44 protein-coding genes, 5 tRNA genes and 1 pseudogene are annotated in these 57,200 nt (G+C 60.7%); 9 read left to right on the top strand and 41 right to left on the bottom strand.

Annotated features, from left to right (window positions below):
* Positions 1–221 precede the first annotated feature (221 nt).
* The 16 genes from D8U82_RS09995 to leuC all read right to left on the bottom strand — a co-directional run bounded on the left by D8U82_RS09995 (position 222) and on the right by leuC (position 18,736).
* Positions 222–998 carry an SDR family oxidoreductase gene (locus D8U82_RS09995; protein ID WP_122706896.1) on the bottom strand — a complete coding sequence of 259 codons (777 nt, stop codon included), beginning with the start codon at positions 996–998 and terminating at the stop codon, positions 222–224.
* Positions 995–2,206 (bottom strand): O-succinylhomoserine sulfhydrylase, encoded by a 1,212-nt coding sequence (locus D8U82_RS09990; protein ID WP_130902136.1) that lies wholly within the window; start codon positions 2,204–2,206, stop codon positions 995–997. The genes D8U82_RS09995 and D8U82_RS09990 overlap by 4 nt, the downstream gene beginning before the upstream one ends.
* Before the next feature lie 69 nt (positions 2,207–2,275).
* Positions 2,276–3,781 carry an amidophosphoribosyltransferase gene (purF, locus tag D8U82_RS09985; RefSeq protein WP_016773943.1) on the bottom strand — a complete coding sequence of 502 codons (1,506 nt, stop codon included), beginning with the start codon at positions 3,779–3,781 and terminating at the stop codon, positions 2,276–2,278.
* 41 nt (positions 3,782–3,822) lie between these two features.
* Positions 3,823–4,383: a CvpA family protein gene (locus D8U82_RS09980; protein ID WP_016773942.1), complete on the bottom strand. Its 561-nt coding sequence runs from the start codon at positions 4,381–4,383 to the stop codon at positions 3,823–3,825.
* Positions 4,384–4,481: 98 nt separating this feature from the next.
* Complete coding sequence (locus D8U82_RS09975; protein WP_130902135.1) at positions 4,482–5,159, bottom strand: SPOR domain-containing protein; 678 nt, start codon at positions 5,157–5,159, stop codon at positions 4,482–4,484.
* Positions 5,143–6,450, bottom strand: a complete 1,308-nt coding sequence (folC, locus tag D8U82_RS09970) for a bifunctional tetrahydrofolate synthase/dihydrofolate synthase (RefSeq protein WP_130902134.1) — start codon at positions 6,448–6,450, stop codon at positions 5,143–5,145. Before folC ends, D8U82_RS09975 begins: the two co-directional genes overlap by 17 nt.
* Entirely contained in the window at positions 6,447–7,367 is a 921-nt protein-coding gene (gene accD / locus D8U82_RS09965; protein WP_016773939.1) for an acetyl-CoA carboxylase, carboxyltransferase subunit beta, read from the bottom strand. Before accD ends, folC begins: the two co-directional genes overlap by 4 nt.
* 199 nt (positions 7,368–7,566) lie before the next feature.
* The gene (locus tag D8U82_RS09960; RefSeq protein ID WP_095179496.1) at positions 7,567–8,199 is read right to left on the bottom strand and encodes a phosphoribosylanthranilate isomerase; all 633 of its coding nucleotides are present in this window, start codon (positions 8,197–8,199) and stop codon (positions 7,567–7,569) included.
* A 64-nt stretch (positions 8,200–8,263) separates the two neighbouring features.
* Complete coding sequence (gene truA / locus D8U82_RS09955; RefSeq protein ID WP_016773937.1) at positions 8,264–9,088, bottom strand: tRNA pseudouridine(38-40) synthase TruA; 825 nt, start codon at positions 9,086–9,088, stop codon at positions 8,264–8,266.
* Between the two features lie 267 nt (positions 9,089–9,355).
* The gene (locus D8U82_RS09950) at positions 9,356–12,013 is read right to left on the bottom strand and encodes a FimV/HubP family polar landmark protein (RefSeq protein WP_130902133.1); all 2,658 of its coding nucleotides are present in this window, start codon (positions 12,011–12,013) and stop codon (positions 9,356–9,358) included.
* A 209-nt stretch (positions 12,014–12,222) separates the two neighbouring features.
* Positions 12,223–13,233 (bottom strand): aspartate-semialdehyde dehydrogenase, encoded by a 1,011-nt coding sequence (locus D8U82_RS09945; protein ID WP_125927227.1) that lies wholly within the window; start codon positions 13,231–13,233, stop codon positions 12,223–12,225.
* Between the two features lie 245 nt (positions 13,234–13,478).
* Entirely contained in the window at positions 13,479–14,591 is a 1,113-nt protein-coding gene (gene asd / locus D8U82_RS09940) for an aspartate-semialdehyde dehydrogenase (protein WP_071171651.1), read from the bottom strand.
* A 66-nt stretch (positions 14,592–14,657) separates the two neighbouring features.
* Positions 14,658–15,740 carry a 3-isopropylmalate dehydrogenase gene (leuB, locus tag D8U82_RS09935; protein WP_016773933.1) on the bottom strand — a complete coding sequence of 361 codons (1,083 nt, stop codon included), beginning with the start codon at positions 15,738–15,740 and terminating at the stop codon, positions 14,658–14,660.
* A gap of 55 nt (positions 15,741–15,795) precedes the next feature.
* Complete coding sequence (locus D8U82_RS09930) at positions 15,796–16,563, bottom strand: class I SAM-dependent methyltransferase (protein WP_130902132.1); 768 nt, start codon at positions 16,561–16,563, stop codon at positions 15,796–15,798.
* A 95-nt stretch (positions 16,564–16,658) separates the two neighbouring features.
* Positions 16,659–17,303, bottom strand: coding sequence for a 3-isopropylmalate dehydratase small subunit (gene leuD, locus D8U82_RS09925; RefSeq protein ID WP_024012386.1), 645 nt, complete (start codon positions 17,301–17,303; stop codon positions 16,659–16,661).
* Between the two features lie 2 nt (positions 17,304–17,305).
* The gene (gene leuC, locus D8U82_RS09920; RefSeq protein ID WP_064363917.1) at positions 17,306–18,736 is read right to left on the bottom strand and encodes a 3-isopropylmalate dehydratase large subunit; all 1,431 of its coding nucleotides are present in this window, start codon (positions 18,734–18,736) and stop codon (positions 17,306–17,308) included.
* A gap of 139 nt (positions 18,737–18,875) precedes the next feature.
* On the opposite strand from leuC, the gene D8U82_RS09915 reads away from it, so the two are divergent.
* From D8U82_RS09915 to D8U82_RS09905, 3 genes are all read left to right on the top strand, one after another.
* Positions 18,876–19,766: a LysR family transcriptional regulator gene (locus D8U82_RS09915; protein ID WP_024012384.1), complete on the top strand. Its 891-nt coding sequence runs from the start codon at positions 18,876–18,878 to the stop codon at positions 19,764–19,766.
* A 63-nt stretch (positions 19,767–19,829) separates the two neighbouring features.
* Positions 19,830–23,108, top strand: a complete 3,279-nt coding sequence (locus D8U82_RS09910) for a PAS domain S-box protein (RefSeq protein WP_024012383.1) — start codon at positions 19,830–19,832, stop codon at positions 23,106–23,108.
* Positions 23,109–23,202: 94 nt separating this feature from the next.
* Positions 23,203–24,894, top strand: coding sequence for a molecular chaperone HscC (locus D8U82_RS09905; protein WP_130902131.1), 1,692 nt, complete (start codon positions 23,203–23,205; stop codon positions 24,892–24,894).
* On the opposite strand, the pseudogene D8U82_RS09900 reads toward D8U82_RS09905, so the two are convergent.
* From D8U82_RS09900 to uvrB, 13 genes and pseudogenes are all read right to left on the bottom strand, one after another.
* Positions 24,891–27,574, bottom strand: a pseudogene (locus D8U82_RS09900) (DUF805 domain-containing protein). The gene D8U82_RS09905 and the pseudogene D8U82_RS09900 sit on opposite strands and share 4 nt — an antisense overlap.
* Complete coding sequence (locus D8U82_RS09895; protein ID WP_130902130.1) at positions 27,571–28,266, bottom strand: DUF1266 domain-containing protein; 696 nt, start codon at positions 28,264–28,266, stop codon at positions 27,571–27,573. The pseudogene D8U82_RS09900 and the gene D8U82_RS09895 overlap by 4 nt, the downstream one beginning before the upstream one ends.
* 188 nt (positions 28,267–28,454) lie before the next feature.
* Positions 28,455–28,901 carry an Hsp20 family protein gene (locus D8U82_RS09890; RefSeq protein ID WP_016773925.1) on the bottom strand — a complete coding sequence of 149 codons (447 nt, stop codon included), beginning with the start codon at positions 28,899–28,901 and terminating at the stop codon, positions 28,455–28,457.
* Positions 28,902–29,020: 119 nt separating this feature from the next.
* Positions 29,021–29,980: a tRNA-dihydrouridine synthase gene (locus D8U82_RS09885; protein ID WP_130902129.1), complete on the bottom strand. Its 960-nt coding sequence runs from the start codon at positions 29,978–29,980 to the stop codon at positions 29,021–29,023.
* 174 nt (positions 29,981–30,154) lie between these two features.
* Positions 30,155–30,598 carry a thioesterase family protein gene (locus tag D8U82_RS09880; protein ID WP_016773923.1) on the bottom strand — a complete coding sequence of 148 codons (444 nt, stop codon included), beginning with the start codon at positions 30,596–30,598 and terminating at the stop codon, positions 30,155–30,157.
* Between the two features lie 46 nt (positions 30,599–30,644).
* Positions 30,645–31,478 carry an alpha/beta fold hydrolase gene (locus D8U82_RS09875; protein ID WP_125927218.1) on the bottom strand — a complete coding sequence of 278 codons (834 nt, stop codon included), beginning with the start codon at positions 31,476–31,478 and terminating at the stop codon, positions 30,645–30,647.
* 30 nt (positions 31,479–31,508) lie between these two features.
* Positions 31,509–32,048: a TetR/AcrR family transcriptional regulator gene (locus tag D8U82_RS09870; protein WP_016773921.1), complete on the bottom strand. Its 540-nt coding sequence runs from the start codon at positions 32,046–32,048 to the stop codon at positions 31,509–31,511.
* A gap of 181 nt (positions 32,049–32,229) precedes the next feature.
* Positions 32,230–32,305: transfer RNA gene (locus D8U82_RS09865), tRNA-Glu, on the bottom strand.
* 80 nt (positions 32,306–32,385) lie between these two features.
* Positions 32,386–32,461 (bottom strand) — tRNA-Ala (locus D8U82_RS09860).
* 53 nt (positions 32,462–32,514) lie between these two features.
* A tRNA-Glu gene (locus tag D8U82_RS09855) sits at positions 32,515–32,590 on the bottom strand.
* Between the two features lie 79 nt (positions 32,591–32,669).
* Positions 32,670–32,745, bottom strand: a tRNA-Ala gene (locus D8U82_RS09850).
* Positions 32,746–32,933: 188 nt separating this feature from the next.
* Complete coding sequence (gene gltX, locus D8U82_RS09845; RefSeq protein WP_071171803.1) at positions 32,934–34,415, bottom strand: glutamate--tRNA ligase; 1,482 nt, start codon at positions 34,413–34,415, stop codon at positions 32,934–32,936.
* Positions 34,416–34,692: 277 nt separating this feature from the next.
* Positions 34,693–36,708, bottom strand: coding sequence for an excinuclease ABC subunit UvrB (gene uvrB, locus D8U82_RS09840; protein ID WP_024012378.1), 2,016 nt, complete (start codon positions 36,706–36,708; stop codon positions 34,693–34,695).
* Positions 36,709–37,045: 337 nt separating this feature from the next.
* Between uvrB and D8U82_RS09835 the strand changes: the two genes are divergently transcribed.
* Together D8U82_RS09835 and D8U82_RS09830 are read left to right on the top strand one after the other, a co-directional pair.
* Positions 37,046–38,242 (top strand): amino acid aminotransferase, encoded by a 1,197-nt coding sequence (locus D8U82_RS09835; RefSeq protein WP_125927217.1) that lies wholly within the window; start codon positions 37,046–37,048, stop codon positions 38,240–38,242.
* Between the two features lie 229 nt (positions 38,243–38,471).
* Positions 38,472–38,672: a hypothetical protein gene (locus D8U82_RS09830; RefSeq protein ID WP_041478524.1), complete on the top strand. Its 201-nt coding sequence runs from the start codon at positions 38,472–38,474 to the stop codon at positions 38,670–38,672.
* On the opposite strand, the gene D8U82_RS09825 is transcribed toward D8U82_RS09830, so the two are convergent.
* Positions 38,669–38,899, bottom strand: coding sequence for a hypothetical protein (locus D8U82_RS09825; RefSeq protein ID WP_024012377.1), 231 nt, complete (start codon positions 38,897–38,899; stop codon positions 38,669–38,671). The genes D8U82_RS09830 and D8U82_RS09825 overlap by 4 nt on opposite strands.
* Before the next feature lie 219 nt (positions 38,900–39,118).
* Between D8U82_RS09825 and D8U82_RS09820 the strand changes: the two genes are divergently transcribed.
* A tRNA-Asn gene (locus D8U82_RS09820) sits at positions 39,119–39,194 on the top strand.
* 113 nt (positions 39,195–39,307) lie between these two features.
* On the opposite strand, the gene D8U82_RS09815 is transcribed toward D8U82_RS09820, so the two are convergent.
* On the bottom strand, positions 39,308–40,831 hold the full coding sequence (locus D8U82_RS09815; RefSeq protein WP_122692920.1) for a nucleobase:cation symporter-2 family protein: 1,524 nt from the start codon (positions 40,829–40,831) through the stop codon (positions 39,308–39,310).
* A gap of 252 nt (positions 40,832–41,083) precedes the next feature.
* Between D8U82_RS09815 and D8U82_RS09810 the strand changes: the two genes are divergently transcribed.
* Together D8U82_RS09810 and D8U82_RS09805 are read left to right on the top strand one after the other, a co-directional pair.
* Positions 41,084–41,368, top strand: a complete 285-nt coding sequence (locus tag D8U82_RS09810; protein WP_041478522.1) for a BrnT family toxin — start codon at positions 41,084–41,086, stop codon at positions 41,366–41,368.
* 3 nt (positions 41,369–41,371) lie between these two features.
* Complete coding sequence (locus D8U82_RS09805) at positions 41,372–41,707, top strand: BrnA antitoxin family protein (RefSeq protein WP_122506464.1); 336 nt, start codon at positions 41,372–41,374, stop codon at positions 41,705–41,707.
* On the opposite strand, the gene D8U82_RS09800 is transcribed toward D8U82_RS09805, so the two are convergent.
* The 10 genes from D8U82_RS09800 to D8U82_RS09755 form a co-directional block, all read right to left on the bottom strand.
* The gene (locus D8U82_RS09800; RefSeq protein WP_130902128.1) at positions 41,704–42,537 is read right to left on the bottom strand and encodes an arylamine N-acetyltransferase; all 834 of its coding nucleotides are present in this window, start codon (positions 42,535–42,537) and stop codon (positions 41,704–41,706) included. The two genes, D8U82_RS09805 and D8U82_RS09800, sit on opposite strands and share 4 nt — an antisense overlap.
* A 100-nt stretch (positions 42,538–42,637) precedes the next feature.
* On the bottom strand, positions 42,638–43,432 hold the full coding sequence (gene xth / locus D8U82_RS09795) for an exodeoxyribonuclease III (protein WP_122700508.1): 795 nt from the start codon (positions 43,430–43,432) through the stop codon (positions 42,638–42,640).
* A gap of 83 nt (positions 43,433–43,515) precedes the next feature.
* Positions 43,516–44,958, bottom strand: coding sequence for a mechanosensitive ion channel family protein (locus D8U82_RS09790; protein ID WP_024012372.1), 1,443 nt, complete (start codon positions 44,956–44,958; stop codon positions 43,516–43,518).
* 326 nt (positions 44,959–45,284) lie between these two features.
* Positions 45,285–46,151 carry a pirin family protein gene (locus D8U82_RS09785; protein ID WP_130902127.1) on the bottom strand — a complete coding sequence of 289 codons (867 nt, stop codon included), beginning with the start codon at positions 46,149–46,151 and terminating at the stop codon, positions 45,285–45,287.
* A gap of 158 nt (positions 46,152–46,309) precedes the next feature.
* Positions 46,310–49,516 carry a transporter substrate-binding domain-containing protein gene (locus tag D8U82_RS09780; protein ID WP_130902126.1) on the bottom strand — a complete coding sequence of 1,069 codons (3,207 nt, stop codon included), beginning with the start codon at positions 49,514–49,516 and terminating at the stop codon, positions 46,310–46,312.
* Positions 49,517–49,526: 10 nt separating this feature from the next.
* On the bottom strand, positions 49,527–50,159 hold the full coding sequence (locus D8U82_RS09775; protein ID WP_024012369.1) for a response regulator transcription factor: 633 nt from the start codon (positions 50,157–50,159) through the stop codon (positions 49,527–49,529).
* Positions 50,160–50,284: 125 nt separating this feature from the next.
* On the bottom strand, positions 50,285–50,719 hold the full coding sequence (locus tag D8U82_RS09770) for a hypothetical protein (RefSeq protein WP_016773907.1): 435 nt from the start codon (positions 50,717–50,719) through the stop codon (positions 50,285–50,287).
* A gap of 216 nt (positions 50,720–50,935) precedes the next feature.
* Positions 50,936–53,635 (bottom strand): magnesium-translocating P-type ATPase, encoded by a 2,700-nt coding sequence (gene mgtA, locus D8U82_RS09765; protein WP_130887381.1) that lies wholly within the window; start codon positions 53,633–53,635, stop codon positions 50,936–50,938.
* A 676-nt stretch (positions 53,636–54,311) separates the two neighbouring features.
* Positions 54,312–55,649: a SidA/IucD/PvdA family monooxygenase gene (locus D8U82_RS09760; protein WP_016773905.1), complete on the bottom strand. Its 1,338-nt coding sequence runs from the start codon at positions 55,647–55,649 to the stop codon at positions 54,312–54,314.
* A 133-nt stretch (positions 55,650–55,782) separates the two neighbouring features.
* Positions 55,783–56,265: a sigma-70 family RNA polymerase sigma factor gene (locus D8U82_RS09755; protein ID WP_016773904.1), complete on the bottom strand. Its 483-nt coding sequence runs from the start codon at positions 56,263–56,265 to the stop codon at positions 55,783–55,785.
* A gap of 279 nt (positions 56,266–56,544) precedes the next feature.
* Here D8U82_RS09755 and D8U82_RS09750 point away from each other — a divergent pair.
* Positions 56,545–57,200: efflux RND transporter periplasmic adaptor subunit (locus tag D8U82_RS09750; RefSeq protein ID WP_130902125.1), on the top strand; the 656-nt coding region annotated here is incomplete at its 3' end.

The following is a 57,200-nucleotide window of genomic DNA, read 5'->3' as shown; positions in this document are numbered from 1 at the left end:
AACCGCCGACATTCTGCTTGTAAGGCAGACGCTCTCCCAGCTGAGCTAATCACCCGTTTGCATCTCCGAGGCCGCGAAATTTACGCAGGTGGCGAAGCTAAGTCAATAGCAGGATTGGAGTTTTTCTGAAAAAGACGAAATTGCTTCATTCCTGAAGAAGCCATCGACCGATGGACCGCATTCGCGAGCAGGCTCGCTCCCACAGGACGCGGCTTCGCTTGTTATTCCGTGTAGATCATCTTCTTGGTCATGCCGCCATCGACGACAAATTCCTGGCCGGTGACAAATCCGGCATTCCTCGACAGCAACCACGCCACCATCGCCGCCACGTCCTCGACAGTCCCTACCCTGCCCGCCGGATGCTGAGCATGATCGGCATCGGCCAAAGGTTCGGCGCGACGCACCGAGGGATCACGGGCATCAATCCAGCCCGGACTGACTGCGTTCACGCGGATTTCCGGTCCAAGGCTGATTGCCAGCGCATGGGTCAGCGCCAACAGCCCGCCCTTGCTCGCAGCGTAGGCCTCGGAGTCCGCCTCCGACTGTCGCGCGCGGGTCGAGGCCAGATTGACGATCGAACCGTTGTGCGCACGCAGATACGGCGCACAGTGCTTGGCCAGCAACATCGGCCCGCTCAAATTCACCGCCAGCACCCGATTCCAATACGCCAGATCGAGGCTCTCCAGGGTGATGTTGTGCGGATCGGCGACCGCCGCGTTGCAGACCAATGCATCAAGGCGACCAAACTGCCCCAATACCTCGGCCACGCCCAGCGCGACCTGATTTTCGTCGGCGACGTCCATGGCGATGAACCAGGCGTTCTCGCCCAGCACCTTCGCCACTTTCGAACCACGCACCCGATCAAGATCGGTCAGCACCACCTGCCAGCCTTCGCTGATCAGCCAAGCGGCGATTCCGAGGCCAATACCGCGCGCAGCCCCGGTGACCAGCGCCACGCGGCCATGGGTGTTGGCCGCGGGTGTGGACAACTCGATCACAATGCCGCCAGACCGCGCGCCAGATCAGCTTGCAGGTCAGCCACGTCTTCCAGACCGACCGCAACGCGGATCAGACTGTCACGAATGCCTGCCGCTTCACGCTCCTGTGGCGCCAGACGGCCGTGGGAGGTGGTGCTTGGATGGGTGATCGTGGTTTTGCTGTCGCCGAGGTTGGCGGTGATCGAAATCAACCGCGTGGCATCGATAAAGCGCCAGGCGCCTTCTTTGCCGCCCTTGACCTCAAAGCTGACAACCGCACCGAAGCCCTTCTGCTGGCGCTGGGCCAGCTCGTGCTGCGGATGGCTCTTCAGACCGGCGTAATGGACCTTCTCGATGCCGTCCTGCTGCTCCAGCCATTCGGCCAGCGCCTGAGCGTTGGCGCAATGCGCTTTCATGCGCAGGTTGAGGGTCTCGAGGCCTTTGAGGAAGATCCACGCGTTGAACGGGCTGAGGGTCGGCCCGGCGGTCCGCAGGAAACCCACCACTTCTTTCATCTGCTCACCGCGACCGGCGACAACGCCGCCCATGCAGCGGCCCTGACCGTCGATGAACTTGGTCGCCGAGTGCACGACAATATCCGCGCCGAGCTTCAGCGGCTGCTGCAACGCCGGGGTGCAGAAGCAGTTGTCGACCACCAGCTGCGCGCCCTTGGCATGCGCGATTTCTGCCAGGGCGGCGATATCCACCAGCTCGGCCAACGGGTTGGACGGCGACTCGACAAAGAGCAGTTTGGTGTTGGACTTGATCGCCGCATCCCAGGCCGACAGATCGGCCAGCGGTACGTAATCGACTTCGACACCGAAGCGCTTGAAATACTTCTCGAAGAGGCTGATGGTCGAGCCGAACACGCTACGCGACACCAGCACGTGATCGCCAGCACTGCACAGGCTCATTACAACCGCCATGATCGCGGCCATGCCGGTGGCCGTGGCGACGGCCTGCTCGGCGCCTTCCAGCGCGGCGATGCGCTCTTCGAATGCGCGCACGGTCGGGTTGGTGTAACGCGAATAGACGTTGCCCGGCAATTCGCCGGCAAAGCGCGCCGCTGCATCGGCAGCGGTGCGGAACACGTAACTGGAGGTGAAGAACATCGGGTCACCGTGTTCGCCTTCCGGCGTGCGGTGCTGACCGGCACGGACGGCCAGGGTATCGAACGCTACGCCTTCGAGGTCGCTGTCCAGCCGACCGGCATCCCATTCCTGACTCATGCTGTCTCTCCTTTGTTCACGAACAATAAATATCAGATACAAAACCGGCCCCTCAGGGCCGGTGGAAACTCAGTTGTTGTACAGATCGATAATCGCACTGACTGCCTGGGTCTTGACCTTCGAGGCATCGTTGCGCGCCTGTTCGATCTTGTTCAGGTAAGCCTCGTCGACGTCACCGGTCACGTACTTGCCGTCGAACACTGCGCAATCGAAGTGCTCGATCTTGATCTTGCCGCCACCGACCGCTTCGATCAAGTCAGGCAAGTCCTGATAGATCAGCCAGTCAGCGCCGATCAGATCGGCCACGTCCTGAGTCGAACGGTTGTGCGCGATCAGTTCGTGAGCGCTCGGCATGTCGATACCGTAGACGTTCGGGAAGCGCACCGCAGGCGCCGCCGAGCAGAAGTAGACGTTTTTCGCGCCGGCTTCGCGGGCCATCTGGATGATCTGCTTGCAAGTGGTGCCGCGCACGATCGAGTCATCGACCAGCATGACGTTCTTGCCGCGGAATTCCAGCTCGATGGCGTTGAGCTTCTGGCGTACCGACTTCTTGCGCGCAGCCTGGCCCGGCATGATGAAGGTGCGACCGATGTAACGGTTCTTGACGAAGCCTTCGCGGAATTTCACGCCCAGGTGATTGGCCAGTTCCAGCGCAGCGGTACGGCTGGTGTCCGGAATCGGGATGACCACGTCGATGTCGTGCTCAGGACGCTCACGCAGGATTTTCTCGGCGAGTTTCTCGCCCATGCGCAGACGTGCTTTGTACACCGACACGCCGTCGATGATCGAATCCGGACGCGCCAGGTAGACGTGTTCGAAGATGCACGGGGTCAGGGACGGGTTGGTTGCGCACTGACGGGTGTGCAGCTTGCCATCTTCGGTGATGTATACCGCTTCGCCCGGCGCGAGGTCGCGAATCAGGGTGAAACCGAGCACGTCCAGGGAAACGCTTTCCGAGGCGATCATGTACTCGACGCCTTCGTCAGTGTGACGCTGGCCGAACACGATCGGGCGAATGCCGTGCGGGTCGCGGAAACCAACGATGCCGTAACCGGTGACCATCGCCACCACGGCGTAACCACCCACGCAGCGGTTGTGCACATCGGTCACAGCGGCGAACACGTCTTCTTCGGTCGGCTGCAGCTTGCCGCGCTGGGCCAGCTCGTGGGCGAACACGTTGAGCAGCACTTCCGAGTCGGAACTGGTGTTGACGTGACGCAGATCGGATTCGTAGATCTCTTTGGCCAACTGTTCAACGTTGGTCAGGTTACCGTTGTGCGCCAGGGTGATGCCATACGGCGAGTTGACGTAGAACGGCTGGGCTTCGGCCGACGTCGAGCTGCCGGCAGTCGGGTAACGGACGTGGCCGATACCCATGTGGCCGACCAGACGCTGCATGTGACGCTGCTGGAACACGTCACGCACCAGGCCATTATCCTTGCGCAGGAACAACCGGCCATCATGGCTGGTCACGATACCGGCAGCGTCCTGGCCGCGGTGCTGGAGCACGGTTAGCGCGTCATACAGCGCCTGATTGACGTTCGACTTACCGACGATACCGACGATGCCACACATGCGACGCAACCCCTACTTAATGGATCTGAACTGAACAGCACTCACTGAGGCGTTTTCGCCGTCGGCAAGAGCTGCTCCTTGAACGGAATCTCAGCGGGTACGCTGATTCCGCTGGCAAGCCACTGACTGCTCCACCCGAGTATCAGGTTTTTGGACCAGTCGGCGACCAATAGAAACTTGGGCACGAGCTGTGATTCTTTCCACCACCCGTCCTGCTGTACCGGCCCCAGGCTCAACAGCCCGACCGCCACGACCACCAGCAACACGCCACGCGCTGCGCCGAAGGCCATGCCGAGGAATCGATCGGTCCCGGACAACCCGGTGACGCGAACCAACTCGCCGATAAGATAATTGATCATTGCGCCCACGATCAGTGTGGCGACAAACATGATGGCACAGCCCGCAATCACGCGAGCCGATGGGGTTTCGATGTATCCGGCGAGGTACTCGGACAGTGAGCCACCAAACATCCAGGCAACCGCTCCTGCGATGATCCAGGTCAGCAGCGATAACGCTTCCTTTACGAAGCCGCGGCTCAGACTGATCAATGCGGAGATGGCGATGATTGCAACGATCGCCCAGTCAACCCAGGTAAATGGCACAGTGCAGCCTACAGACGGATAAGGCGGCGCATTTTAGCAGAGCGCATGGCTGTCGGTAAGCTGCGATTGTCAGTGCTTTTCAATCGAGGTGATAGATTTCAGCCACGTTCAGGCTGAAAACGGACAACGAAGCCCTTGAGGTTCTGTTGACGGCTCAGCAGATCACGCAGACGGTCGGCTTCGGCACGCTCGATCAGCGGACCGACGAACACCCGATTCTTGCCATCGGCCGAACGAATGTAGGCGTTATAACCCTGGCTGCGCAGGTTCTTCTGCAGACTCTCGGCGCTGGCGCGGCTCGACAGGCTGGCAAGTTGCACCGACCAACTCACCGACAGACCGTTGGCATCGACGCGGCTCTGCGTGGTGTCAGGCTTGCTGGTTGCCGAGGTGATTGGCTGAGCCGGCGCCGGAATCGGCTTGGCCACCGGTGGCGGCGTTGCCGGGCGGGCTATCTGCGCAGGGATGGTCGGTGCTGGCGCAGCCGGAGCAGCCGAAGCAGCCGAAGCAGCCGGGGCCGCAGGCACCGCTTCTTCAGCGACCTCTTCGTCCGTTGGCACCGGCTCTTGTGGCAAAGCCTGGGGCTCAGGCACGGCGACCGGTTCCATTTGCACCTGCGGCATTGCCGAAGGCTGAGGCGCAGCCGGGGCCTCGACGGTCACCTGACGCTGCTCGTCCTGACGGGAAAACAGCATCGGCAGGAAGATCACCGCCAGCGCCACCAGCACCAGCGCGCCAACCATGCGCTGCTTGTACGCTTTATCCAGCAAAGCCATTTGCCGCTTCCTCCGTGGAGCGCCGGGCCAGCCATTCAAGGGCCTCGGCGACACAATAAAATGATCCGAACAACAGAATCTCGTCGTCGCTGGTTGCCTCAGCGCACTGCCCTTCCAGAGCGGCCGCAACGCTGGCATAGGACGTAACCGAAGCACCAAGGTTCTGCAGCGCTGCCTCAAGCTCAGCTACGGGACGCGCACGCGGCGAATCCAGCGGCGCGACAGCCCAATGCGCGACACTAGCATTCAATTCGCCAACAACACCATCGAGATCCTTGTCCGCCAGCAACCCGAACACCGCCAGACGCTTGCCAACCGGCGGCCGCGCAGCCAGACGTCGCGCGAGATATTCAGCGGCATGCGGATTGTGACCGACATCCAGCAACAGGTTCAGGCGCTTGCCGTTCCATTCGAACGAACGACGATCGAGGCGCCCGACCACGCGCGTCGCCTGCAAGGCCGCGACAATCTGTTCGGCATTCCACGGCAAACCTGTCAGCAGATAGGCTTGCAGCGCCAGCGCGGCGTTTTCCATCGGCAGATCAAGCAGTGGCAAATCACGCAATTCGACCGCTTGGCCCTGCGCGTCGGTACCGCGCCACTGCCAGTGCTGCTCAGTGATGCCGAGATCGAAATCGCGACCACGCAGAAAAAACGGGCAAGCCAGTTCGCGTGCCTTGTCGAGCAGCGGTTGCGGAGGATTCAGGTCGCCACACAGAGCAGGCTTGCCCTGGCGGAAGATTCCGGCCTTCTCGAAGGCTACGGATTCGCGGGTATTGCCCAGATAATCGGCGTGATCGACGCCGATGCTGGTGACCAGCGCGATGTCGGCATCCACCACATTGACGGTATCCAGACGCCCGCCCAACCCCACTTCTAGCACCACAGCATCAAGCGCGGACTGTTGGAACAGCCAGAACGCCGCCAGGGTGCCCATTTCGAAGTAAGTCAGGGAAGTGTCGCCGCGGCCCGCCTCGACCGCAGCAAAGGCTTCGCACAGCTGGACGTCAGTGGCTTCGACGCCATTGAGCTGCACCCGCTCGTTGTAACGCAACAGGTGCGGAGAATTGTAGACGCCAACGCTCAGGCCCTGCGCACGCAGCAACGAAGCCACGAACGCGCAGGTCGAACCCTTGCCGTTGGTGCCGGTGACCGTGATCACACGAGGCGCCGGCTGGCCCAGCCCCATGCGGGACGCTACCTGTTGCGAACGCTCCAGGCCCATGTCGATGGCCGACGGATGCAACTGCTCGAGGTAGGCGAGCCATTCACCAAGGGTGCGCTGGGTCATACGTTGGCAGGCACCGGCGGAACCACGATCGGCTCGATCGGCGCGGCGACGAACTTCGGCGTCGGCTTGCCAGTCATCTGTGCCAGCAGGTTACCCAGACGTGGGCGCAGTTCCTGACGGTGGATGATCATGTCGATGGCGCCGTGTTCCAGCAGAAACTCGCTGCGCTGGAAGCCTTCCGGCAGTTTTTCGCGCACGGTCTGCTCGATTACCCGCGGACCGGCGAAGCCGATCAGGGCTTTCGGTTCGCCAACGATGACGTCACCGAGCATCGCCAGACTGGCGGAAACGCCGCCGTAGACCGGGTCGGTCAGTACGGAGATGAACGGAATGCCTTCTTCACGCAGGCGCGCCAGCACGGCCGAGGTCTTGGCCATCTGCATCAGCGAGATCAGCGCTTCCTGCATGCGCGCGCCACCGGAAGCGGCGAAGCAGATCATCGGGCAGCGGTTTTCCAGTGCGTAGTTGGCAGCGCGAACGAAGCGCTCACCGACGATGGCGCCCATGGAACCGCCCATGAAGTTGAATTCGAATGCCGAAACCACTACCGGCATGCCCAGCAGGGTACCGCTGACCGAGATCAGCGCATCTTTCTCGCCGGTCTGCTTCTGCGCAGCGACCAGGCGGTCCTTGTACTTCTTGCCGTCGCGGAATTTCAGACGGTCAACCGGCTCCAGGTCAGCACCCAGTTCGTTGCGGCCTTCCGGATCGAGGAAGATGTCGATACGCGCACGTGCGCCGATGCGCATGTGGTGGTTGCACTTGGGGCAAACGTCCAGGGTCTTTTCCAGCTCCGGACGGTACAACACCGCCTCACAGGACGGGCATTTGTGCCACAGACCTTCAGGCACCGAGCTCTTCTTGACCTCCGAGCGCATGATCGAAGGGATCAGTTTGTCTACTAACCAGTTGCTCATGCTTTCTTTCTCCAGTACCGGCGGCCCGAACGCTCTGGTTCGCAGCCCCGCGTATGCCCTTGAGCTAAATTCATGTGTGTGGCGATGGTTGATGAACAGTCGCGGTCAGCGCGAAACATGACCTGCGTACGATTCAGGAACCCTCAGCCGCGCCTGCTTTGTGCAAGTGCATTGATGGACGGCGGCAGACTGCCAGCCGTCACATCGACGATGTATTGCCGCGCACCGCGTTGATGAATGCGCGAATCCTGTGGTGATCCTTGATGCCTTTGCTCGCTTCTACCCCGCCGCTGACATCCACCGCGTAGGGCTTGACCCGCGCTACCGCATCAGCAACGTTCTCCGGCGTCAGGCCACCGGCCAGAATCAGCGGCTTGCTCAGGTGTTGCGGAATCAGTGACCAGTCAAACGCCTCGCCGGTTCCGCCAGGCACCCCTTCGACATAGGTGTCGAGCAGTACGCCACTGGCGCCGGGGAAGGCATCGCAGGCAGCGGCAATGTCATCGCCAGCCTTGACCCGCAGCGCCTTGATGTACGGACGATGCCAGCCTTCGCACTCCTCCGCGCTTTCGTCGCCATGGAATTGCAGCAGATCAAGCGGCACCGCATCGAGGATTTCTCCCAGCTCGCAACGACTGGCGTTGACGAACAGCCCCACGGTGGTGACGAACGGCGGCAACGCCTTGATGATCGCCCTTGCCTGCTGCACATTCACTGCACGCGGGCTCTTGGCGTAAAACACCAGACCAATCGCATCGGCGCCGGCTTCGACGGCGGCCAGCGCATCTTCGATGCGGGTAATGCCGCAGATCTTGCTGCGAACAGCTGACATGTCAGGAAAACCTCAAGGCAAAATCCGAAAACGTCCCGGATGGTAACAAAAGCGTCCGAGGGCGTCAGCCGTCAAGTTCGGAGAAACCCGTAAGGAAATGTGGCCCGATAAAGCGCTCGGGTAACGGGAATTCGTCGTGGTACTCGACCTGCACCAGATACAGCCCGTACGGATGCGCCGTCACCCCGCCGGAGCGACGCTCGCGACTCTCCAGCACTTCTTTCATCCACTCCACCGGGCGCTCACCGGCACCGATGGTCATCAGCACACCGGCAATATTGCGCACCATGTGATGCAGGAAGGCATTGGCACGAATGTCGAGCACGATCATCTTGCCGTGTCGGGTCACGCGCAGGTGATGCATCTTCTTGATCGGCGACTTTGCCTGGCACTGACCGGCCCGGAACGCGCTGAAGTCGTGGGTACCGATCAGGTACTGCGCGGCCTCGGCCATGCGCTCGGCGTCGAGCGGGCGGTGATTCCAGGTGATTTCTTCGTTGAGGTGCGCCGGGCGAATCTGATCGTTGTAGATCACATAGCGATAACGCCGGGCAATGGCCTTGAAGCGCGCATGAAAATGCGCCGGCATGACCCTGGCCCAACTGACGCTGATGTCGTGAGGCAGATTGATGTTGGCGCCCATGACCCAGGCTTTCAGCGAGCGATCAACCTGGGTGTCAAAGTGCACGACTTGGCCGCAGGCATGCACGCCGGCATCGGTACGCCCGGCGCATTGCAGGGAGACCGGCGAATTGGCGACTTTCGACAGAGCTTTTTCAAGCTCTTCCTGCACAGTCGCCACTCCGGTCAGCTGCCGTTGCCAGCCGCTGTAGCGCGAGCCTTTGTACTCAACGCCCAGTGCGACGCGGTAAAAGCCGTCGGGCGCCATTTCGGCGACCGGGTTATCTATATTTGCCAAGGTGGGACAGCCTGCTGATTTTGCAAAGGCGGGCATTATAAGGCGGTGGGCCGGGGATGCCAGAGTTCTCTATCGGCAGTACCGCCGCCTTCGCGAGCAGGCTCGCTCCCACATTTGCAATGCATCCCCCTGTGGGAGCGAGCCTGCTCGCGAAAGCAATCGTTCAGACACCGCCGAATCCGGCACCAACAAAAACGGCAGCCCCACCGGGCTGCCGCTTGTTGTTTACCGCTGAACTTACACCAGGTTGGAAAGCATTTCCTTGGCCTCGCCACGCTGCTTCTCGTCACCCTCGGTCAACACTTCGTTGAGGATGTCGCGCGCACCATCGGCGTCGCCCATGTCGATGTAGGCCTGGGCCAGATCGAGTTTGGTCGCCGCTTCGTCGGTGCCGGCGAGGAAGTCGAAATCGTCTTCGCCCAGATCGTCACCCATCGCCGCGTCCGCTTCGGTGAAGCTCGGCTCGGCCATGCTTTGCGACAGGCGATCCAGCTCGGCATTGACGTCGTCCAGCTCGGCCGAGAAGGCATCCGGCTCAGCAGCCGGGTTGCTGTCCATTTCGTCCGCCAGCGACAGGTCGAAATCAGCTGGCAGCTCCAGATCGTCCTGCGGCACGTCAGCGACAACCGGCGTCTCGACCGGGGGCAAGTCCTTCACGCCGTCGTCCAGATCCAGCAGGAAGTCATCTTCAGCCAACGTGGCCGGCGATGGTTCGGCGCCCAGATCCATATCCAGATCGAAGTCCGACAGATCGTCGAGATTGTCTTTCATCTCGGTCTGCTCTTGCAGCACCGAAGCGAAGCTCAGGTCGTCTTCGGCCGGAAACGCGTCGAGCTCGACCGGCGCTTCTGGCTCGGCTACTGGTGGAGGATTGACCGGGGTGATGTTGTCGAGGTCGTCCAGGCTCAAATCGAACGCGGTGTCGAGGTCGTCAGCGGCGGTCTCGGGCGCTTGCGGCTCGTCTTGCAGCAGTTCCTTGACGTACTGCGCGTCCAGCTCGGCAGCGACGGCGGCAGCCGCCAGTCCACCGGCAGCAACCACGGCCATGGCCGGGAAGCGGCTTTTCAGTGCTTCGACCTTGGCGAAGTTATCGCCATTAGCCACCAGTTGACGCTCTTGCGCAACGAACGCATCGCGATCGCCCTGCTGGCCGTAGACTTCCATCAGCTTCAGGCGCAGATCGCTGCGTTCCGGCTCAAGGCTGACGCCCTCTTCCAGCAGCGCGGCGGCTTGATTGAGGCGACCGGCATTGATGTGCGATTGCGCTTTGTCGAGCACGTCATCCGATCGCTCGCCGGCCGGGGCCACCAGAGGTGCGGCAATCGGCGCAGCCATCACCACCGGAGTGACGACCGGTGCAGGGGCTGGCGCAGGTGCCGGAGCTGGCGTATTGAGCTTGACGCTGGCTGCCGGGGTTTCCAGACCAGAGAAGCTGCTTTCCGGCAGATCCTGCTCAGCGGAGAACTCTTGCTCTTCAGCCAGAGCGCGGGCCATGCGCAGGTGCTTTTCGGCTTCCTGCTGGGCTTTGCGACGGCGCGCCAGCAGCAACAGCAGAAGCAGCAGAACCACCGCACCGCCGCCGATCAGGCCGAGCAGGATCGGATTGGTCAGCAGTTCATTGAAGGCTTTGTCGTCATCGGCGGCAGCAGGCGTGGTTTCGACCACCGGCTCGACGACTGGCTCAACCGGGGTTTCCGCCGGCGGCGCGATGGCCGACTCTGGAGTCGGTGAAGCCGCTGCGGCGTCGGCCGGAGTGGCTGGCGGTGTTGCGGCCAGTTCGGCAGTGATCGCCGGCACCGGCGGCACAGCAGCAGTGGCGCCAGGCGCAGCGCCGGCGCCGTCGGCCTGCATCTTCGCCAGTTGATTGTTCTTCAGCTCGATCAGCTTTTGCAGCTTGTCCAGTTGGCTCTGCAGATCAGCCATGCGGCTTTTCAGTTCCTCGTTGTCACGACGGGTCGTGTCGAGGTTTTCCTGGGTGATCGCCAGTTTGTTGCTCAGCGCCTTGGCGTCGCCCGCCGGGCCTTTCGCACCGGGCTTGGCGCTTTCCGCCGAGACCAGGCTCAGATTGTCCTGTGTGTTGGCCGCTGCACCAGCATTGCCACGACCACGATTGGTCGCATCCAGCTGCTGCTGACCGGTGCCAGGCTTGGCCGTGTAACGACGGCCCTGACGCCAGGCTTCGTTCTGCGCCGCCACTTCAGCGATGGCCGCCGATTGCGGCAGCGCCGTGCTTTGTACCGGATCGGGCAGACGCAGCACCTGGCCGGTTTTCAGACGGTTGATGTTGCCGTCGATAAAGGCATTCGGATTGAGCGCCTGAATCGCCAGCATGGTCTGCTGCACCGAGCCACCGTTGCGCGCCTTCGCGGCGATTTCCCACAGGGTGTCGCGCGGCGTGGTGGTGTATTGATTGCGATGGGTGGCGCCAGTGGTTGGCGCAGTGATGGTCTGCGACGGCGCCGGTTGCGCGGCGGCGTCTGCGGTCTGCGGCGAGAATTTCGACGGATCGAGCAGCACGCTGTAATCACGCAGCAGGCGGCCATTGGGCCACATCACCTGCACGAGGAACTTCACCATCGGTTCCGACAGCGGTTGGCTCGAGGTTACGCGCAACACGCTTTTGCCGCTGGCGTTGAGTACCGGGGTGAACGTCAGATCATTGAGAAAGGCCTGCCGATCGACGCCAGCCTTGGCGAAGTCTTCAGGGGAAGCCAGGCTCGGCACCACCTCGGCGGCGGTGAGATCCTTGACGTCGAGCAGCTCGATTTCAGCCACCAACGGTTGGTTCAGGGTCGACTTCAGGGTCAGCTCCCCGAGCCCGAGGGCATGCGCCATACCGGAGGACAGCGCCGAGGCGGCCGCTATTGCTAACACCAGTTTGCGAACTTGAACCATAGCCTCATCCTTTGTTTGAACGTTCCTCGGCCAGCGAGAAGCTTTTGAATACCGCTGCCGTAAGGCATTGCGCGCGACGACGGGGGTCGCCGCGCGCGATCATTTCGGTGCTGCCCCGGAAAGTCCCGGAGGGTGACTCGTCATCGACGCGCTTCGGGCAAGCATAGCGCTCACCTAGAATCAGTCGACAAATTGTTGCCAAGTATCTTTTACAGCAGGTCTTTTATCAACAACTCAGCCAGTTGCACGGCATTGAGCGCCGCGCCTTTGCGTACGTTATCTGACGTCAGCCAAAGATTTAGTTCCGCCGGGTCGTCGACGCCACTGCGCACGCGGCCTACGTAGACCACGTCCTGCCCCACCGCATCGCCGACCGCGGTCGGATAATCGCCAGCCTCGACCAGCTCGATGCCCGGTGCAGCCTCGAGCGCGGCGTTGACCTTTTCCAGGTCAACAGCGCTGCCTGACTGCAAGGTCACGCTAAAGCTATCGCCAAAAAACACCGGGGCTTGAACGCAAGTGGCAGAAATCTTCAATAAAGGTTTTGCCAGGACCTGACGCAACTCGCGTACCAGACGCTTTTCCAGCAGCGTATGGCCTTGCGCATCAGGCGCACCGACTTGCGCCAGCAGGTTGAACGCCATCTGCCGGTCGAAGAACGTCGGTTCCAGCGGACGCATGTTGAGCAGCTCGGCGGTCTGCCGCGCGAGCTCGGTGACCGCCTCGCGGCCTTGCGCCGAAACGGCCAGGTTGGCGGTGACGTTGACGTATTGCAGATCGAGCAGATCGAGCAACGGCGCCAGCACCACGGCAAGCGTAGTGGCCGACGGGCTTGGGCTGCTGACCTGGAACGGGCTTTTCAGACTGGCGAGAATATCGGCATTGGCCTCGGGCACCACTTGTGGCGCCTGATCGGCAGGCAGCGCGCCGGACAGGTCGATCAACGAGCAACCGGCAGCATGGGCGCGAGCGGCGTAGCTCAGCGACACCGCAGCGCCAGCGGCGAAGAACACCAGTCTGACCTTGCTGAAATCGAACTCGTCGACCTCGCGCACGCGGACGTTTTTGTTGCGGAACAGCACCGAGCTGCCGGCCGATTCACTGCTGGCCAGCAGGTGCAGGTTGCCGACCGGAAAGTCGCGCTCTTCGAGAATCTGTACGAGGGTTTCGCCGACAGTACCGGTGGCGCCGATAACGGCGATATCGAAAGTCTGGGTCATGGAGCTACCTCTGGCAAAACGGGGGGAGCGGCACTTTACCGGGTGGGTGGCGCACAGGCAATTTCTGCAGGATTTGCGGCGGCTGGACCGGCCCTTTCGCGAGCAGGCTCGCTCCCACAGGGACCGCATTTCAATGTGGGAGCGAGCCTGCTCGCGAAAAAGGCAGTACAGACACCGGAGAAATCCTTGGCATAAAAAAACCCGCACCTCTCACAAGGCACGGGCTCTTTCATTGCTTCAAGCGATCAACGCTCCAGCAGGATCCGCAGCATGCGGCGCAGCGGTTCGGCCGCGCCCCACAGCAGCTGGTCGCCGACGGTGAAGGCACCGACGAATTGCGAACCCATGTTCAGCTTGCGCAGACGACCGACCGGAACATTCAGGGTGCCGGTGACCTTGGTCGGACTCAGCTCCTGCATGCTGATCTCGCGGTTGTTCGGTACCAGCTTGACCCACGGGTTGTGCTGGCTGATCAGCCCTTCGATATCGGCGATCGGTACGTCTTTGTTCAGCTTGATGGTCAGCGCCTGGCTGTGGCAGCGCATGGCGCCGATGCGCACGCAGATGCCGTCGACCGGGATCGGGCTCTTGAAGCGACCGAGGATCTTGTTGGTCTCGGCCTGGGCCTTCCACTCCTCGCGGCTCTGACCGTTTGGCAGTTCCTTGTCGATCCACGGGATCAGGCTGCCGGCCAGCGGTACGCCGAAGTTTTCGGTCGGGTAGGCTTCGCTGCGCATGGCCTCGGCCACGCGACGGTCGATGTCGAGGATCGCGCTGGCCGGGTCGGCCAGTTGATCGGCGACAGCGGCGTGGGTCGCGCCCATCTGCTTGATCAGTTCACGCATGTTCTGCGCGCCGGCACCGGAAGCCGCCTGATAGGTCATGGCGCTCATCCACTCGACCAGACCGGCCTCGAACAGACCGCCCAGACCCATCAGCATCAGGCTGACGGTGCAGTTGCCGCCGATGTAATTCTTGGTGCCCGCGTCCAGTTGCTGGTCAATGACCTTGCGATTGACCGGGTCAAGAATGATCACCGCGTCATCGTTCATGCGCAGGCTCGACGCCGCGTCGATCCAGTAGCCCTGCCAGCCGGCTTCGCGCAGCTTGGGGAATACTTCGCTGGTGTAGTCGCCGCCTTGGCAGGTCAGGATCACGTCGAGGGTCTTCAGCTCGTCAATGCTGTAAGCGTCCTTGAGCGGAGCAATGTCCTTGCCCACGGACGGGCCTTGGCCACCGACATTGGACGTGGTGAAAAACACCGGCTCGATAAGATCGAAATCCTGCTCTTCCAGCATCCGCTGCATGAGCACGGAACCGACCATCCCGCGCCAACCGATCAGACCTACACGTTTCATCGCAACTACACCTTCTTGAAAAGTGGGCCGCTGCTTTGTATTGAATTTCGCAGCGGGCCCGAGAGATTACAGATTCCGCAGCGCGGCGACTACTGCGTCGCCCATTTCCTGCGTACCGACTTTGGTACAACCGGCCGAGTGGATGTCGCCGGTGCGCAAGCCCTGATCGAGCACGACGCTGACGGCTTTTTCGATGGCATCGGCAGCGTCGTGCAGATTGAAGCTGTAACGCAGCATCATCGACACCGACAGGATCGTCGCCAGCGGGTTGGCAATGCCTTTACCGGCAATGTCCGGCGCCGAACCGTGGCACGGCTCGTACATGCCCTTGTTGTTGGAATCCAGCGAGGCCGACGGCAGCATGCCGATCGAACCGGTGAGCATCGACGCTTCGTCGGAGAGGATGTCGCCGAACATGTTGTCGGTGACGATCACGTCGAACTGCTTGGGTGCGCGCACCAACTGCATGGCGGCGTTGTCGACGTACATGTGGCTCAGTTCGACTTCCGGGTAATCCTTGGCCACCTGCTCGACCACTTCACGCCACAACTGGCTGGATGCCAGCACGTTGGCCTTGTCCACCGAGCAGAGCTTCTTGCCACGAACCATGGCCATGTCGAAACCGACACGGGCGATGCGGCGAATTTCGCTTTCGCTGTACGGCAGGGTGTCGTAGGACTGACGCTCGCCATTGTCCAGCGTACGGGTACCACGCGGCGCGCCGAAGTAAATGCCGCCGGTCAGCTCACGGACGATGAGGATGTCCAGACCGGCAACGATTTCCGGCTTCAGGCTCGACGCGTCGGCCAGTTGCGGATAGAGGATCGCCGGGCGCAGGTTGCCGAACAGGCCCAGTTGCGCACGGATTTTCAGCAGACCGCGTTCAGGGCGGATATCACGCTCGATGGTGTCCCATTTCGGGCCACCGACAGCGCCCAGCAGCACGGCGTCGGCAGCGCGGGCGCGATCAAGGGTTTCGTCGGCCAGCGGCACGCCATGCTTGTCGATGGCCGCGCCACCGATCACGTCGTGGCTCAGCTCGAAGCCCAGGCTGTACTTGTCATTGGCCAATTCCAGCACCTTGACCGCTTCGGCCATGATTTCCGGACCAATACCGTCACCCGGGAGAATCAGAATCTGCTTGCTCATGCTTTCCTCGTGTCTTCAAGCGGTGCGCCAGTGAACGGCGCGCCGGGAAAAATTCTTATCGCTCAGCCATCAGTACGATTACATCGGTACTGAACGAGCCGTCGGCATCTATCTCAAAATACTCACGCACTTCGTTGCCCATCGACTGCTGCAACTGGCGGATCGCCGCGCGCATCACGTCAGGTGTGCGCATGCGCTCGACCCAACTGCTGTACTCCAGAAGCAGGCGCTGACGGGTGGTGCTGCGCACATGCAGACCGGCCTCGCTGACCTGGCGCAGCCACTCGGCGGCGGAGTAGTCGCGGACATGGCTAGTGTCGCGCAGCACTTCAACGCTTTGCAGGTAAGTGTCGAACAACGCACTGCCCGGTGACAACACATCAACGAACGCCGCCACCCCGCCCGGCTTCAGCACCCGACGCACTTCGCGCAAGGCCAGACCGAGGTCGCTCCAGTGATGCGCCGAATAGCGGCTGAACACAAAATCGAATTCGCCATCGGCGAACGGCAAGCGCTCGGCAGCACCGTTGACGGTAATGATGTTGCTCAAGCAGCGATCGACGGCAGCGCCGGCAACCACATCAAGCATTTGCTGCGACAGGTCGTAAGCCACCACTTCCCTGACCAGCGGCGCCACATGAAAGCTGACATGACCGGCGCCACAACCCAAGTCCAGCACCCGCGCCTCGCCCTGCCCGGCCAGCTCAGCTTGTAGCAGTGCGAATTCGGTGCCTTGAGCGTGAACGGCGCTGCTGAGGTAAGCGGCGGCCTGTTCGCCGAATTGCTTCTGGACGACCTGGGTATGCTGGGCGGTGCTGGTCATGGGTCACATCCTGTAAGCAGTGTTGTTTGAAACACATTCCCTGTGGGAGCGAGCCTGCTCGCGAAGAGGCCCGCCCTGACTACATCAATCCCGAATCAAGCGTCGCGAAACAACCACGGCTGGCTGACTCGATGCTTGGCCTCGAACGTCGCAATCGCATCGCCGTCCTGCAAGGTCAGGCCGATATCGTCAAGGCCATTGAGCAGGCAGTGCTTGCGAAACGCATCGATCTCGAAGCTGTAGACCTTGCCATCCGGGCGGGTCACGGTCTGCGCTTGCAGGTCGATCTGCAATTGATAACCCGGCTCGGCTTCAACTTGCTTAAACAGTTCATCAACTTCTGCATCGCTGAGGATGATCGGCAGCAGGCCGTTCTTGAAACTGTTGTTGAAGAAGATGTCGGCGTAACTCGGCGCGATGATGCTGCGGAAACCGTACTCTTCCAGCGCCCACGGCGCGTGTTCACGGCTCGAGCCGCAGCCGAAGTTCTCGCGGGCGAGCAATACGCTGGCACCCTGATAACGCTCGGCGTTGAGGACGAAATCCTTGTTCAACGGGCGCTTGGAGTTGTCCTGATAAGGCTGGCCGACATCCAGATAACGCCACTCGTCGAACAGGTTCGGACCGAAACCGGTGCGCTTGATCGACTTCAAGAACTGCTTGGGAATGATCTGATCAGTGTCGACGTTGGCACGATCCAGAGGCGCGACAAGACCAGTGTGCTGAGTAAATGCCTTCATCTTTACTGTGCTCCTTGGATCAATTCACGAACGTCGATGAAACGGCCGTTCACTGCTGCCGCCGCCGCCATCGCCGGGCTGACCAGGTGGGTACGGCCACCGGCGCCCTGACGGCCTTCGAAATTACGGTTGGACGTCGAGGCGCAATGCTCGCCGGACTCCAAACGGTCCGGGTTCATCGCCAGGCACATCGAGCAACCCGGCTCACGCCATTCGAAACCGGCCTCGAGGAAAATCTTGTCGAGTCCTTCGGCTTCCGCCTGCGCCTTGACCAGACCCGAGCCCGGCACTACGATCGCCTGCTTGATGGTCGAGGCCACCTTGCGGCCCTTGGCGATCACCGCAGCGGCGCGCAAGTCTTCGATGCGCGAGTTGGTGCAGGAACCGATGAATACGCGATCGAGCTGAATGTCGGTGATCGCCTGATTGGCGGTCAAACCCATGTATTTCAAGGCGCGGACGATCGAGTCGCGCTTGACCAGATCCATTTCCTTGGCCGGGTCCGGCACGTTCTGATCAACAGCCAAAACCATCTCAGGCGATGTGCCCCAGCTGACTTGCGGCTTGATTTGCGCGGCGTCGAGCTCGACCACGGTGTCGAATTTGGCATCGGCATCGGAAACCAGGTCTTTCCAGGCTTCGACGGCCATGCCCCACTGCTCGCCTTTCGGCGCGAATGGACGACCTTTGACGTAGTCGATGGTCTTCTGATCCGCCGCCACCAGGCCGACGCGGGCGCCGGCTTCGATAGACATGTTGCAGATGGTCATGCGGCCTTCAACGGACAGATCGCGGATCGCGCTGCCGGCAAATTCGATGGCGTGGCCGTTACCGCCGGCGGTGCCGATCTTGCCGATCACCGCAAGGACGATGTCCTTGGCGGTCACGCCGAACGGCAATTGGCCTTCGACGCGCACCAGCATGTTCTTCATTTTTTTGGCGACCAGGCACTGTGTGGCGAGGACGTGCTCGACCTCGGAGGTGCCGATGCCGTGGGCCAACGCACCGAATGCGCCGTGGGTCGAGGTGTGCGAATCGCCGCAAACCACGGTCATGCCCGGCAAGGTCGCGCCCTGCTCCGGACTGATCACGTGAACGATGCCCTGACGCACGTCGTTCATCTTGAATTCGACGATGCCGTATTCATCGCAGTTGTCGTCGAGGGTCTGCACCTGCAAACGCGAAACCTGATCGGCAATGGCTTCGATGCCGCCCTTGCGCTCAGGGGTGGTCGGTACGTTGTGGTCCGGGGTCGCAATGTTGGCATCGATGCGCCAAGGCTTGCGCCCGGCCAGACGCAAGCCTTCGAAAGCTTGCGGCGAAGTCACTTCGTGGATGATGTGACGATCGATGTAGATCAGCGCCGAGCCATCGTCGCGCTGCTTGACCAAATGCGAATCCCAGAGCTTGTCGTAGAGCGTTTTGCCGGCCATCAGACGGTTCCTCATCAGCTTGTTTCTATGCCCTGGGCTTATCAACAACCCTTTGGCTTGTGAGGCCGATCCTATGGGGTTAGATTAAATAACTCAAATTCATATTTTTTATGCTTTGGATAACCAACTGGAATGCGACATGGACTTGGCTAACCTCAACGCTTTTATTGCCATCGCCGAGACCGGCAGCTTCTCCGGCGCCGGCGAACGCCTTCATCTGACCCAACCGGCGATCAGCAAGCGCATCGCCGGTCTTGAGCAGCAATTGAAGGTGCGCCTGTTCGACCGCTTGGGCCGTGAAGTCGGCCTGACCGAGGCCGGTCGCGCCCTGCTGCCACGGGCTTATCAGATTCTCAACGTGCTCGACGACACCCGCCGCGCCCTGACCAACCTGACCGGCGAGGTCAGCGGTCGCCTGACGCTGGCCACCAGTCACCACATCGGCCTGCATCGCTTGCCGCCTCTATTAAGGGAGTTCACCCGCCGCTACCCACAGGTCGCGCTGGATATTCAGTTTCTTGATTCGGAAGTGGCCTACGAGGAAATTCTCCACGGCCGCGCAGAATTGGCGGTCATCACCCTCGCGCCAGAGCCGCATACCTTGGTCAAAGCCACGCCGGTGTGGGACGACCCGCTGGATTTCGTCGTCGCCCCGGAGCATTCGCTGATCAACAACGGTGCCGTCAGTCTGGCGGACATCGCCGGCCACCCCGCGGTTTTCCCCGGCGGCAACACCTTTACCCACCACATCGTCCAGCGTTTGTTCGAAGCCCAGGGCCTGACGCCGAACATCGCCATGAGCACCAACTACCTGGAAACCATCAAGATGATGGTCTCCATTGGCCTGGCCTGGAGCGTGCTGCCGCGCACCATGCTCGACGAACAAGTGGCAAGCATCGCATTGCCGGGCATACAGCTCACTCGCCAGCTAGGCTATATCTTGCACACCGAACGGACGCTATCGAATGCAGCACGCGCCTTCATGGCCCTGCTGGATGCACAAATCGATCGGCCAGGGATCCCGGCCTGACTTGTGCTACTCCTATAGCGCCGCTCCTGTGCCTAACGCCACTCAGCTCAAGGCCCGCTGACAATGCCGAAATCTGTTGACCGAACTCCGCCGATGCCGCGAATCCAGGCCGTCGATCCGCGCCATTCCGAGCAGAGCTGGGAAAGCGCGCCGCAATTGCTCGCCGCGCTCAACGGCGCGCGGCTCGGTGCCTGGTATTGGGACATCGAGCGCGGGCAGATCAGTTGGTCGCGGGGCACCCAGGCGTTGTTCGGTTTCGATCCACGGCAGCCGTTGCCCGCCGATTTGGAATACCTCGACCTGTTGCCGCCGGAGGACCGCGCGAAAACCGTGCGCGCCTTCCACGCGGTGATCGCCGGCGCGCCGCTGGAGCAGGCGATGCATCACCGCATCCGCTGGCCCGATGGCAGCCTGCACTGGCTGGAGATCAGCGGCAGCCTGCTGCCAGACAAGAACGGCCGGCCCCGAATGATCGGGGTGATTCGCGAAATCACCCACCAACGCCAGCGCGAGCAGGCCTTGAGCAGCTCGGAGAAACGTTTCGCTACACTTTTCCACCTATGCCCGAACATGGTTCTGCTGACCCGTCAGGATGACGGTCTGATCAGCGAGGCCAACCAGTATTTCGAAAGCCTGTTCGGCTGGCCGGTGCAAAGCGCGATCGGCCGCACCACCCTGGAACTGGGCTTGTGGGTGCATCCCGAGCAACGCGCCGAACTGGTGAAGAAAACCAAAGCCAAGGGCGAGCTGATCAGCATGGAAGTGCAGTTCCGCGCCAGCAATGGCCAGGTGCACGACGGCATCCTCAGCGCGCAGAAGGTCGAGCTCGAAGGCCAGCCCTATCTGCTCAGCACCTTCCTCGACACCACCGAACGCAAAGCCGCCGAACTGGCCTTGAAGGACAGCCAGGAACGCCTCGACCTGGCGCTGGATTCAGCGCAACTCGGCACTTGGGACTGGCACATCCCCAGCGGCATGCTTTACGGCTCGGCGCGCGCTGCGCAATTGCACGGGCTGGAGCCGATTCCATTCCATGAATCATTCGAGGAGTTTTTCGAAGGCGTGCCGGGCGAGGAACGCGACAGCATGCGCGACGCGTACCGCAGCCTGCGCGAAGGCCCCGCCGGCAATTATCAACTGACCTATCGCGTGCAATTGCCCGACGGCAGCTCGCGCTATCTGGAAAGCCGCGCGCGTCTCTATCGCGACGACAACGGCGCGCCGCTGCGCATGGCCGGCACGCTGCTGGACATTACCGATCAGGTCGAGCGCGAGCAGCGGCTGGTCGCCTCGGAAGAGAAATTCGCCACGCTGTTTCAGGTCAGCCCCGATCCGATCTGCGTGACGCGCCAGGAAACCGGGGAATTCATCGAGATCAATTCCAGCTTCAGCCAGACCTTTGGCTGGAGCGCCGCCGATGTGATTGGCCACACCGCCGAAGAAATCGGCCTGTGGGACGCCTCGGCAAAGAGCCTGCAACGCATCGAACGGGTGATTCGCGAACAAGGCCTGAGCAACGTGGCCATTCTCGTCCAGCACAAGGACGGCCAGTCGCTGACCTGCGTGATTTCCAGCCGGCAGATCAGCGTCGGCGACCAGCCGTGCATCGTCACCACCCTGCGCGACATCACCCAGCAACAGCGCTCGGAAGCGGCGCTGAAGGCCAGCGAAGAAAAATTCGCCAAGGCGTTTCACTCCAGTCCCGACGCCATCACCATCACCGAGCGCGACACCGGGCGATATCTGGAGGTCAACGATGGCTTCTGTCGCCTCACCGGCTACCGCGCCGACGAAGTGGTGGGCAAAACCGTTTATCAGGTGGGGATCTGGGCCGAAGAGAAACAGCGCTCGACCTTACTCGCCGAATTGCAGATCAAGGGCCGCGTGCATCATCAGGAAATGCTCGGGCGCAACAAGCGCGGCGAATTGCTCACGGTGGAAGTCTCGGTCGAGCCGATCACGCTCAATGAAACCGCGTGCCTGCTGCTGACCGCGCGCGACGTCAGCCTGTTGAAGAACGCCGAAGCGCAGATTCGTCACCTGGCCTATCACGACCCGCTGACCAACCTGCCCAACCGCGCCCTGCTGATGGATCGCCTGAGTCAGCAGATCGCCCTGCTCAAGCGCCACAATCTGCGCGGCGCCTTGCTGTTTCTCGACCTCGATCACTTCAAGCACATCAACGATTCCCTCGGCCACCCGGTCGGCGACACCGTGCTGAAAATCATCACCGCGCGGCTCGAAGCCAGCGTGCGCATGGAAGACACGGTGGCGCGCCTCGGTGGCGATGAGTTTGTGGTGTTGCTCAGCGGCCTCGAAGGTTCGCGCAGTGAAGTCAGCGAGCAAGTGCGCGCGCTGGCCGACACCATTCGCGAATTGCTTTCGGAGCCGATGTTCCTTGATGGCCAGCGCCTGCAAGTGACGCCGAGCATTGGCGTCGCGCTGATCCCCGATCACGGCTCGACCCCGACCGACCTGCTCAAACGCGCCGACATCGCCCTGTACCGGGCCAAGGATTCCGGGCGCAACACCACGCAGATGTATCACAACACCATGCAGAAAGCGGCGAGCGAACGCCTGCGCATGGAGACCGACCTGCGTCTTGCGCTGTCGCGCGGCGAGTTCAACGTGCACTTTCAGCCACAGGTCGATGCCCGCGACAACCGCATCATTGGCGCCGAAGCCCTGGTGCGCTGGAACCATCCCGAACTCGGCGCGCAATCGCCCACCGAGTTCATCAAGGTACTGGAAGATAGTGGCCTGATTCTCGAAGTCGGCACGTGGATCCTCGATGAAGCCTGCAACGCCTTCAAACAACTGATCGCGTTGAAACTGGTCGACCCGCTCAACTTCAGCCTGTGCGTGAACATCAGCCCCCGGCAGTTCCGCCAGAACGATTTCGTCGAACGCATCGAACACAGCATGACCAGCCACGGCCTGCCCTGCTCGCTGCTGAAACTGGAAATCACCGAAGGCATCGTCATCCAGAATCTGGAAGACACCATCAGCAAAATGCGCCGCCTGAAAAAGCTCGGCGTGAGCTTCGCCATGGACGACTTCGGCACCGGTTATTCGTCGCTGACTTATTTGAAGCGCCTTCCGGTAGACACCCTTAAGATCGACCAGTCGTTCATCCGCGATGCGACCACTGACTCCAATGTTGCCGAGATCATTCGCGCAATTGTCGCGATGGCGCGCAGCCTTGAGCTGGAGGTCATTGCCGAGGGCGTGGAGACGCCAGCGCAACTGGCGTTTTTGCAGGGCCTGGAATGCCATTTGTATCAGGGTTATCTGCACAGCCGGCCGGTGGGGTTGGAGGATCTGAAAAAACTGCTGCCCTGAATCGGCGGTCGCACAGACTGGCAACAGAGCAACGATTGCCACGGTTTGCGTCAGCCTGTAGGGTCGCGTTTTTTGCGCCGCTTCGAGATCAACCATGCAGGATGCATCCCTTCCCCGCCCGGCCCTGCTGGGCATCGACCTTGGCACCACCAACAGCCTGATCGCCGTCTGGCGTGAAGGCCGCGCCGAACTGATCCGCAACGCCCTCGGCGATGTGCTGACACCGTTGGTGGTCAGCCTTGATGAAGACGACACGATTCTGGTCGGCAAAGCCGCCCGCGCCCGCCTGACCACGCACCCGGAACGCACTGCCGCCGCGTTCAAGCGCTTCATGGGCAGCGACAGGCAAATCCAGCTCGGCTCTCGCCAGTTCAGCCCGGAAGAGTTGTCGGCGCTGGTACTTGGCTCACTCAAGCAGGACGCGGAAGCCTTTCTCGGCCAGGCGGTCACAGAAGCGGTCATTTCCGTACCGGCATATTTCAGTGACGAGCAGCGCAAGCGCACCTTGTTCGCCGCCGAACTGGCCGGGCTGTCCGTGACGCGCCTGATCAATGAACCGACCGCTGCCGCCATGGCGTACGGCCTGCACGAACAGAAGTTCGAACGCACGCTGATATTCGATCTCGGCGGCGGCACGTTCGACGTCACCGTGCTCGAATACGCATTGCCGCTGATCGAAGTGCACGCCTCCACCGGTGACAACTTTCTTGGCGGCGAAGACTTCACCGCCGCCCTGTTGCAGGCCTGCCTGAAACACTGGCAACTCACCCCCTCAACGATCGATGCACAAGCCATGGCCAGCCTCGGTGATGCGCTCGAACAGCTGAAATGCAAACTCGGCGAAGGCGCGCAGCACTTGAGCTGGCGGTATGCCGAGCAGACATTCGAATGGGAACTGGATGAAGCCGCTGCAGTGAAAATATGGGAGCTGTTGCTGGCCCGCTTGCGCGCGCCAATCGAACAGGCTCTGCGCGATGCCCGACTGAAACCGCGCGACCTCGACAGCCTGGTGCTGGTCGGTGGCGCCACGCGCATGCCGGCGGTGCAGCAAATGGTCGCCACATTGTTTGGACGCCTGCCTTATCGGCATCTTGATCCGGATACTATCGTGGCGCTGGGGGCGGCGACGCAGGCAGCATGCAAGGCGCGGGACGGTGCGGTTGAGGAATTGATTCTGACGGATGTCTGTCCGTATACGCTGGGGATTTCGACCAATCGTGGCGAAGGCGTCAGTGGCGCGTTCTCGCCGATCATCGAACGTAACACGGTGATTCCAACGTCACGGGTGCAGCGTTACTCGACGACGTTTGCGCAACAGACTGAAATCCGGATCGCGGTGTATCAAGGGGAACGCCCGTGGGTACGCGACAATATTTTCATCGATTCTTTCGACATCCAGTTCACCCCTAGTGAGCAGCTGCAGAGCCTCGATGTGCGTTTCAGTTATGACATCAACGGCCTGCTGGAAGTCGACGTCACGCTTCTGGAAACCGGCGAACGTTACGGCCACAGCATCGACCGCAGCCCGACCGGACTGGATGAACAGGCGCGCAGAGACAGCCATGCCCGGCTCGCGACGCTCAAAGTCCACCCTCGCGACGCCCTGCCCAACCGCACCCTGCTCGCACGCCTGGAGCGAGCATGGATGCAAACTCTGGGCGACGAGCGTGCGCGCATTGCCGAGTGGATGGACACCTTCAACACCGTGCTTGCCGGCCAGCAAGCCAGCGAAATCGCCAGCCACCGCTCAGCGCTGAATGATGCGCTGGACCAGATGCGTCTTTAACCGTTCAGTTGCCGTAAAGCAGCCTGCAACCCGCCGGACAACATATCTGCCCCACTGTCCGGCGGCACGCCATAGCGGTTAGGCAGTTTGTCTCCCGAAAAGCCGAACAACACCAGCGGCAGGAATGGCAGAAACGGCGACAATCCAAGAAATATCAGCAGTGTCGGTATGCCCCGGCCCATATCGTGCAACCGCCGTACAACTGCCGCGAACAACAGCAGCACGCCAAGCAAAAAGATGAGCATCCCGCCAATCGTCGTGCCAGTTATCAGCCCGGCTATTGGGGTTATCACTACGCATCCCAGGACCTGAGCGATAAAAGCCTTGCGCCCCAGCCGTGATCCGAGGCGCCAGAACGCTTTCGCTGGTACTGGCTGGACATCACTGTTGGCTAACAGCAACCGCTCCGACCACGACAGCAACGCGCACAGTGCCAAGCGCAAACCGACGCTGTTCTGCACGTCATCCTTACCCTGCTGCAGTTGCCGCAATACTCGCGTTTTCGGCACACCGGCAGCGCCGTAGCGAATCAAGCTTTTGAGCGCATCCAGCGCCTCATAGGCCAATAGTTTGTCGACACCGAAATCCGTCAACACCTTGCGCGGTGGCCACACCGGTTCGCCCTTGATCAGACCGTCGCGAAAGCCTTCGAACCAGTCATCCTCGCAACTGACCGCTTCAATCGACTGCAACAACGCCCGGTGCTGCTCGGCGCTCAGGCCTGGATCGTGGTAGAGCACGCCCCAGAACATCAACAAGCCCAGCAGATCATCGCCGCACGGTCACTTTCGACGCAGGTGTAAAGCAGGATGTTGGCGGGCAGCCTGGCGCTGTCGAGAGCCTGCTCGACACTGAACAACTGTTGCACCAGCAAACCGTGCACAGGATCGTCACCCTGCAGCCAGCCGAGCAAACCGGCGCAATTGCCCTGCTCACGCAGCAAGCGCCGCAATAGCGGCTGCAGTCGGCTCAAAGGATGCGCAGGATTGAACGGCAAACGCTCCAGACACTGCGCATCAATCAATTGCAACCAGCGCTCGGGTTGTTCCAGCAATGCCAGAAAAAACACGGTTTGAGCGTGCCAATCCCAGATGGCCGCTCCCAACCCGATCGGCGGCAAACCTGTCGCGCGCCGACTCAACTGGAGCATGAGATCAAGCTCCGTGAGGTCATTGCCGTCTTTGACCGCACTCAGCTCGAACGCGTCGGCGATGCGTGCAAGCGCCGTGTCGCTATAGGGCCGCAAGCGCTGCAACCACAGACGACAAACCTTGTGCAGCGCACCTTCGGACAACGCGAGCGGCAATTGCGGTGAAAGTGTTTGCGAGTCAGTGAAAGCGCTCATGGCCTGCGCAACAGGCGCCTTGGCCAGCCAATGCAGATGTTGCCTGGCCTGATACTTCAGGCCGCTCAAAACCAGGCATTCCAGCGCGTCCACCGGCAGCGGTTCGTCGACAATCTGCTGCAACAAGGCCGAATCACCACGATGCAGCGCCCACGCGTGCCGGTACAGACGCAGCAAACGGCTGTCGTGGTTTTCGCCGATCAACTGCGCGAGCAATGGCAACTCGTCGCCCGCCATGCGCCAATCAACAAAGCTTTGCGCCAGTGCATCAAGCTTGAGCCGTCCGACACCCAACCAACGGGTCAAGGTCTCGGGCCGTTGTGACGGACTGCCATACACCTGGCACTCAGCACCCAGTTCGTCCGGCCAAACGGCGCAGTCCTCCAGACGATCGAACGCCTGAATCAGCAACGGCAGAAAGGTCGGCTGACGCTTGGCACACAGCTCCAGCAAGCGACTCTCTGCCGCGGGATGGAGATGTTCGCTCCAGAGCCGAATCCAGCATGGAAACGCTTGATCGTCGTGCCCCAACAGACTGTACTGACACGCCAGCAGGTACAGCCAGTCGACGTTATCCGGCGCGGCATCGTGCTGTTCGGCACAGCACTGCAGGAACGTCGGCGCGCCCATCCCCGCTTGGGTGAACTGCACCAGCAACCGCTTGAGGTACGCGGCATCGTTGGGCAACGGCAAGCACGTGTGCCGACTGGCGAACTCGGCGAACTCGTGAAGCGGACGCTGAGTAAAGATGTAATCGAGGCTACGGGCATACCACAGCGACTCGGTCTGTGCCGGCTCTGACCAGGCGCTCATCAGATCCGTGTCGAACGGGTCGGGCGTCTTGATGCGCTGCAAAAAGCCTTCTACCGCTTGCGCATCGTCGAATGCCAGATCGAGCAATTGCTGGTCCCAGGCCATGCGCTGCGCCAACAGATTCGCACAACGGTAGGACAACGGACCGGCGCCGGACAGTCGGTGGTACAAGCCCCAGTTGAGGTCATCTAAAACCTCCAGTGACAATTCATCCAGCGTCCGGACGAATGCCTGCCACGCCGTGTGATTGAATCGTCGCGCGGGATCATCCAGCAGCGCACAGAAATCCAGGAAAGCTTGAGGCGCCCGAACGACATTGGCTTGTGCAGCGTCGATCTCGTCTCCAGCCTCTTCCTCCTCTTCACGGGCCAGACGCAGGGCACTCTCGTAGGCCATGCGTAGCGCTTGAAAACCTTCCGGATCGGTTTCCGGATGGTGCGCCGGCAAGCGGGCGCGATAGGCGCTGCGAATCAGGGTTTCGTCAGTAGTCGGTTCAATGCCCAGTCGAATCCAGCAACTCATGACCAGTCGAACTCCCCAAGCGATGCCGGACGAGACGGCGGATCAATATCCATGTGCCAAGGCAGATCAGCGAGAAAGTGTGGAATGTTTTGCGCAAGACCTCGGGCAATCCTGGTGTTGAAAGCGCTGGTGCCCTCACGACTCATCTCGACCGCCAGTTCATCATCGCTTTTACTCATGCAGCACCAAAAGGTTCGTCCCACCAGAAAGCCGTTGAAGTAAGCCATCCAGCTGCCGTAATGAAACTGCGCCCTCAACGCCAGACGACTGTGCAACCAGTTGCTCTCGGCCAGATCGATCCATTGATTACGTACGGCGCAGCGCAACAGAAAGCCCATCCGGCCGTAATCCCAGGACAAGATGCCGCCGGGACCACAGCTGCCGAAGGTACGGCTGGCAAATTCATGCAGGACGCGCTCGCGCGGGCTCAGCTCATTGAGCAACGACTGCCATTCACTCGGCAGGGATCGCTGCCACGCCAGATAGGCCGCACTGAGGTGTTTGGCATGGCCGTCGTCGGTCATCCATCCGAGCATGTCGAACAACTGTTGCCGATCATCGATACCCCAACTTTCCTTGAGGTTGATGTAACGATCGTTGCAGAACGCCGGGTCGTCATACCCGGCGCCGGTGTTGAGCGCGGCCATTGGTGCGGACAACGCGCACAGCCAGCGCTGTTGAATCTCGTCCATGAAAAAAGGCTCCAGGCCGACCGCTGGGAAATGGGGGCCGGCAAAACTGCGCCGATTGTAAAGAGCCCCGCCAACAGCGGCAAACCCTGCATCGCTTTGACTGCGCGCACAAAAAAGGCCCCGACGTATCGGGGCCTTTCGTTCAGCGGCTTATCGCCGGTTCGGGCGATTGTGTGTCAGCACATGAATCAATGCTGCAACGCCGGCTGCTGCGCTCCATTGATCGGGATGCGCTTGGCTTTCGCTTCTTCCGGGATCACACGGAGCAGGTCGATGCTCAGCAGGCCGTTGCGCAGGGCAGCGTCCTTGATCTCGATGTGATCGGCCAGACGGAACGACAGCTTGAAGGCTCGCTGAGCGATGCCTTGATGCAAGAACGTGACGCTCTCGTCAGTGTCACGCTTGCCGCCACTGATGGTCAGCACACCCTTCTCGACTTGCAGGTCCAGGTCTTCTTCCTGGAAACCGGCGGCCGCAACGACGATACGGTATTGGTCATCACCGTGTTTTTCGACGTTGTAAGGTGGATAGCTGCTGCCTGGCTCGTTGCGCAGGGCGGTTTCGAACAGGTCGTTGAAACGGTCGAAACCTACCGAGGAACGGAACAGTGGCGCGAGAGAAAATGCAGTACTCATGATTCAAATCTCCTGAAAACAATCAGCAAGGTTTTGTGTCTCCGCGACCCGAATTCGGCATCGCGTAACCCTTAGATAGGGACCGCTGTTTTGATTTCAAGAGATTATTTTGAGATTTTTTATGCGGCCTCGACGAACGGCAATCCGAGCAGACGCGAGACTTGATCCGGCTCGGTTTCACGGCGCAGAACGGTGAAAAGCTCGGCGGCTTCCGGGTAGTTGCGCGTCAGCATGGCCAGCCATTGCTTGAGGCGACCGGGCGATTGGCGCGCGGTCATTTGCGCCTTGGCCTGCAGCCAGAAGTCCTGAATCAGCGGCATCAGCTCGGCCCAGGTCATCTCGACGACCTCTTCTCCAGCGCGCGCCGCAGCGATCTGCCGGGCAAGATCGGGGCGGGAGACCAGACCCCGACCGAGCATGATGTCTTCCACGCCACTGATTTCGCGGCAACGGCGCCAGTCTTCGACGCTCCAGATGTCGCCGTTGGCGAACACCGGCACCTTGACCACGTCCTGCACGCGCGGGATCCACTCCCAATGAGCCGGCGGTTTGTAGCCGTCCATTTTCGTCCGCGCATGTACGACGATGTGCTCCGCCCCGCCTTCGGCCAGCGCCGTGGCGCAGACCAGCGAGCCGTCAGGACTGTCGAAACCCAGGCGCATTTTCGCGGTGACCGGGATGTGCGCCGGTACGGCGCGACGGACATGCTCGACGATCTGGTTGAGCAGCTCCGGCTCCTTGAGCAGCACGGCGCCGCCGCGGGATTTGTTGACGGTCTTGGCCGGGCAGCCGAAGTTGAGGTCGATCACCTCAGAACCGAGTTCGCAGGCCAGCGCAGCGTTTTCCGCCAGGCATACCGGATCAGAACCGAGCAATTGCACGCGCAGCGGCACGCCGGACGCGGTGCGAGCGCCGTTGAGCAGCTCGGGGCCGAACTTGTGGAAGTACGCCGGGGTGAGCAACTGGTCGTTGACCCGAATGAATTCGGTCACGCACCAGTCGATGCCGCCAACGCGGGTCAGCACGTCGCGCAGGATGTCGTCGACCAACCCTTCCATGGGCGCCAGAGCAATTTGCATGGGAAACACTACTTGAAGAAAAAACGTGCGGCAGTTTACTGGATATCGTGGAAGACCGCAGAACAACACATCTCTCTGTGGGAGCGAGCCTGCTCGCGAAGGCGGCCTGTCAGTTCATGCATGTGTGACTGACCTGACGCTTTCGCGAGCAGGCTCGCTCCCACAGGGTGAGATTTACATCGCCTCTGCAATCTGGATCGCCGGGCCATAGCCTTCGATGAATTCAGCCGGCATGCGCTTGGGCTTGCCGGTCGACAGTTCGATGCAGACAAACGTGGTCTGCGCGCGCAGCAGGGTGGCGTTGTCGCTGGGGCGTTTGAGCTGGAAATGCCGGGTCATTTTCAGGCGCTGATCCCAGTCGACGATCCAGGTCGCCAGCTGCAGTTCATCGCCTTCGTAGGCGGCGGCCAGGTAATCGATTTCATGGCGGACGACCGCCATCGCCCGATCCAGCCGCCGGTATTCGACCAGGTCCAGGCCGAGGCGCTGCGAATGGCGCCAGGCGCAGCGCTCGAGCCAGGTCACGTACACCGCGTTATTGGCGTGCCCGAGCCCGTCGATGTCTTCGGCGCCTACTTGCAGATCAATGGTAAACGGCGTTGCCCGATCCCAGCCCATGCCCCACTCCCGGTCAAAGTATTCAACCGGGGCAGTGTAACGGAGCTCAGGCCGATTGGCGCGTTTGAAGGCTGCGACCGGCAAGCAGTGATAACACACCATCAATCACTCGAGGGTCGGCCAGCACCCGCTGATGGCCGCCGCTTTCCAGGCGCAGCAGGCGGCTGTCGAACCAGGCTTCGTGAATCAATTGCGATTCTTTGACCGAGACGAAATTGTCGTCCTCGGCGTGCACGATCAGGCCGGGCATATCCAGTTGATAGTGGGCCACGTCCAGCGTTGCGGCGCGCATGCCGACGTCCTGCTCGACCTGACGAATAAACGCCGAACGCGCGCGCGGCGGCATGCCAACCATTCGCGCAAAACCGCGCAGCACGCCGAGAATCCGCGACGGTGCGGCGATGCTGACCAGAGTTTCCGTGCGCAGACCCAATTGCACGGCGAGCATCGCGCTGGCGCCGCCCATGGAATGGCCGATAACCGCTTGCAGCGGCGGCAATTCGGCAGCCGCTTCAAGCATGGCGCGGGCGAACAGCACTACATTGGCTTCGCGCCCAGGGGAGCGACCGTGAGCCGGGCCATCAAGCGCGACGACGGTATAGCCGGCATCGACCAGAGCATTGATCAGCGAGGCGAACTGCGTTGGCCGCCCTTCCCAACCATGCATCAGCAACACTGTCGGGCCTTGGCCCCAGCGCAGCGCCGACAGGCCGAAGCGCAACGTGATGCGTTCGGAGCTGGCCAACAGCGGCAGCTCCCAATCGCGCAGCGGTAGCGCGCGGGGCGTCATGAACGCCAGACGCATTTTGCTCGCCACCAGCTTCGGTGCAAACCAGCCCAAGGTACCGTTAACGCCACGAACCCACTTCAACGCGTTCATCGCACTCTCCTCAGGCTTGTTGCCTTCAGGTCAACGCACCGCCGACTTGGCGGCGCGCAGCAATCGATCGGATAACTCTCCCGGACCCAGCGCCCTGGCCAAGGCCAGACCACCGACCATCAACGCGACATCGGCCAAAGCCTTGTCGGTGTCTTCAGGGCTGGCGGCCAGTTGCGCGACCATCAGCTCCAGATGCTCGTTCAGCGCGATGCGGAACGACTCCGGCAAACGCCCCAATTCGCCAATCGAGGCCGGAATCGGGCATGCGGCTTCGCTGGAATCCCGGTGTTTGCGTGACAGGTAGAACGCAGCCACCAAAGCGCGACGCTCTTCGCCGGTCAGATCGGCGTCCATGTCGGCAATCAGGTCGCGACGGCGGCCCAGCAGTTGCTTGAACGCTTCGAGCATCATCGCGTCCTTGCTTTCGAAGTGTGCGTAGAAGCCGCCGACGGTCAGGCCGGCTGCGCCCATCACTTCGCCCACGCTCGGGTCAGCCGGGCCGCGCTGAATCAGTGCGGCGCTGGCAGCCTTGAGGATGCGTTCGCGGGTTTGAGCTTTTTTATCGTTCATCGTTGCCTCCGAATATTACGACTAGAATATTATTCGCATAATAATATTCCGCAAGTCATGAATATGACCGCTGGTCTGAAGCACAGTGTAAGGAAAAAGGAGAGTTGGCCAAACGCCGGACAAACAAAAGGGCCATTCAATAATTGAATGACCCTTATAAATCCCGCAGAGCGGGTAATCGTGGCGTCCCCTAGGGGACTCGAACCCCTGTTACCGCCGTGAAAGGGCGGTGTCCTAGGCCACTAGACGAAGGGGACACAAACCCTTCTATACAACTGATCAGTGCTGAGAGCTGATCGATTCAAGGCCGGTGTGGCCAGACCTTGAACTGTAAAATTGGTGGAGCTAAGCGGGATCGAACCGCTGACCTCCTGCATGCCATGCAGGCGCTCTCCCAGCTGAGCTATAGCCCCGGATTTTTCGCCTCGCGGCGGAGTGATCTCTTGCAACATCACTTCTGTAAAACTGGCGTCCCCTAGGGGACTCGAACCCCTGTTACCGCCGTGAAAGGGCGGTGTCCTAGGCCACTAGACGAAGGGGACGCAAACCCTTCTATACAACTGATCAACGCTGAGTGTTGATCGCTTCAAGGCCAGTGTGGCCAGACCTCGAAGTGTAAATTGGTGGAGCTAGACGGGATCGAACCGTCGACCTCTTGCATGCCATGCAAGCGCTCTCCCAGCTGAGCTATAGCCCCTCATCGCTGAGGACGGGGCGAATCTTAAGGGCGTATCGAAAGCCTGTCAAACTTATTTTTGAAAAATTTCAAAATTTTTTGCCGGGATAACAATCACTTACCGCCCTCCCCCGTAAATTCGGGAGAAACGCCGAAGGCAGGATCAAAAGATCGCAGCCTTCGGCAGTCCTGCAGAGAAGCAAAAGCAATCAGGCGATGGCGCCCAAGAGCTTTTCCCACTCTTTGTTTTCTTTCTTCGACACGCCGCCCAGCAGGTCAATCGCCTGGCGCAAGCGGAATCGGGTGAGATCCGGGCCGAGGATTTCCATCGCATCGAGCACCGACACCGAACTCGCCTGCCCGGTGATCGCAGCAAACATCAGCGGCATCGCATCGCGCAGTTTCAGCTCGAGGGATTCGACCACCGCCTGAATCGTCGCGGTGATGCTGTCCTTCTCCCACTGCCGCAGACTTTCCAGTTTCCACAGGATCAATTGCATCAACTGGCGAACCTGATCGCCGGAGAGTTTTTTCGACTCAAACAGCTTGGCATCCGGATTCACGCCGCCAGCAAAGAAGAACCCCGCCAGCGGTGCGACCTGGCTGAACGTTTCAACCCGGCCCTGCACGTGCGGCGCGATCTTCATCATGTAGTCGGAGTTGAACGCCCACTTCTGCACGCGGGCGGCAAACTCTTCCACCGGCAGATCGCGCAGCCACTGGCCGTTGAGCCACGACAACTTCTCGATATCGAAGATCGGCCCGCCGAGGGAAACGCGCTTGAGGTCGAAGTTGTCGACCATTTCCTGCAGCGAGAACTTCTCGCGCTCGTCCGGCATCGACCAGCCCATGCGCCCGAGGTAGTTGAGCATCGCTTCCGGCATGAAGCCCATGCGCTCGTAGAACGTCACCGAGGTCGGGTTCTTGCGCTTGGACAGCTTGCTCTTGTCCGGGTTGCGCAGCAGCGGCATGTAGCACAGCTCTGGTTGTTCCCAGCCGAAGTATTCGTAGAGCAAGATCAGTTTCGGTGCCGATGGCAGCCACTCTTCGCCACGCAGCACGTGGGTGATGCCCATCAGGTGATCGTCGACGACGTTGGCGAGAAAGTACGTCGGCAGGCCGTCGGTCTTCATCAGCACTTGCATGTCCATGCGATCCCACGGGATCTCGACGTCGCCACGCAACATGTCCGGCACTACGCAAACGCCTTCGCTCGGCACCTTCATACGAATCACGTGCGGTTCGCCAGCAGCCAGGCGCGCCGCGACTTCTTCCTTCGACAGCAGCAGTGCGCGGCCGTCGTAGCGCGGAGTTTCGCCGCGAGCCATTTGCTCGGCGCGCATCTGATCGAGTTCTTCAGCAGTGCAGAAGCACGGGAACGCATGACCCATGTCGACCAGTTGCTGGCAGTACTTCTGGTAGATATCGCCGCGCTCGCTCTGCCGATAAGGGCCGTGCGGGCCGCCGACATCCGGGCCTTCGCTCCAGTCGATACCGAGCCAGCGCAGGGCGTCGAAGATCTGCTGTTCGGACTCGCGGGTCGAACGCAACTGATCGGTGTCTTCGATGCGCAGGATGAACTCACCGCCGTGCTGCTTGGCAAAGCAGTAGTTGAACAATGCGATGTAAGCGGTACCTACGTGGGGGTCCCCGGTAGGCGATGGCGCGATGCGAGTGCGGACGGTGGTCATGGCTTGTCTCGAAAAAATGAAGAGCAGAACAATCAAGCGGCGAATGGTAACAGGCGACACCCGCCCCGCTCCAGCGGGCAGGGTATTTAAGCCGGATGCGCTAGGCCGTCCGATTTGTGTGAAGGCCATTCGCGAGCAGGCTCGCTCCCACAGGGAAACACAATGATCGTTCCCACGCTCTGCGTGGGAAAGCATCCTGTGACGCTCTGCGTCACGCGAGCGATGGGACGCAAAGCGTCCCGGGCGGCGTTCCCACGCAGAGCGTGGGAACGATCCCTTATACCGTAAGCAATCGTTCGCGCAGTTTGGCAATCTCGTCACGCATCTGCGCCGCCGCTTCAAACTCCAGATCCCGCGCCAATTGGTACATCTTCTCTTCCAGCGCGCGGATGCGTTTGGTGATTTCGCTTGGCGAGCGCAACTCGGCTTCGTACTTGGCGTTCTCTTCGGCGGCCTTGGCCATGCCTTTGCGCTTCTTGCTGCGCGAACCCGGCACGGTGGCGCCTTCCATGATGTCGGCGACGTCCTTGATCACACCTTTCGGGGTAATGCCATTCTCAAGGTTGAAGGCGATCTGCTTCTCGCGACGGCGCTCGGTCTCACCAATCGCGCGCTCCATCGAACCGGTCATGCGATCGGCGTAGAGAATCGCCCGGCCATTGAGGTTACGCGCCGCGCGACCGATGGTCTGGATCAGCGAGCGCTCGGAACGCAGGAAGCCTTCCTTGTCGGCATCGAGAATCGCCACCAGCGACACTTCCGGCATGTCGAGGCCTTCACGCAGCAGGTTGATCCCGACCAGCACATCGAACACGCCGAGGCGCAAATCGCGGATGATCTCGACGCGCTCGACGGTGTCGATGTCCGAGTGCAGATAACGCACGCGCACGCCGTGGTCGGCGAGGTAATCGGTCAGGTCTTCGGCCATGCGCTTGGTCAGCGTGGTGACCAGCACACGTTCTTCGATCGCTACACGCTTGGTGATTTCCGAGAGCAAGTCATCGACCTGGGTCAGCGCCGGCCGCACTTCAACCTGCGGGTCGACCAGGCCAGTCGGCCGCACCACCTGTTCGACCACGCGCCCGGCGTGCTCGGCTTCATAATTGCCGGGCGTTGCCGAGACGAAAATGGTTTGCGGGCTGACCCCTTCCCACTCGTCGAAACGCATGGGCCGGTTGTCAAGCGCCGAAGGCAGGCGGAAGCCGTACTCGACCAGCGTCTCTTTACGCGAACGGTCGCCCTTATACATCGCGCCGACCTGCGGCACGCTGACGTGGGATTCGTCGATCACCAGCAAGGCGTCGGCCGGCAGATAGTCGTAAAGGGTGGGTGGCGCCGCGCCGGCCGGACGCCCGGACAGGTAGCGCGAATAGTTTTCGATGCCGTTGCAATAGCCCAGTTCGAGGATCATTTCCAGGTCGAAACGGGTGCGCTGTTCCAGACGCTGGGCTTCCACCAGTTTGTTGTTGCTGCGCAGGTATTCGAGGCGCTCCTGCAATTCGACCTTGATGCCTTCGATAGCATCGAGCAGGGTTTCCCGAGGCGTCACGTAGTGACTTTTCGGGTAAAAAGTGAAGCGCGGCATCTTGCGGATGACTTCGCCGGTCAGTGGGTCGAAGGCGGAAATGCTCTCGACCTCGTCATCGAACAGCTCTATGCGGATCGCTTCGAGGTCGGATTCCGCTGGGAAGATATCGATCACATCGCCACGTACGCGGAACGTCGCCCGGGCGAAATCCATGTCGTTGCGGGTGTATTGCAAGTCGGCCAGGCGCCGCAGCAGCGCGCGTTGATCGAGCTTGTCACCGCGATCAACGTGCAAGACCATTTTCAGATAGGTTTCCGGACTGCCCAGACCATAGATGCATGAGACCGTGGTGACGATGATCGCGTCCTTGCGTTCCAGCAACGCCTTGGTCGCGGACAGCCGCATCTGCTCGATGTGGTCGTTGATCGACGCGTCCTTCTCGATGAAGGTGTCGGACGACGGCACATAGGCTTCGGGCTGGTAGTAGTCGTAGTAGGAAACGAAGTATTCAACGGCGTTGTTCGGGAAGAACGCCTTGAACTCCCCGTACAACTGCGCGGCCAGGGTCTTGTTCGGCGCCAGTACGAGCGTCGGCCGCTGGACCTGGGAGATGACGTTGGCAATGCTGAAGGTCTTGCCCGAACCGGTCACACCGAGCAGTGTCTGGTGCGCCAGCCCGGCGTCAATGCCCTCAACCAACTGGCGAATGGCTTCCGGCTGATCGCCGGCAGGCTCGAAGCGGGTGACTAGCTGGAATTCCGACATACACACCTCTGGAATCGCGGCGTTCCGCGTCAGACGGAGCACCACGAGGACGACCGCAAACGACCGATGTCGCGCAAGAAAAAACCTGGATTGTGCTGAATGTGGTGGCGATTGCCTGACCTTTCAAGGCAAACGTCCTACATCCGGTAAAGAGTCTGACAAAGTCAATCGACTAACGGTCAAGAAATAATCGGAAAAACTTACCCTAAAAGCCGATTCGCCTGTCGCCATTGCGCGGTGATGGCCTCTATACTAGCTCCCCGTTTGTGCACCGCTCTAGTGCATTCGGCTGGAGCGCGACACGTCCCTCCACTCTCCATTCAGAGCCGCCGTAATAATGAGCCTGTTCTCCGCTGTCGAAATGGCACCCCGCGATCCAATCCTGGGCCTCAACGAAGCATTCAACGCCGATACCCGGACCACCAAGGTCAACCTGGGCGTGGGCGTGTACTGCAACGAAGAGGGGCGAATTCCACTGCTGCGCGCGGTGATCGAAGCCGAGACGATTCGCGTCGCGCAACACGCTTCGCGCGGTTACCTGCCGATCGATGGCATCGCTGCCTACGACCAGGCCGTGCAGAAATTGCTGTTCGGCAACGACTCGCCGCTGACCAGCGCCGGTCGCGTCATCACCACTCAGGCCGTCGGCGGGACCGGCGCACTGAAAATCGGTGCCGACTTCCTCAAGCAACTGCTGCCGAACGCCGTCGTGGCGATCAGCGACCCGAGCTGGGAAAACCACCGCGCGCTGTTCGAAACCGCTGGTTTCCCGGTGCAGAACTACCGTTACTACGACGCTGCCACCCATGACGTGAACCGTGCCGGCATGCTCGACGACCTCAACGCCCTGCCGAACGGCTCGATCGTTGTCCTGCATGCTTGCTGCCACAACCCGACCGGCGTCGACCTGACCCCGGCGGACTGGAACAAGGTGCTGGAAGTGGTCAAGGCCAAAGGTCACGTGCCGTTCCTCGACATGGCTTACCAGGGTTTCGGCGACGGCATCGACGAAGACGCCGCCGCTGTGCGCCTGTTCGCCGAATCCGGCCTGACCTTTTTCGTCTCGAGCTCGTTCTCCAAGTCGTTCTCGCTGTACGGCGAACGCGTTGGCGCACTGTCGATCATCAGCGAATCGAAAGAAGAAAGCGCGCGCGTGCTGTCGCAGGTCAAACGCGTGATCCGCACCAACTACTCCAACCCGCCGACCCACGGCGCCAGCATCGTTGCTGCGGTGCTGAACAGCCCGGAACTGCGCGCGCAGTGGGAAGCCGAGCTGGCCGAGATGCGCCTGCGTATTCGCGGCATGCGCGAGCAGATGGTTGCCCTGCTGGCGGAAAAAGCCCCGGGCCGCGATTTCAGCTTCGTTGGTCGTCAGCGCGGCATGTTCTCCTACTCCGGCCTGACCACTGAACAAGTGCATCGCCTGCGCAACGAGTTCGGTATCTACGCCCTGGACACCGGCCGCATCTGCGTGGCCGCGCTGAACCAGAGCAACATCAAGGCTGTGACGGACGCGATCGTTCAGGTCATCTGATTTCGGCCAGTGATGAAAAACGGGAAGCCTTTTGGGCTTCCCGTTTTTATTTGTCTCTGGAAACGCCTTGCAACCTCTAGACTGCACACAATTCAAAGTGTAGGAGCTGACGAGTGCAACGAGGCTGCGATCTTTTGATCTTGTTTCTAAGATCAAGATCAAAAGATCGCAGCGTTCCGCAGCTCCTACCGGTTTTGTGTACACCCGAGATTTTTTGAAGAGAACCCACATGAAAAACGACAACCTGCGCGCTGACCGTGACGACCTGGATGATTTCATCCCGCGCGCTCCGGCCAAGCGTGAAAAGAGCCTGGTGCTGCAAGTCGCCACCGGGGTATTCCTCGGTGGCCTGGCCCTGTGGCTGGTGCAACTGGCGGCGACGGCGGTCTATGCCAAGCTGATGCTCGGCACGATTACCTTCGGCAGTTAAGCCAGCTCGGCCGAGCGTTGAGTGGCAGCATCGTCGTAAATCACATACAGCGATTCGGCGACCTGGCTCTTGATGGCCTTGCTGCTTTCAAGACCAAGCACGAAACCTTCAGCCTTGCCGCCAGCGCGGTTCAATTCTTCGGCTGTGCTTGCCCCGGTGATTGCATCGAAAAGTTTTTCGGCGTGCGGGCCGATCCCTTTGGGCAGGCTGATCTGTGCAGTGCTCATGCGAGCACCTCGGTGTTACGGGTGATTTGAGTCATGGCGCGTACCTTTGCGGCGAATGGCCGGCAGCGCGTGTGACCACTTCCGGGCTGCCATGGTAGACCTCTGAGGCCTTTCTGGTAACCGCCAATCGCTGACAAAATGCCGTCCGTCCCGCTGAATCGCAAAAGTTGCCAGGCGATGCTTGACTTCTCTTTTTGAATCAGTAACATACGCACCAATTCCGCAATAGCTCAGTTGGTAGAGCAAGTGACTGTTAATCACTGGGTCCCTGGTTCGAGTCCAGGTTGTGGAGCCAAATAGCAAAGCCCCTGAATCGCAAGGTTCAGGGGCTTTTTTGTGGGCGCACGAAAAATACCAAAAGGCCGATCTGTTTGGGCAGATCGGCCTTTTCTGTTTCAGACGCAGCGGTCAGACATGTTCGCTGCTTTTCACCTGCACCCTAGGCGCGCCGTGGCCATGGTCGTGATCATCCGGCTCGATCACCGGCACTTCCTTGCCATCGCAATCATGCAGCTTGCCGTCGCTGAAGTAATCGCCTTCACGCAGCGCGGCGAGATCGCGATAACGCAGCGTGCGCTCTTCGGCGGCGGCGAACACCGATTGTTGATCCGAATTGCCGGCCGTGAAGTGGTTGAACGCCAGGTTGAGCAGGATCGCCATGATTGCCGACGAACTGATGCCCGAATGGAAAATAGTCGCGAACCAGCTCGGGAAATGATCGTAGAAGTTCGGCGCGGCGATCGGGATCATGCCGAAACCGATCGAGGTGGCAACGATGATCAGGTTGACGTTGTTGCGGTAGTCCACCTTCGACAAGGTGCGAATGCCGCTGGCCGCCACGGTGCCGAACAGCACGATCCCGGCGCCGCCAAGGACCGAAGTCGGTACGGCAGCAATCACCCGGCCCATGAACGGCAGCAGGCCGAGCACCACCAGGAACAAGCCGCCGGTAGCGACCACGAATCGGCTCTTGATCCCGGTCACCGCCACCAGCCCGACGTTCTGCGCGAAAGCACTTTGCGTGAACGATCCGAAGATCGGCGCGAACATGCTCGACAGCATATCGGCACGCAGGCCGTTACCCAAGCGTTTGGAATCCACCTTGGTGTCAATGATCTCGCCCACGGCGAGGATGTCCGCCGAGGTTTCCACCAGCGTCACCATGACCACAATGCACATCGACAGGATCGCGGCGAAATGGAAGGTCGGCATGCCGAAGTGGAACGGTGTCGGGAAGCCGAACATGGGGCCGGTGGTGACACTGGAGAAATCCGCCATGCCAAGGAACACCGCCAGCACCGTGCCGATAACCATGGCCAGCAGAATCGACAGCCGAGAAATGGTCGCGCTGCCAACCTTGCTCAGCAGCAACACCAGCACCAGCGTGACCGCCGCCAGACCGATGTTCTGCATGCTGCCGAAGTCCGGCGCGTGGCTGTTGCCGCCCATCGCCCAGCGTGCAGCAACAGGCATCAGCGTCAGGCCGATGGTGGTGATCACAATGCCGGTGACCAGCGGCGGAAAGAACTTGGTGATGCGAGAGAAAACCGGCGTGATCAGCAAACCGATCAACGAGGCGGCAATCACCGCACCCAGCACCGATTGGAAACCGCCCTCCCCGCCGCTGCTGACGATCGCAACCATGGTCGCCACGCCGGAGAACGATACGCCCTGGACCAGCGGCAGCTGACAGCCAAAAAACGGTAGACCCAGGGTTTGCAGCAACGTCGCCAGCCCCCCCGCAAACAATGAAGCAGCAATCAACAGACCAATGTCCGCAGGCGACAGACCGGCCGCCTGGCCAATGATCAGTGGCACCGCAACGATACCGCCGTACATGGTCAGAACATGTTGCAGGCCGTAAGCCATATTCGCGCCGACCCCGAGGTTTTCGTCCTCGGGCCGTTGGTGTGAAACATGGGGCGTTTTCATGGTGGGGGGTTCCCTGGTTTTTGTTATGCGCACACTGTATTCAATACTCAGGACAAATGTCCATAGAGTTGTATACAACTTATCAGTCACATAATGGTTAGGTAGCCATCCAACCTTCTAGCCTGCGCTTCTTGCCCTAACAAATCCGGCAACACATCCCCGCTGCGTCCGCACCAGTGCCCACTAGGCTGAAGTGTTCACGGCGACCGACGGTGCAGTCGCGCTCTTTTTTATACATATAAAGTATGCATAATGAAGTCATTCAAGATTCAGTACGACAAAAGCAAAAACGCAGCCAACAAACTCAAGCACAAAGGCATCAGCCTCGCCGAAGCCGAACCGGTTTTCCATGACGAACGCGCACTGACACTTGAGGACAACGACCATGACGAACAACGCTGGATCACCCTCGGCCTCGATGCCAAAGGTCGTGTGCTTGCCGTTGCTTACAGCTATCGCGAAGCCAATGTTGTTCGAATCATTTCCGCACGTCTCGCCACACCCAGCGAACGGCGCGCGTATTTTCAGGAGGCTTGAACGATGAAAGACGAATATGACTTTTCCACAGGTAAACGCGGCGCAGTAGCGCCGAACAAGGGCAAGACACGCATCACCATCATGCTTGATGACGCGGTGATCGAAGCAGCGCGTACTGCCGCAGAAACCGAGGGCTTTGGCTACCAGACTGTGATCAACAACACCCTGCGCCATGCTCTGCTTGATAGCCCACGCCAGCAGGGAAGCGCTGACGATTCAGGTCTGACGGGGCAATTCAAGAAAGGCATCACCGCCACCGATCTCAAGAGTCTCGAGCGAAAGCTGTCAGCGGCCATCGGCGAAATCCGTCGCGTATTGGAGCCTGATGTAAAGCCTTAGATGGAGGCTGGCGCGATGACCCGAGCCAGCGCTTGTCGCACACGCGGTGAATCAGGCACCTGAAGATCGAACTCGCGCCGCAGCAATTTCATCAGCTCGTCGACGTCCGCCACCTCGCGCCGCTCACTGTCCGCGCCCATGTGATGAATGGCAAAACTGCCGTTGTTCAGGGTTTTGCGCCAGCCAGCGCCGGTACGCGCGACCATCAGGCGCTGGGCAAAAGGTGACTCGGGATGGGTGGAGACGTACCAGTTGCCGACGCTGTAATCGATGTCTTCCTGGCGTTGCAAATCGAACAGGTACATCGGCCGCCATTCGCCTGCGACCTTGGCGCGCAGCAGGTAGCCATCGCTCTGCTTGTCGATGCGGTAGGGTTCGTGCGGGGTTAGTTGCTCATGTTCACTGTCGAGCAACAGCGGCGCGGTGGGCACCATGCCGCCGAAGCCGACATCGGTGATGTAACGCACTGCATCGATGGTCACCAGACTCAAACGATGGGTCCGCGCCGTCCAGCTGCCTTCCGGCTGATTCATCACCACGCGCCCGCTGATCGCCCGCGCGTCGAAGCCCAATTCAAGCAGCAGCGCATAGAACAAATGATTGAGCTCATAGCAGTAGCCGCCCCGCCCTTGCTGCAACACCTTGTCTTCGATGGAGACCAAGTCGATCAACACCGCCTCTCCACTGATCGTTGCCAGATTTTCGAAAACAAACCGAGCGGTGTGGCGCAGTTGCAACTGACGCAAGGTTTCGAGCGTCGGCGGCGGCGGCGCATCGAAACCCAGACGTTGCAGGTACAGATTGGTATTGGTCAGCCGTGGCGCACTCATTGCTCGATCCTTATGCATGGGCCGCAGAACACTGCGTGGATGTTGCCCTGTATACGGGATCAGGCACGGCTTTCGACAATTGATTTCGCCAATCGCCCGTTCAGCGCTTTTTCCGCGAAGCGATGCGAATCCACGTCGGCGCATGGTCGCTGGCGTGCGGTTCGTTACGCACCCAGGCGTCAACACCGGCGTCGTGCAGATACGGGCTCAATGCCGGGTTGAGCAGCAGGTGGTCGATGCGCAGGCCGGAATTGGTTTGCCAATGGTTACGGAAATAATCCCAGAAGGTGTAGAGGCGCTCTTCGGGATACACGTGGCGCAGAGAATCGGTCCAGCCCTGATCCAGCAGCCGCTGGTAGCACTCGCGGCTTTCGGGTTGCAACAAAGCATCCTTGAGCCAGGATCGGGTGTTGTAGATGTCCATGTCGGTGGGCACGACATTGAAGTCACCGGCCAGGACCACCGGGTGATCGCTGCTTTGCAGGTCTTTGGCGTAATTGATCAGACGCTCGAACCAGGCCAGTTTGTAATCGAATTTCGGCCCCGGCTGCGGGTTGCCGTTGGGCAGATACAGGCAACCGACCAGCACACCGTGCACCGCCGCTTCGATATAACGGCTGTGGGTGTCATCGGGATCGCCGGGCAAACCGCGTCGACTCTCCAACGGCTGCGCATCACGCGCCAGAATCGCCACGCCATTCCATGACGCCTGGCCCTGCCAGATTGCGCCGTAACCGGCGGCCTCCAGTTCGGCGGCGGGAAATGCGCTGTCGACTGATTTGAGCTCTTGCAGGCAGACGATGTCCGGTTGCTCGCGTTTGAGCCATTCCAGCAGATTCGGCAGCCGCGCGCGCATGCCGTTGACGTTGAAGGTGGCGATCCGCAGGTTTTTCATCGTCTGCAACTCCTGCCCGGTGGGATTGCAAATTGTGACCCTGAGAACGCCGCGCAGGTTGCATCGAATCACAATACGACAGCTCAGACGCGATTACGCAGCCATTGCAGAAAGCCTCTTTTCGGCGCGACCACGGGCGTTTCCTCGGTCAGCGACTGTGCCTTGTGCAGACGGAAATCGAGCAACGCCTGCATCGCATCATGAATGTCATGGCGCGCGTCCAGGCACGGTTTCAGGTAGGACTTCTCGATGCGATACAGGGCGCAGAAAGTCTTCGCGGAAAAATCCGCCGGCAGCGCGGTGTCGGAAAGAATCCCGGCCTCACCGATCACCTCGCCCGGCCCCATGCGCCCGGATTCAAGTGGCGCACCATGGCGCTTGAGCGTCACCGATACCACGCCGGATTCAATGATGAACAAATGATCGCTGACCTCCCCGCCCGCGAGAATCGTTTCGCCGGCGCGGAAAGTTTGCAGGGTCATGTTCTGGCTGAAGGTGTCTTTCTCTTCTTCACGCAGAGTCGAGAAGATCGGTGAGCTTTCCAGCAGCGCCCGTGGCCGCGACAACTGCGGTGCGGCGCTGGTCTCGTTGCTGGACAGCAGGTTGACCCCGGACGCCTGCAAATGCCGGTAAGCGAGGTCGAACAACTGATTGCGCACCACGCGCTTCTCGCCCATCGAGGCGACAAACCCGCTGATTTCGTATTCCGCGCCGCCGCTGGCAGAACTCTTCAACGACACGCTCGGCGCCGGTGTGTCGAGCAATTGCCGGCAGCCTTGCATCGCTCGCTCCAGCGCCTCGATTACCGAACTGGGTCGGGCATGGGGGCTGACGGGCACGCTGACGGAAACGCCGAACATATTGCTCGGTCGGCTGAAGTTGATGATTTTGGCTTTCGCCGCCAGCGAGTTGGGAATCACGGCCATGCTGCCCTGACTGGTTTGCAGACGCGTGGCGCGCCAGTCGATGTCGGTGACGCGGCCCTCGGTGCCGTCGATGGAGATCCAGTCATCAAGTTGATAGGGCTTGGTGGTGTTGAGGACGATGCCGGAGAACACGTCGCTCAAGGTGCTCTGCAAAGCCAGGCCGACAATGATCGCCAACGCGCCGGACGTCGCCAGCACACCTTTGACTGGCAGATCGAGCACGTACGCCAGCGCCGCAATGATCGCGATGAGGAAAATCACCGCGCCGAGCAAGTCCTGCAACAGCCGGCCGGTATGGCCGACCCGTTGCATCATCACCGCGCCGATCAGCACCGTCAGGGTCCGCGCACCAAACAGCCACCAGCCGATCTGCAGCCCGGTTGCCGCCAGATGCAGCGGCACGTTGTCGGCCCACGGCGCCGGCTCCATCGGGTTGAGGCCTTCGTTGAACAGCACAATGCTGAACAGGGCGAAAATCAGCACCCGCACCAACAGCTTCCATTCGCTGCCGCGAGAGCTGATCAGCCGCCACAGGCCAAGATCGAGCAGGATCAGGATCAACGCGCTAAACAACGGGTGTTCGGTCAGCAGAGACAGCATCAAACAACTCCGACAAAGGCCAATCGCGAGAAGATCGCACAGATTGGCACAGTGTAGGAGCAATTGATTTCGGTGGAGGAGCACCGGCTTACAAACACGGCAAAACCCTGAGCTGACGAAGGCTGCGATCTTGAGGCTGTGGGACGCGGAGCGTCCCCGGCTGCATTCCCACGCAGAGCGTGGGAACGATCAGACGCTGAACAACCTGTGGGAGCGAGCCTGCTCGCGAAGGCGTCATGTCAGTCACTACTTCTTCGACCGAATCAGAGCATTCGCGAACAGGCTCGCTCCCACAGTGGAGTTTCAGTTGCCAGTAAAGCTCGGGGTCAGGCGTGCATCTGGCCAAAACGCCCGGACTGGAAGTCGGCGAAGGCCTGGTGGATTTCCTGCTCGGTGTTCATCACGAACGGGCCATGGCCGACGATCGGTTCGTCGATCGGCTCGCCACTGAGCAGCAATACCACCGCGTCTCCGCTGGCCTGGAGGGTGAGTCGATCACCGTCGCGTTCGAACAGCGCCAACTGCCCTACCCCAACCGATTCCGCGCCGTTGACCTGCACCGAACCCTTCAACACCACCAGCGCGGTATTACGTCCTTCGTGCAGATCAAGCGTCAGCAACTTGCCGGCATTGAGGCGCAGATCCCACACGTCGATTGGCGTAAAAGTCCGTGACGGTCCGGTGTGCCCATCGAATTCGCCGGCGATCAGACGCAGGCTGCCGGCGTTGTCCTTGAGCGCGATGCTTGGAATGTCGCGGTCGAGAATGGTCTGGTAACCCGGCGCGGCCATTTTGTCCTTGGCCGGCAGGTTGACCCACAGCTGGACCATTTCCAGCTTGCCGCCGGTTCGGGCGAAGTTTTCCGAGTGGAATTCCTCATGGAGGATGCCGGACGCTGCGGTCATCCACTGCACATCACCCGGGCCGATGGTGCCGCCGCTGCCGGTGGAGTCGCGGTGTTGCACTTCGCCGTCGTAAACGATGGTCACGGTTTCGAAACCACGGTGCGGGTGCTGGCCGACGCCACGCTGTTCAGTGGTCGGGGTGAATTCGGCAGGACCGGCGTGATCGAGCAGCAGAAACGGGCTGATGTGCTTGCCCAGGTGGTCGTAGGAAAACAGCGTGCGCACCGGGAAACCATCGCCGACCCAATGGCCGCGCGGGCTGGTGTAAATGCCGATGATATTTTTCATGGGGTCTCCAATGGGTAAATGCATTGGATTAAGCGTAAGGGCATATCGAATATTCGACTAGAGGGTGGAAATCGGCTTGAGTGTTCCATATGCAGAACAATTGAGTCAGCGGCGCGCATTTCGCGAGCAGGCTCGCTCCCACAGGAATCTGCAATGGTTCAGAGGCACCGTGCGAGGCCGTGCATGGCTTCGCGCAACCTGTCGATGGCGCGGTCGATGACAGCGCTGTCACTGTCTCGGCACGCCGTGTCCAGATCTGCACACGCCGCAACAACCCGCGCAGCCCCAACCATTTGCGCACCGCCCCTGATGCGATGGGCCAGCTCACGCAGGCCGTTGCGGTCGCCGACGTGGGTCTGATCCAGAGCCTGGAGATCATCGCGCAAGCTATTACCGACTTCCTTGCGCAAACGCTCGATCAACGATTGATCGGCATCGGCCATCTGCTCCAGGGCACTCAGATCAATCTCGACGGGTTCGGCATTTGGCGGTTCATCTTCGTGGCGCTCGCAACGATGAGCGCCTTTCAGGGCTTCAGCCAGATCATGCAAACGAATCGGTTTGAACAGGCAACCGTCCATGCCAGCGTCCAGACAACGCAAACGCTCTTCGACCTGCGCATTGGCCGTAAAACCGAGGATCAGACAGGGTGCGCGGCCGCTGGCGGCTTCTTCGTTGCGAATCGCCTGTGCCAGCTCATAGCCATTGCGTCGCGGCATGTTGCAGTCGGTAATCACCACATCGAAGGCCTGGGTTCGCCAGCGGTCCAGCCCCTGTTCGCCATCGCCCACATCTACCGTGCGATGCCCCAGTTCGCTCAATTGCCAGCACATCAGCAAGCGGTTGACCGGGTGATCGTCCACCACCAACACGCTTGATACACAGGTAGCGGCTGCCGCCTCGGGCGTTGCCAGTGTGGTCGTCACAGCTGTCAACAGCGGCAAGGACAGATTCATTTCCACTCGCGTGCCTTGCCCGAGATCACTATCGAGACCCAGCGTGCCGCCCATCATTTCGCAGAGGTTACGGCTGATCACCAGACCCAGGCCGGAACCGCTGCGCGCCGCTTGAAGACTATTGCTCGCTTGAACGAACGGGCTGAACAGGCGCTTTTGATCTTCGCCGCTGATGCCGATGCCGTTGTCTTCGATGCGCAACAGCAAGTCCACTTCAGCGTCGGTCATGGCGATGACCTGCAAGCGCAAACTCACCTCGCCCACCTCAGTGAATTTGATCGCATTGCTCAACAGGTTCGACAGCACCTGTTTGAAGCGCGTCGGATCAATCAGCACATCCACGTCGGCGCGCGGATCAAGTTCGATGCGCCACGAGAGCCGTTTCTGCCGCGCCAGCCCTTCGAACACTCGGCATACCGATAACACCGTCTCGCGTAAATTGGCCCGCTCGGGCGAAAGGGACAAATGCCCCGACTCGATACGGGCGATGTCGAGAATGTCGCCAATCAACGCCAATAATTGCTGGCCGGCATTCGACGCCACCTGAATTGCCAGTCGATCAGTCACGCCCTCCTCTGCGCGCTTGAGCGCCAGTTCGAGCATGCCGATCAAGGCGTTCATCGGTGTGCGAATCTCGTGGCTCATGGTCGCCAGGAAAGTGCTTTTGGCCCGATTGGCCTCATCCGCTGCGTCCTTGGCCTGTTGCAGTTGCAACAACCATTGCTGGCGCTGATGGATCTGCCGACGCTGCCAGCCGATCCAGATCAGGGCCAGCAGCAGCAAGCCTGCGGCGCCGGCAAAACCAAGCAGAATTTCGCGGCGATGGCGCGACCAATAGCTGTCCTCCACCACCACATCGTGGCTCCAGCGCTCGACCAGTTCATCCATTTGCTGCGGCGCGATGCTCAGCAACGCCTTGTTCAGGATCGAGTGCAGCAGCGCCGACTGCGGCGCCGTGGCCAAAGCGATGCGCGCCGGCTGATCGCCTACGGTGCCGGTAATACGCAGGCGGTCGCGGTATTGGCGGGCGATCAGAAAACGCGCCACCAGCAACGAGCTTACCGTCACGTCGACCTGTCCACGGGCAATCAGCGCCATGCCTTCGGCGGGGCTTTTGACTTCGACCAGACGCAGGCCGGGAACCCGTTGCAAGAGGTATTCGCGCAACGGGTGGCCGCGATAGATCGCCAGGCGTTTGCCCGCCAGTTCGTCGAGCGGCAATGGATGTGGTCCGTTCGCTGCGCTGACTAGCACGAACGGATTGTTCAGATAGGCGCGGGTGAATTGCAGCTGCGCTTCCCGCTCGGTGCTCGGCGTCACCACGGGCAAAATATCGAGTGCGCCGGCCTGAAGTTGTTCGAACTGGTCGTTCAGCGAGGTGCCACGCACGATCTCGAAATTCAGCCCGCTGCGCTGCGCAATCAGGCTCAGCAACTGCGCTGCCAGCCCGTTGAAGCGTCCATCAGCATCGAAAAACGCCAACGGCGCGAAGTCTTCGACAGCGCCGACCCGCACCACCGGGTGCTGATCCAGCCACTGCTGCTCGGCGGCGCTGAGCTGTACCCGCGACTGTTCGGCCATCTCGGCGAGGCCGACGCTCCAGCGCTGTTCGATCAGATGGCGACGCTCCATGGGCACGGCCAGCAAGGCCTTGTCGACGATGCGTTTGAACACCACATCGCTGCGCAACAACGCAAAGGCGAACGGATTGGCATCAAGCCCCGACGGCCCGGCCAGTTGCAGGTCGTTGCGATAGTTGGTGTTGATCAGATAATTGGCGCTGATGAAGTCGCCCAGGTACACGTCGTCGGCACCGAAGGCGACCGCGCCGAGTGCATCCATGGCCGAAGCGTAAAGCTGCACGTGGGCGCCGGGGTAGAACGCCTGAACATGGGCCAGCGGCAGGTAATCCTCGACCATGGCGATGCGTTTGCCTGCAAGGTCGGCGGGCAGTTTCTCGTCGTGACGCGTGACCAGCATCGGCTGATCTTCAGCATACGGCCGCGACAGAACAAAGGCCGGATCCGCCGCTTCGAAACTGTTCGAGGTGCCCAGGAGTTCGACGTCAGCGCGCTTGAGTGCGGCCATCAGTGCGGGACGATCGGCGAAACGCCGCACTTCGATCCTGATGCCGAGCAGTTGTGCCAGCAGATCGGCGTAATCGGCGGTCAGCCCTTCCAGTTCATGCTGTTGGCGGGTGATCTCAAAGGGCGGGTAATCCGGGCCGGAGATGCCCATGCGCAAGACTGGATGCTCACGCAGCCACTGGCGCTCCCGATCATCGAGGCGCACCTGGATACCCCCCGGTTCGAGGCGCGCCAGCACCTCCAGCGTCTGCGGCTGGTCATTCGCCCCGACCGAGGCAACAAGCCCCAGCCACAGCAATAAAACCCGCAGTCCCTGCGTCATGTCGGGGTACTCAGATCAAGTGATTGCGCTTGGCGAACTCACGCAGAAGCACCAGCGAACCCAGGCCAAGTTTCGCCATCATGCGGGTCTTGTAGGTGCTGACGGTTTTGTGACTCAGGTGCATTTCCAAAGCGATGGCCTTGTTCGGTTTGCCCAGCGCCAGATTCACGAAAATGCATAACTCTCGATCGGACAGCTGCGCGATCAGCTCCTTTTCCGTGCGTTGCACGGCGTTGTACAGACCGCTGGTATTGGGCAATGCGGAGAAATAAGTGTGGCCGGACATCAATGCCTTGATGGCTTCGTGCAGCAGAGTCAGTTGATTGCTCTTGGTCACGTAGCCCCGTGCGCCGGCGCGCAGACAGCGCTCCTGGTAATGCGTGGGCTCATGCATGCTGAACACCAGCACCCGGCAACGCGCCGTTGGCGCCTTGATCTGGATTCGCGTCAGCACTTCCAGACCGTCCATCGATCCCAGCCCCAGATCGAGCACAACCAGGTGCGGATCATGCGCGCAGATCAACGGCACGACTTCATTGCCATTGGACGCTTCATGAATCCGGGTGAAGCCTTGAGCCTGCAGAACGATCCGAATGGCCGCGCGCACGACTGGATGGTCATCGACGATCAGCGCTGACTTCATTGGGACTCCTGCAAAATCGAAGACACCGCAACAGTCTGTCCCGGAGTCGGTGGCTGCGCCGGCACTGTTACATGGATGGGCAAGAGAATCACCTGTCAGGTCTGACAGTTGTGCAGAGTGTTTTTTTATGCATTGGCATGGCGCAACGATGCGTGGGCGTCAGGCGCTGCCTGGGGTTCGTCGCAAGTTTCGACTCTCGCCATTACCTGCCCGATGAGCTGTGAATTGGGCAATGGCGTCGGGCTGATCTGCGCGTTTTCCTGAGCAAACCCGGCAGCCGCCTGCAAAGGTGCCGACGGTTCGTTGTAGATCAGAGCATGGCGAACCTGTGGGTTATCGAGCAGAAAGCCCAGCAGATCGAGAGAGCCTGCCGCCAGTTCGGCATTGATCACCAGCACATCGAACGGCTCGCAGCCATAGTCGACCAGGGTCAACAGTTCGCCGAGAGTCTGCACCGGGGCGACGCGGTAGTAGCCGAGCGCGTTGAACAGGCGCTCGATTTTCATGCGATGAAAATGCTGCGGGTCGGCGATCAGGATGCGCAACGCTTTGTTGCTCATGGTCATTCTCCCGGTGAGGTTTGGGGAGGGCAAGACTACGCAAGCGTCGGCGATAGCTCTGTAGGACTTTTCCTAAAAATTTGGTCATTCATCCGGCGGCCCTGACGCACCAATATCCCCTGCTCGCGAAGGCGGTATACCTGTCAGAAATTTATTGACTGACACGGCGCCTTCGCGAGCAGGCTCGCTCCCGCAGGGGAAAGCATTCCATGGCGGTTATTGCCAGCCGAACCGGCGGATGTAGAAGCCTTTAACGGCTTGGGTCAGCGCCATGTACGCCAGCAGAATCACCGGCAGAAACACGAAATACAGCGACGGCAGCGCCTGCAACTTGAAGTAATGCGCCAGCGGCCCCATTGGCAGGAAGATGCCGACCGCCATGATGACCCCGGTCATCACCAGCAGCGGCATGGCGGCGCGGCTTTGCAGGAACGGGATCTTCGGCGTGCGGATCATGTGCACGATCAGCGTCTGGGTCAGCAGACCGACCACGAACCAGCCGGACTGGAACAGCGTTTGGTGATCCGGCGTGTTGGCGTCGAACACGTACCACATCAAGGCGAACGTCGTGATATCGAAGATCGAACTGATCGGGCCGAAAAACAGCATGAAGCGCCCGACGTCAGCCGGCTGCCAGCGCTGCGGCTGTTTCAGCATCTCGTCGTCGACGTTATCGAACGGAATGGCGATCTGCGAGATATCGTAGAGCAGGTTCTGCACCAGCAGGTGCATCGGCAGCATCGGCAGGAACGGGATGAACGCGCTGGCAACCAGCACCGAGAACACATTGCCGAAGTTGGAGCTGGCAGTCATCTTGATGTACTTGAGCATGTTGGCGAAGGTGCGCCGCCCTTCGAGCACGCCCTCCTCCAGCACCATCAGGCTTTTTTCCAACAGGATGATATCCGCCGCTTCCTTGGCGATGTCCACCGCGCTGTCCACGGAAATGCCGATGTCGGCGCTGCGCAGCGCCGGCGCGTCGTTGATACCGTCGCCCATGAATCCGACCACATGGCCGTTGCCCTTGAGAATGCCGACGATGCGCTCTTTGTGCGATGGCGTGAGTCTGGCGAAGACGTTGGTCGTCTCGACCGCCATAGCCAGCTCAGCATCGCTCATGCGCTCAATGTCATTGCCCAGCAGCAAACCCTGTTGGGCGAGGCCGACCTCGCGGCAGATTTTCGCCGTCACCAGTTCGTTGTCACCGGTCAGCACCTTGACCGCCACGCCATGCTCGGCCAGGGCCTTGAGCGCTGGCGCGGTGCTTTCCTTCGGTGGATCGAGGAATGCCACGTAACCGATCAGCGTCAGCTCCTGTTCATCGGCCAGGCTGTAAATTTCGCGACCTGCTGGCATTGAGCGAGCCGCGACCGCCACCACGCGCAGACCTTCGGCGTTGAAGGCGCCAGTGACTTGGCGAATCCGCACCAGCAATTCATCGCTCAAGACTTCATCGACCTCGCCGTGACGCACCCGACTGCACACCGCCAGCACTTCTTCCACCGCGCCTTTGCAGATCAATTGATGGGGCTGACCGCGGCCCTCCACGACCACCGACATGCGCCGGCGATTGAAGTCGAACGGGATTTCATCGACCTTGCGAAACGCACTGCCGACTTTCAACTCGCGATGGATTTCGACGTGTTCCAGCACCGCCACATCCAGCAGGTTTTTCAGGCCGGTCTGGTAGTAGCTGTTGAGGTAGGCCAGTTCCAGCACAGCGTCAGAATCCTCACCCCAGACATCGACATTACGCGCGAGAAAGATCTTGTCCTGAGTCAGGGTGCCGGTCTTGTCGGTGCACAGCACGTCCATGGCGCCGAAGTTCTGGATCGCGTCGAGGCGTTTGACGATGACCTTTTTGCGCGACAGGAACACGGCGCCTTTGGCCAGGGTCGAGGTGACGATCATCGGCAGCATTTCCGGGGTCAGGCCGACGGCAATCGACAGCGCGAAGAGCAGCGCTTCGCTCCAGTCGCCTTTGGTGAAACCGTTGATGAACAGCACCAGCGGCGCCATGACGAACATGAAGCGGATCAGCAGCCAGCTGACCTTGTTGACGCCCTGCTGAAACGAGGTCACCGCGCGGTCCGTCGCGCCGACCCGTTGCGCCAGCGCACCGAAGTAGGTGCTGTTGCCGGTGGTGAGAATCAGTGCAATCGCGCTGCCGGAGACGACGTTGGTGCCCATGAACAGAATGTTGTCCAGCTCGAGCGGGTTACGCGTGTCGCGATCGGTCTGCCGGGTGAATTTCTCCACCGGCATCGACTCACCGGTCATTGCTGCCTGGCTGACGAACAGATCCTTGGCGCTGAGCACGCGGCAATCGGCGGGAATCATGTCGCCGGCCGAGAGCACGATCAGATCGCCGGGCACCAGTTGCTTGATCGGCAGCTCCCGCCGTGGCCCATCCCGGCGCAGCACCGTAGCGGTGTTGCTGACCATGGCTTTGAGCGCATCGGCGGCCTGATTGGATTTGCTCTCTTGCCAGAAGCGCAGCAGCGTCGACAGCACCACCATGGAGAAAATCACCACGGCCGCCTTGAGGTCTTCGGTGAGCCAGGAGATCACCGCGAGCAGAGTCAGCAGCAGGTTGAACGGGTTTTTGTAGCAGTGCCCCAGATGGGTCCACCACGGCAGCGGTTGCTCGTGTTCGACTTCGTTGAGGCCATGTTGCGCGCGCAGAGTATCGGCCTCGACCTCGGTAAGCCCTTCGCCGTGCGTGCCCAACGACGGCAGCAACGCAGCGCTTTCTTCATGGGCGGCAGCGACCAGCGTGTTGGCCAGCGTCGGCGGCACTTCACGGCTGACCGATGTGTCATTGATCGAATCCAGCAGCGCGAGTCGACGGAAGTGCCGGGCAATGTGGCGGCTGCGCAGAAAGCCTGCGAAAAATTCCTTGAGCGTGAGTTTCATGGCTGTGTCCCCTGTGGTCAGCCGGGAAACCGTCGAGCAGGTACCGCCGCGCCCTGGCACCGGGAAAACCGGCACGGCAAGGCGTGGCACGCCGGTCGGGAATGACAGGCGTGTCGATAGGCGGCGCTGACGATTGAGGTCGTCAGCACGCTTGTTTCAGCGTCGTTGAGAAGGACGTCGAGACACGACCCAGAACTGGCCATGCACGGGATGCCGCTGCTCGCTGTTACGGCGAGACAACGGCAGGGAAAGGCTGCGCGTTATCTTGCCGAGAATCTGCCGGTGATCGAGACCGGCCGACAACTGTCACTCGAACAAGTACCCACTGTGGGTCTCCGCAATTGATGAAAACGCGCGCAGCTTACGCCCGCAGCGAAACGGCTGGAAGAGGTGTTTTCGGGGAATGTGGGGGGTGTTCAGGAAGGGTTCAGAATTTCCCCGCGATCGTTCCTGCGCTCAGCGTAGGAACGCCTCATCGGACGCTCCGCGTTCGGCTTCTGAAAGGGACGCGAAGCGTCCCGGGCTGCATTCCCACGCAGAGCGTGGGAACGATCATAATGTGGGGCTTTCCATGGCCCCTTCGCGAGCAGGCTCGCTCCCACATTTTGCCCTGCGTTCACAGAACCATTGTGGGAGCGAGCCTGCTCGCGAAAGCGGTATGTCAGGCAATGCAGATTCAGCTGGCAGTCGCCAACAACAACTCCGCCACCGAGCGGCTGTGCCCGCGCTGTTTGCCATGCTCGTACAGCGAGCCGGCGATTTCATCGGCGCGAATCGGCAGCACCGACAGCAGCGTATCGCTCAGGCCATGGCTGGCCTGGCAGAAGCCCTGCATATAAATGCCGGCCTTGCAGCGCTCGTCGGTGATCAGTTTGTAGTTGCGATCGACCTCGAACTCACCGAGGTATTCCTCCAGCGGCGCGAGCAACTTGCGGTGCATCTGCCGCTCGTAACCGGTGGCCAGCACCACGGCGTCATAGATTCGCACCGTGACTTCGCCGGTGGCGTTGTTGCGCACGGCCAGTTCGATACCGTTTGCGGTGGCAGTGGCGCTCTCGACGGTGGTCAGGGTGCGGAACGCATGGCGGGCAATCCCGGAAACCTTCTGCCGGTAGAAGATGCCGTAGATGCGTTCGATCAGGTCGATGTCGACAACCGAATAGTTGGTGTTGTGGTACTCGTTGACCAGACGCTCGCGCTCGACGCTGTTCTGCTGGAACACCAGATCAGTGAATTCCGGCGAGAACACTTCGTTGACGAACGGGCTGTCGTCCGCAGGCTTCAACGCCGAACCACGCAGGATCATGTCGACCTGCACCGACGGGAACGAATCATTCAGGTCGATAAAGGCTTCCGCCGCGCTCTGCCCGCCGCCGATGATGGCGATGCTCATCGGTTGGTTGTTCACGCACGGCTGCCTGGCCATTTGCGACAGGTATTGCGAATGGTGGAATACCCGGTGATCGCCCTTCAGTGCTTTGAACGCCTCCGGAATGCGCGGTGTGCCGCCAGCGCTGACCACCACCGAACGCGTGGTACGCACGAATTGCTGGCCGTCGCTGCCCCGGGAAATCACCCGCAAGGCCTCAACCTGCTGGTTGTGCAACACCGGTTCGATGAACTGCACTTCTTCGCCATAACGGCTCTGCGCGGTGAACTGCCCGGCCACCCAGCGCAGGTAGTCGTTGTACTCCATGCGGCATGGATAAAAGGTGCCGAGGTTGATGAAGTCGACCAGACGCCCGTGGTGCTTGAGGTAGTTGACGAACGAGTAAGGGCTGGTCGGATTGCGCAGGGTCACCAGGTCCTTGAGGAAGGAAATCTGCAACTCGCTCTGCGTCGACAAGGTGTTGCCGTGCCAGCTGTAAGTGGCCTGCTTGTCGAGGAACAGCACATCCAGTTCGCCCTGGATCCGGCCGCGTTCCTGCAGAGCGATGGCCAGTGCCAGGTTCGAAGGGCCGAAACCGACGCCGATCAGGTCGTGAACGATGGGCGATGCAATTGCCTGTGTCATTTCCAGTGTCCTCTGGATGAACCCCTCAACGCGGGGAAATAAAGCCTGGGTGGCCTGACCGGCCTGAATCAGGTCAGCAGGTCGTCTGTTGAGTAGGAACGAGGACGATGAAAGGAAATTTAACCGGCGCGGCTCACTGGCCATCCCATTGCTGGATGCGCAAGCGGCAATGCTTCATGGCGTTGACAATGTGTTTTTCCACCAGCGCCCGGGAGATGCCGAGGGTCTGAGCGATTTCCGGATGGGACATTCCTTCGATCTTGCGCAGCAGAAAACTGTCGCGGCACAGCGGCGGCAACTCGGCGAGTGCGCGCTGGAGCATTTCTAGACGCTGGCCGTGATCGAGGGTGCCATGGGGGGACGGGGTGAAATAGCGCTCTTCGTTGTCGAGCACGTCCAGCGATTCGACCTGGCGCAGCGCGTTGCGGCGGTGATCGTCGATAACCAGGTTCAGCGCGGTGCGATAAAGGAAGGCCCGTGGTTGTTCGATCGGCACCTCGCTGGAGCGCTCCAGCACCCGTACATAGGCGTCATGCACCACATCCTCGGCGACCTGACGGTTGCCCAGTCTGGCGTTGAGGAAACACACCAGCTCACGATAGTAGTTTTCCAACATGACTCCCGACCGCATCGATGCCGTTTCTGTCCTTGAGCGCACTGATCAGACCTGCGAATCACGCAGTAGCAAGATAGTGGCAACTTGAGGTGCGTAATTTATAGTAATTCTCATATAGATTTAAAGAGTTGATTCCATATCCCGGACAAATAGTCGTGGCCCGGCTGCGGTAACTCGATGTGTCTGCGGCTAAATTCCGTCGCCCATGCCTCGTTTACAGGACAGCCCCTGTGTCTGTCGTGCCTTGCGACGGGCCGCAACCACTGGCCGGAACCCTGCATGAATCGTCCCCGCCCCGCCCGTCGCGCGCTGTTTGCCGCCCTCTGTCTGATTCCCGTGATCGCCGTCGCTGCCTGGCAAGTCTTGCCACCCGGTCGCGACGCCGTTGCCACTGTGCAGGTCAGCCGCGGCGATATCGAAAACAGCGTGACGGCGCTCGGCACCTTGCAGCCGCGCCGCTATGTGGATGTCGGCGCACAGGCTTCGGGGCAGATTCAGAAGATTCACGTCGAGGCCGGCGATACGGTCAAGGAAGGCCAGTTGCTGGTGGAAATCGACCCGTCGACACAGAAAGCCAAGCTCGATGCCGGGCGTTTTTCCATCGAAAACCTCAAGGCGCAGCTGCAGGAGCAACGTGCCCAGCACGATCTGGCGCAGCAGAAATACCAGCGCCAGCAGAAACTCGCCGCCGGTGGCGCCACCCGCGAGGAAGACGTGCAGACCGCGCGCGCCGAGGTTCGCGCAACCCAGGCGCGCATCGACATGTTCCAGGCGCAGATCCGTCAGGCCCAGGCCAGCCTGCGCAGTGACGAGGCGGAACTCGGTTACACGCGCATCTACGCGCCGATGAGCGGCACCGTGGTCGCCGTCGGTGCGCGCGAAGGCCAGACCCTCAACGCGCAACAACAGACCCCGCTGATCCTGCGCATCGCCCG

This window comes from Pseudomonas sp. Sample_23, from assembly GCF_004307595.1.
Taxonomy (GTDB): domain Bacteria; phylum Pseudomonadota; class Gammaproteobacteria; order Pseudomonadales; family Pseudomonadaceae; genus Aquipseudomonas; species Aquipseudomonas atacamensis.
This window is presented reverse-complemented; position numbering and strand designations above follow the sequence as displayed.

Excerpts from the sequence above, each read along its gene's own strand:
- D8U82_RS09990 (WP_130902136.1), bottom strand. The coding sequence starts at position 2,206 with ATGAGTCAGGAATGGGATGCCGGTCGGCTGGACAGCGACCTCGAAGGC.
- purF (WP_016773943.1), bottom strand. The coding sequence starts at position 3,781 with ATGTGTGGCATCGTCGGTATCGTCGGTAAGTCGAACGTCAATCAGGCG.
- D8U82_RS09975 (WP_130902135.1), bottom strand. The coding sequence starts at position 5,159 with ATGGCTTTGCTGGATAAAGCGTACAAGCAGCGCATGGTTGGCGCGCTG.
- folC (WP_130902134.1), bottom strand. The coding sequence starts at position 6,450 with ATGACCCAGCGCACCCTTGGTGAATGGCTCGCCTACCTCGAGCAGTTG.
- accD (WP_016773939.1), bottom strand. The coding sequence starts at position 7,367 with ATGAGCAACTGGTTAGTAGACAAACTGATCCCTTCGATCATGCGCTCG.
- D8U82_RS09960 (WP_095179496.1), bottom strand. The coding sequence starts at position 8,199 with ATGTCAGCTGTTCGCAGCAAGATCTGCGGCATTACCCGCATCGAAGAT.
- truA (WP_016773937.1), bottom strand. The coding sequence starts at position 9,088 with ATGGCGCCCGACGGCTTTTACCGCGTCGCACTGGGCGTTGAGTACAAA.
- D8U82_RS09950 (WP_130902133.1), bottom strand. The coding sequence starts at position 12,013 with ATGGTTCAAGTTCGCAAACTGGTGTTAGCAATAGCGGCCGCCTCGGCG.
- D8U82_RS09945 (WP_125927227.1), bottom strand. The coding sequence starts at position 13,233 with ATGACCCAGACTTTCGATATCGCCGTTATCGGCGCCACCGGTACTGTC.
- asd (WP_071171651.1), bottom strand. The coding sequence starts at position 14,591 with ATGAAACGTGTAGGTCTGATCGGTTGGCGCGGGATGGTCGGTTCCGTG.
- leuB (WP_016773933.1), bottom strand. The coding sequence starts at position 15,740 with ATGAGCAAGCAGATTCTGATTCTCCCGGGTGACGGTATTGGTCCGGAA.
- D8U82_RS09930 (WP_130902132.1), bottom strand. The coding sequence starts at position 16,563 with ATGACCAGCACCGCCCAGCATACCCAGGTCGTCCAGAAGCAATTCGGC.
- leuD (WP_024012386.1), bottom strand. The coding sequence starts at position 17,303 with ATGAAGGCATTTACTCAGCACACTGGTCTTGTCGCGCCTCTGGATCGT.
- leuC (WP_064363917.1), bottom strand. The coding sequence starts at position 18,736 with ATGGCCGGCAAAACGCTCTACGACAAGCTCTGGGATTCGCATTTGGTC.
- D8U82_RS09915 (WP_024012384.1), top strand. The coding sequence starts at position 18,876 with ATGGACTTGGCTAACCTCAACGCTTTTATTGCCATCGCCGAGACCGGC.
- D8U82_RS09910 (WP_024012383.1), top strand. The coding sequence starts at position 19,830 with ATGCCGAAATCTGTTGACCGAACTCCGCCGATGCCGCGAATCCAGGCC.
- D8U82_RS09905 (WP_130902131.1), top strand. The coding sequence starts at position 23,203 with ATGCAGGATGCATCCCTTCCCCGCCCGGCCCTGCTGGGCATCGACCTT.
- D8U82_RS09895 (WP_130902130.1), bottom strand. The coding sequence starts at position 28,266 with ATGGACGAGATTCAACAGCGCTGGCTGTGCGCGTTGTCCGCACCAATG.
- D8U82_RS09890 (WP_016773925.1), bottom strand. The coding sequence starts at position 28,901 with ATGAGTACTGCATTTTCTCTCGCGCCACTGTTCCGTTCCTCGGTAGGT.
- D8U82_RS09885 (WP_130902129.1), bottom strand. The coding sequence starts at position 29,980 with ATGCAAATTGCTCTGGCGCCCATGGAAGGGTTGGTCGACGACATCCTG.
- D8U82_RS09880 (WP_016773923.1), bottom strand. The coding sequence starts at position 30,598 with ATGGGCTGGGATCGGGCAACGCCGTTTACCATTGATCTGCAAGTAGGC.
- D8U82_RS09875 (WP_125927218.1), bottom strand. The coding sequence starts at position 31,478 with ATGAACGCGTTGAAGTGGGTTCGTGGCGTTAACGGTACCTTGGGCTGG.
- D8U82_RS09870 (WP_016773921.1), bottom strand. The coding sequence starts at position 32,048 with ATGAACGATAAAAAAGCTCAAACCCGCGAACGCATCCTCAAGGCTGCC.
- gltX (WP_071171803.1), bottom strand. The coding sequence starts at position 34,415 with ATGACCACCGTCCGCACTCGCATCGCGCCATCGCCTACCGGGGACCCC.
- uvrB (WP_024012378.1), bottom strand. The coding sequence starts at position 36,708 with ATGTCGGAATTCCAGCTAGTCACCCGCTTCGAGCCTGCCGGCGATCAG.
- D8U82_RS09835 (WP_125927217.1), top strand. The coding sequence starts at position 37,046 with ATGAGCCTGTTCTCCGCTGTCGAAATGGCACCCCGCGATCCAATCCTG.
- D8U82_RS09830 (WP_041478524.1), top strand. The coding sequence starts at position 38,472 with ATGAAAAACGACAACCTGCGCGCTGACCGTGACGACCTGGATGATTTC.
- D8U82_RS09825 (WP_024012377.1), bottom strand. The coding sequence starts at position 38,899 with ATGAGCACTGCACAGATCAGCCTGCCCAAAGGGATCGGCCCGCACGCC.
- D8U82_RS09815 (WP_122692920.1), bottom strand. The coding sequence starts at position 40,831 with ATGAAAACGCCCCATGTTTCACACCAACGGCCCGAGGACGAAAACCTC.
- D8U82_RS09810 (WP_041478522.1), top strand. The coding sequence starts at position 41,084 with ATGAAGTCATTCAAGATTCAGTACGACAAAAGCAAAAACGCAGCCAAC.
- D8U82_RS09805 (WP_122506464.1), top strand. The coding sequence starts at position 41,372 with ATGAAAGACGAATATGACTTTTCCACAGGTAAACGCGGCGCAGTAGCG.
- D8U82_RS09800 (WP_130902128.1), bottom strand. The coding sequence starts at position 42,537 with ATGAGTGCGCCACGGCTGACCAATACCAATCTGTACCTGCAACGTCTG.
- xth (WP_122700508.1), bottom strand. The coding sequence starts at position 43,432 with ATGAAAAACCTGCGGATCGCCACCTTCAACGTCAACGGCATGCGCGCG.
- D8U82_RS09790 (WP_024012372.1), bottom strand. The coding sequence starts at position 44,958 with ATGCTGTCTCTGCTGACCGAACACCCGTTGTTTAGCGCGTTGATCCTG.
- D8U82_RS09785 (WP_130902127.1), bottom strand. The coding sequence starts at position 46,151 with ATGAAAAATATCATCGGCATTTACACCAGCCCGCGCGGCCATTGGGTC.
- D8U82_RS09780 (WP_130902126.1), bottom strand. The coding sequence starts at position 49,516 with ATGACGCAGGGACTGCGGGTTTTATTGCTGTGGCTGGGGCTTGTTGCC.
- D8U82_RS09775 (WP_024012369.1), bottom strand. The coding sequence starts at position 50,159 with ATGAAGTCAGCGCTGATCGTCGATGACCATCCAGTCGTGCGCGCGGCC.
- D8U82_RS09770 (WP_016773907.1), bottom strand. The coding sequence starts at position 50,719 with ATGAGCAACAAAGCGTTGCGCATCCTGATCGCCGACCCGCAGCATTTT.
- mgtA (WP_130887381.1), bottom strand. The coding sequence starts at position 53,635 with ATGAAACTCACGCTCAAGGAATTTTTCGCAGGCTTTCTGCGCAGCCGC.
- D8U82_RS09760 (WP_016773905.1), bottom strand. The coding sequence starts at position 55,649 with ATGACACAGGCAATTGCATCGCCCATCGTTCACGACCTGATCGGCGTC.
- D8U82_RS09755 (WP_016773904.1), bottom strand. The coding sequence starts at position 56,265 with ATGTTGGAAAACTACTATCGTGAGCTGGTGTGTTTCCTCAACGCCAGA.